General features: G+C 69.9%; 53 protein-coding genes and 2 tRNA genes (2 of these 55 running past the window's edge). 35 read left to right on the top strand and 20 right to left on the bottom strand.

The window, feature by feature from the left end:
- From hrcA to leuA, 13 genes are all read left to right on the top strand, one after another.
- Positions 1 to 719, top strand: partial view of a heat-inducible transcriptional repressor HrcA gene (hrcA, locus tag PX701_RS06970; RefSeq protein ID WP_231431160.1) — the 3' portion only. The gene continues 304 nt to the left of window position 1, outside the view; 719 of the gene's 1,023 nt are visible here — the last part of the coding sequence; its start codon lies beyond the left edge, outside the window; it ends in the stop codon at positions 717 to 719.
- A gap of 48 nt (positions 720 to 767) precedes the next feature.
- Positions 768 to 1,868: a molecular chaperone DnaJ gene (dnaJ, locus tag PX701_RS06965; RefSeq protein WP_231431159.1), complete on the top strand. Its 1,101-nt coding sequence runs from the start codon at positions 768 to 770 to the stop codon at positions 1,866 to 1,868.
- 13 nt (positions 1,869 to 1,881) lie between these two features.
- Positions 1,882 to 2,616, top strand: coding sequence for a 16S rRNA (uracil(1498)-N(3))-methyltransferase (locus tag PX701_RS06960; protein ID WP_275505864.1), 735 nt, complete (start codon positions 1,882 to 1,884; stop codon positions 2,614 to 2,616).
- Between the two features lie 24 nt (positions 2,617 to 2,640).
- Positions 2,641 to 3,003 carry an HIT domain-containing protein gene (locus PX701_RS06955; RefSeq protein WP_231431157.1) on the top strand — a complete coding sequence of 121 codons (363 nt, stop codon included), beginning with the start codon at positions 2,641 to 2,643 and terminating at the stop codon, positions 3,001 to 3,003.
- Complete coding sequence (locus tag PX701_RS06950) at positions 2,990 to 4,108, top strand: PhoH family protein (protein ID WP_374201121.1); 1,119 nt, start codon at positions 2,990 to 2,992, stop codon at positions 4,106 to 4,108. The genes PX701_RS06955 and PX701_RS06950 overlap by 14 nt, the downstream gene beginning before the upstream one ends.
- The gene (ybeY, locus tag PX701_RS06945; RefSeq protein ID WP_231431156.1) at positions 4,105 to 4,566 is read left to right on the top strand and encodes an rRNA maturation RNase YbeY; all 462 of its coding nucleotides are present in this window, start codon (positions 4,105 to 4,107) and stop codon (positions 4,564 to 4,566) included. Before PX701_RS06950 ends, ybeY begins: the two co-directional genes overlap by 4 nt.
- A 2-nt stretch (positions 4,567 to 4,568) precedes the next feature.
- The gene (locus tag PX701_RS06940; RefSeq protein ID WP_231431155.1) at positions 4,569 to 5,885 is read left to right on the top strand and encodes a hemolysin family protein; all 1,317 of its coding nucleotides are present in this window, start codon (positions 4,569 to 4,571) and stop codon (positions 5,883 to 5,885) included.
- Positions 5,878 to 6,771, top strand: a complete 894-nt coding sequence (gene era, locus PX701_RS06935; RefSeq protein ID WP_275505863.1) for a GTPase Era — start codon at positions 5,878 to 5,880, stop codon at positions 6,769 to 6,771. Before PX701_RS06940 ends, era begins: the two co-directional genes overlap by 8 nt.
- A gap of 128 nt (positions 6,772 to 6,899) precedes the next feature.
- On the top strand, positions 6,900 to 8,093 hold the full coding sequence (locus PX701_RS06930) for a sensor histidine kinase (RefSeq protein WP_275505862.1): 1,194 nt from the start codon (positions 6,900 to 6,902) through the stop codon (positions 8,091 to 8,093).
- Positions 8,090 to 8,764, top strand: coding sequence for a response regulator (locus PX701_RS06925; RefSeq protein WP_231431152.1), 675 nt, complete (start codon positions 8,090 to 8,092; stop codon positions 8,762 to 8,764). Before PX701_RS06930 ends, PX701_RS06925 begins: the two co-directional genes overlap by 4 nt.
- An 81-nt stretch (positions 8,765 to 8,845) precedes the next feature.
- Positions 8,846 to 9,607: an ABC transporter ATP-binding protein gene (locus tag PX701_RS06920; protein ID WP_231431151.1), complete on the top strand. Its 762-nt coding sequence runs from the start codon at positions 8,846 to 8,848 to the stop codon at positions 9,605 to 9,607.
- Positions 9,607 to 11,004, top strand: a complete 1,398-nt coding sequence (locus PX701_RS06915) for an FtsX-like permease family protein (protein WP_231431150.1) — start codon at positions 9,607 to 9,609, stop codon at positions 11,002 to 11,004. The genes PX701_RS06920 and PX701_RS06915 overlap by 1 nt, the downstream gene beginning before the upstream one ends.
- 258 nt (positions 11,005 to 11,262) lie before the next feature.
- Positions 11,263 to 13,041, top strand: coding sequence for a 2-isopropylmalate synthase (gene leuA / locus PX701_RS06910; RefSeq protein WP_275505861.1), 1,779 nt, complete (start codon positions 11,263 to 11,265; stop codon positions 13,039 to 13,041).
- A 109-nt stretch (positions 13,042 to 13,150) separates the two neighbouring features.
- On the opposite strand, the gene PX701_RS06905 is transcribed toward leuA, so the two are convergent.
- On the bottom strand, positions 13,151 to 13,837 hold the full coding sequence (locus PX701_RS06905; RefSeq protein ID WP_231431148.1) for a trimeric intracellular cation channel family protein: 687 nt from the start codon (positions 13,835 to 13,837) through the stop codon (positions 13,151 to 13,153).
- A gap of 52 nt (positions 13,838 to 13,889) precedes the next feature.
- Between PX701_RS06905 and recO the strand changes: the two genes are divergently transcribed.
- Positions 13,890 to 14,711: a DNA repair protein RecO gene (recO, locus tag PX701_RS06900; protein ID WP_231431147.1), complete on the top strand. Its 822-nt coding sequence runs from the start codon at positions 13,890 to 13,892 to the stop codon at positions 14,709 to 14,711.
- A complete protein-coding gene (locus tag PX701_RS06895; RefSeq protein ID WP_231431146.1) occupies positions 14,708 to 15,517 on the top strand; it encodes an isoprenyl transferase in 810 nt (269 codons plus the stop codon). The genes recO and PX701_RS06895 overlap by 4 nt, the downstream gene beginning before the upstream one ends.
- A 3-nt stretch (positions 15,518 to 15,520) precedes the next feature.
- On the opposite strand, the gene PX701_RS06890 is transcribed toward PX701_RS06895, so the two are convergent.
- From PX701_RS06890 to PX701_RS06865, 6 genes are all read right to left on the bottom strand, one after another.
- Positions 15,521 to 17,233: an ABC1 kinase family protein gene (locus tag PX701_RS06890; RefSeq protein WP_275505860.1), complete on the bottom strand. Its 1,713-nt coding sequence runs from the start codon at positions 17,231 to 17,233 to the stop codon at positions 15,521 to 15,523.
- Positions 17,234 to 17,284: 51 nt separating this feature from the next.
- Positions 17,285 to 17,851, bottom strand: coding sequence for a PadR family transcriptional regulator (locus tag PX701_RS06885; RefSeq protein WP_231431144.1), 567 nt, complete (start codon positions 17,849 to 17,851; stop codon positions 17,285 to 17,287).
- Positions 17,852 to 17,894: 43 nt separating this feature from the next.
- Complete coding sequence (locus PX701_RS06880; RefSeq protein WP_231431143.1) at positions 17,895 to 18,443, bottom strand: P-loop NTPase family protein; 549 nt, start codon at positions 18,441 to 18,443, stop codon at positions 17,895 to 17,897.
- Between the two features lie 33 nt (positions 18,444 to 18,476).
- Positions 18,477 to 18,659, bottom strand: a complete 183-nt coding sequence (locus PX701_RS06875; protein ID WP_275505859.1) for a hypothetical protein — start codon at positions 18,657 to 18,659, stop codon at positions 18,477 to 18,479.
- The gene (locus PX701_RS06870; RefSeq protein ID WP_275505858.1) at positions 18,656 to 19,321 is read right to left on the bottom strand and encodes a DsbA family oxidoreductase; all 666 of its coding nucleotides are present in this window, start codon (positions 19,319 to 19,321) and stop codon (positions 18,656 to 18,658) included. The genes PX701_RS06875 and PX701_RS06870 overlap by 4 nt, the downstream gene beginning before the upstream one ends.
- 116 nt (positions 19,322 to 19,437) lie before the next feature.
- Positions 19,438 to 19,914, bottom strand: coding sequence for an aminoacyl-tRNA deacylase (locus tag PX701_RS06865; protein WP_275505857.1), 477 nt, complete (start codon positions 19,912 to 19,914; stop codon positions 19,438 to 19,440).
- A 93-nt stretch (positions 19,915 to 20,007) separates the two neighbouring features.
- Between PX701_RS06865 and dusB the strand changes: the two genes are divergently transcribed.
- From dusB to dnaG, 3 genes are read left to right on the top strand one after another with little or no spacing between them, the layout of a single operon-like run.
- Positions 20,008 to 21,177, top strand: coding sequence for a tRNA dihydrouridine synthase DusB (gene dusB, locus PX701_RS06860; protein WP_231431139.1), 1,170 nt, complete (start codon positions 20,008 to 20,010; stop codon positions 21,175 to 21,177).
- Position 21,178: 1 nt separating this feature from the next.
- Positions 21,179 to 22,435, top strand: coding sequence for a deoxyguanosinetriphosphate triphosphohydrolase (locus tag PX701_RS06855; RefSeq protein WP_231431138.1), 1,257 nt, complete (start codon positions 21,179 to 21,181; stop codon positions 22,433 to 22,435).
- Between the two features lie 50 nt (positions 22,436 to 22,485).
- A complete protein-coding gene (gene dnaG, locus PX701_RS06850) occupies positions 22,486 to 24,342 on the top strand; it encodes a DNA primase (protein WP_231431137.1) in 1,857 nt (618 codons plus the stop codon).
- Between the two features lie 3 nt (positions 24,343 to 24,345).
- On the opposite strand, the gene PX701_RS06845 is transcribed toward dnaG, so the two are convergent.
- The 3 genes from PX701_RS06845 to PX701_RS06835 form a co-directional block, all read right to left on the bottom strand.
- Positions 24,346 to 24,912, bottom strand: a complete 567-nt coding sequence (locus tag PX701_RS06845; RefSeq protein WP_231431136.1) for a TlpA family protein disulfide reductase — start codon at positions 24,910 to 24,912, stop codon at positions 24,346 to 24,348.
- On the bottom strand, positions 24,909 to 25,379 hold the full coding sequence (locus tag PX701_RS06840; protein ID WP_275505856.1) for a hypothetical protein: 471 nt from the start codon (positions 25,377 to 25,379) through the stop codon (positions 24,909 to 24,911). Before PX701_RS06840 ends, PX701_RS06845 begins: the two co-directional genes overlap by 4 nt.
- 128 nt (positions 25,380 to 25,507) lie before the next feature.
- Positions 25,508 to 27,607 carry a metallopeptidase domain-containing protein gene (locus PX701_RS06835; RefSeq protein WP_275505855.1) on the bottom strand — a complete coding sequence of 700 codons (2,100 nt, stop codon included), beginning with the start codon at positions 27,605 to 27,607 and terminating at the stop codon, positions 25,508 to 25,510.
- 477 nt (positions 27,608 to 28,084) lie between these two features.
- Between PX701_RS06835 and PX701_RS06830 the strand changes: the two genes are divergently transcribed.
- From PX701_RS06830 to PX701_RS06790, 9 genes are all read left to right on the top strand, one after another.
- Positions 28,085 to 29,716 (top strand): ABC transporter substrate-binding protein, encoded by a 1,632-nt coding sequence (locus PX701_RS06830; RefSeq protein WP_231431133.1) that lies wholly within the window; start codon positions 28,085 to 28,087, stop codon positions 29,714 to 29,716.
- Between the two features lie 95 nt (positions 29,717 to 29,811).
- Entirely contained in the window at positions 29,812 to 30,906 is a 1,095-nt protein-coding gene (locus tag PX701_RS06825) for an ABC transporter permease (RefSeq protein WP_231431132.1), read from the top strand.
- Position 30,907: 1 nt separating this feature from the next.
- Positions 30,908 to 31,981, top strand: coding sequence for an ABC transporter permease (locus tag PX701_RS06820; protein WP_231431131.1), 1,074 nt, complete (start codon positions 30,908 to 30,910; stop codon positions 31,979 to 31,981).
- Positions 31,978 to 33,675 carry an ABC transporter ATP-binding protein gene (locus tag PX701_RS06815; protein ID WP_275505854.1) on the top strand — a complete coding sequence of 566 codons (1,698 nt, stop codon included), beginning with the start codon at positions 31,978 to 31,980 and terminating at the stop codon, positions 33,673 to 33,675. Before PX701_RS06820 ends, PX701_RS06815 begins: the two co-directional genes overlap by 4 nt.
- On the top strand, positions 33,675 to 34,529 hold the full coding sequence (locus PX701_RS06810) for an ATP-binding cassette domain-containing protein (protein ID WP_231431129.1): 855 nt from the start codon (positions 33,675 to 33,677) through the stop codon (positions 34,527 to 34,529). The genes PX701_RS06815 and PX701_RS06810 overlap by 1 nt, the downstream gene beginning before the upstream one ends.
- The gene (locus PX701_RS06805) at positions 34,526 to 35,479 is read left to right on the top strand and encodes an NAD(P)-dependent oxidoreductase (protein ID WP_231431128.1); all 954 of its coding nucleotides are present in this window, start codon (positions 34,526 to 34,528) and stop codon (positions 35,477 to 35,479) included. The genes PX701_RS06810 and PX701_RS06805 overlap by 4 nt, the downstream gene beginning before the upstream one ends.
- Before the next feature lie 88 nt (positions 35,480 to 35,567).
- Positions 35,568 to 35,640 (top strand) — tRNA-Asn (locus PX701_RS06800).
- Positions 35,641 to 35,694: 54 nt separating this feature from the next.
- Positions 35,695 to 36,438, top strand: a complete 744-nt coding sequence (locus tag PX701_RS06795) for an AzlC family ABC transporter permease (RefSeq protein ID WP_420831066.1) — start codon at positions 35,695 to 35,697, stop codon at positions 36,436 to 36,438.
- The gene (locus PX701_RS06790) at positions 36,435 to 36,740 is read left to right on the top strand and encodes an AzlD domain-containing protein (RefSeq protein ID WP_231431127.1); all 306 of its coding nucleotides are present in this window, start codon (positions 36,435 to 36,437) and stop codon (positions 36,738 to 36,740) included. Before PX701_RS06795 ends, PX701_RS06790 begins: the two co-directional genes overlap by 4 nt.
- 65 nt (positions 36,741 to 36,805) lie before the next feature.
- Here the strand turns inward: PX701_RS06790 and def are convergent, their stop codons facing one another.
- Positions 36,806 to 37,372, bottom strand: a complete 567-nt coding sequence (def, locus tag PX701_RS06785) for a peptide deformylase (RefSeq protein WP_275505853.1) — start codon at positions 37,370 to 37,372, stop codon at positions 36,806 to 36,808.
- 40 nt (positions 37,373 to 37,412) lie between these two features.
- Between def and PX701_RS06780 the strand changes: the two genes are divergently transcribed.
- From PX701_RS06780 to PX701_RS06760, 5 genes are all read left to right on the top strand, one after another.
- Positions 37,413 to 38,330, top strand: coding sequence for a DMT family transporter (locus tag PX701_RS06780; protein ID WP_231431125.1), 918 nt, complete (start codon positions 37,413 to 37,415; stop codon positions 38,328 to 38,330).
- A 156-nt stretch (positions 38,331 to 38,486) separates the two neighbouring features.
- The gene (locus PX701_RS06775) at positions 38,487 to 39,734 is read left to right on the top strand and encodes a glycosyltransferase (RefSeq protein WP_231431124.1); all 1,248 of its coding nucleotides are present in this window, start codon (positions 38,487 to 38,489) and stop codon (positions 39,732 to 39,734) included.
- 10 nt (positions 39,735 to 39,744) lie between these two features.
- A tRNA-Ile gene (locus PX701_RS06770) sits at positions 39,745 to 39,818 on the top strand.
- 265 nt (positions 39,819 to 40,083) lie between these two features.
- Positions 40,084 to 40,638, top strand: a complete 555-nt coding sequence (locus PX701_RS06765; protein WP_275505852.1) for a TetR/AcrR family transcriptional regulator — start codon at positions 40,084 to 40,086, stop codon at positions 40,636 to 40,638.
- Entirely contained in the window at positions 40,635 to 42,461 is a 1,827-nt protein-coding gene (locus PX701_RS06760) for an alpha/beta fold hydrolase (RefSeq protein ID WP_275505851.1), read from the top strand. Before PX701_RS06765 ends, PX701_RS06760 begins: the two co-directional genes overlap by 4 nt.
- A 119-nt stretch (positions 42,462 to 42,580) precedes the next feature.
- Here the strand turns inward: PX701_RS06760 and vanX are convergent, their stop codons facing one another.
- The 4 genes from vanX to PX701_RS06740 all read right to left on the bottom strand — a co-directional run bounded on the left by vanX (position 42,581) and on the right by PX701_RS06740 (position 46,365).
- Positions 42,581 to 43,240, bottom strand: coding sequence for a D-Ala-D-Ala dipeptidase VanX (gene vanX, locus PX701_RS06755; protein WP_231431121.1), 660 nt, complete (start codon positions 43,238 to 43,240; stop codon positions 42,581 to 42,583).
- Positions 43,237 to 44,307 (bottom strand): D-alanine--(R)-lactate ligase, encoded by a 1,071-nt coding sequence (gene vanA, locus PX701_RS06750; RefSeq protein WP_275505850.1) that lies wholly within the window; start codon positions 44,305 to 44,307, stop codon positions 43,237 to 43,239. Before vanA ends, vanX begins: the two co-directional genes overlap by 4 nt.
- The gene (locus PX701_RS06745; protein ID WP_420831068.1) at positions 44,300 to 45,268 is read right to left on the bottom strand and encodes an NAD(P)-dependent oxidoreductase; all 969 of its coding nucleotides are present in this window, start codon (positions 45,266 to 45,268) and stop codon (positions 44,300 to 44,302) included. Before PX701_RS06745 ends, vanA begins: the two co-directional genes overlap by 8 nt.
- 830 nt (positions 45,269 to 46,098) lie before the next feature.
- Positions 46,099 to 46,365, bottom strand: coding sequence for an SHOCT domain-containing protein (locus PX701_RS06740; protein WP_275505848.1), 267 nt, complete (start codon positions 46,363 to 46,365; stop codon positions 46,099 to 46,101).
- A 554-nt stretch (positions 46,366 to 46,919) separates the two neighbouring features.
- On the opposite strand from PX701_RS06740, the gene PX701_RS06735 reads away from it, so the two are divergent.
- Together PX701_RS06735 and PX701_RS06730 are read left to right on the top strand one after the other, a co-directional pair.
- A complete protein-coding gene (locus PX701_RS06735; RefSeq protein WP_275505847.1) occupies positions 46,920 to 48,275 on the top strand; it encodes a peptidase MATCAP family protein in 1,356 nt (451 codons plus the stop codon).
- A 35-nt stretch (positions 48,276 to 48,310) separates the two neighbouring features.
- A complete protein-coding gene (locus PX701_RS06730) occupies positions 48,311 to 49,270 on the top strand; it encodes an ATP-grasp domain-containing protein (RefSeq protein WP_231431115.1) in 960 nt (319 codons plus the stop codon).
- 137 nt (positions 49,271 to 49,407) lie between these two features.
- On the opposite strand, the gene dinB is transcribed toward PX701_RS06730, so the two are convergent.
- The 3 genes from dinB to PX701_RS06715 all read right to left on the bottom strand — a co-directional run bounded on the left by dinB (position 49,408) and on the right by PX701_RS06715 (position 52,785).
- Positions 49,408 to 50,604 (bottom strand): DNA polymerase IV, encoded by a 1,197-nt coding sequence (gene dinB, locus PX701_RS06725; RefSeq protein ID WP_275505846.1) that lies wholly within the window; start codon positions 50,602 to 50,604, stop codon positions 49,408 to 49,410.
- 91 nt (positions 50,605 to 50,695) lie between these two features.
- Complete coding sequence (locus PX701_RS06720) at positions 50,696 to 51,898, bottom strand: low temperature requirement protein A (RefSeq protein WP_275505845.1); 1,203 nt, start codon at positions 51,896 to 51,898, stop codon at positions 50,696 to 50,698.
- Positions 51,895 to 52,785, bottom strand: coding sequence for an AraC family transcriptional regulator (locus tag PX701_RS06715; protein WP_275505844.1), 891 nt, complete (start codon positions 52,783 to 52,785; stop codon positions 51,895 to 51,897). The genes PX701_RS06720 and PX701_RS06715 overlap by 4 nt, the downstream gene beginning before the upstream one ends.
- A gap of 352 nt (positions 52,786 to 53,137) precedes the next feature.
- On the opposite strand from PX701_RS06715, the gene PX701_RS06710 reads away from it, so the two are divergent.
- A complete protein-coding gene (locus tag PX701_RS06710) occupies positions 53,138 to 54,061 on the top strand; it encodes a S1C family serine protease (protein WP_275505843.1) in 924 nt (307 codons plus the stop codon).
- 11 nt (positions 54,062 to 54,072) lie between these two features.
- Here PX701_RS06710 and PX701_RS06705 read toward each other — a convergent pair whose 3' ends face one another.
- Together PX701_RS06705 and PX701_RS06700 are read right to left on the bottom strand one after the other, a co-directional pair.
- A complete protein-coding gene (locus PX701_RS06705; RefSeq protein WP_275505842.1) occupies positions 54,073 to 56,262 on the bottom strand; it encodes a multicopper oxidase family protein in 2,190 nt (729 codons plus the stop codon).
- Between the two features lie 378 nt (positions 56,263 to 56,640).
- A protein-coding gene (locus PX701_RS06700) for a hypothetical protein (protein ID WP_275505841.1) crosses the window boundary here: on the bottom strand, positions 56,641 to 56,848 show its end. 539 nt of this gene lie beyond the right edge of the window; 208 of the gene's 747 nt are visible here — the last part of the coding sequence; the start codon falls outside the window, past its right edge; it ends in the stop codon at positions 56,641 to 56,643.

The following is a 56,848-nucleotide window of genomic DNA, read 5'->3' as shown; positions in this document are numbered from 1 at the left end:
TCGACGAACTGCTCGCCCGCACCGTTCGCCTCATCTCCCAGCTCACGAAGCAGCTCGCGGTCGTGCAGTACCCGAGCTTCTCGAGTGCACGGGTGCGTCACGTCGAGCTCGTCGCGCTCGCACCCTCCCGCGTGCTCTGCATCCTCATCGCCGACTCCGGCCAGGTCGAGCAGCGGCTCGCCGAACTCGCCGAACCGGTCGACGACGAGACGCTCGCGTCGCTCCGGCACCGCCTCAACGAGCTCGTCGCGGGCACCACGATGACGGATGCCTCGGAGCTGCTGTCGGGCGAGCTCGACGTCGTCGACCGGCGCCACGCCGCGGTGCTGCACACGCTCGCCGCGACGCTCGCCGACCAGGCACGCCAGCAGCGCAGCGACCGGCTGGTCGTCGCGGGTGCCGCGAACCTCGTGCGCACCGAACAGGACTTCGCCGGGTCGATCCTCGGGGTGATCGAGGCGATCGAGGAACAGGTCGTGCTGCTCAGGCTCTTCGGCGAGATGGCGACCGACGAGCACGCCGTCGCCGTTCGCATCGGCCGAGAGAACGCCTCGTTCGGTCTCGGCGAGACGTCGATCGTGTCGAGTGCGTTCGAGATCCCCGGGCGCGACATCTCGCGCCTCGGCGTCGTCGGGCCGACCCGAATGGACTATTCGAACAGCATGGCGGCCGTCCGCGCCGTCGCCCGATACCTCTCCCGCACGCTCGGCGAGAACTGACCAGCCGCCGTCCGAACCGACCGGCGCAACCGAAAGGACAAGCCCTCCGTGGCCGACCACTACGAGGTCCTCGGCGTCTCCCGCGACGCCACCCCCGACGAGATCAAGAAGGCGTACCGCCGCCTCGCGCGAGAACTCCACCCCGACGTGAACCCGGGCGCCGAGGCATCCGAGCGCTTCAAAGAGGTGACCCACGCGTACGACGTGCTGAGCGACCCCAAGCAGCGCCAGCAGTACGACCTCGGCGGCGGCCAGGGCGGCTTCGGCGGCCAGAACTTCGGCGGCTTCGGCGACATCTTCGAGACGTTCTTCGGTGCCGGCCAGCAGAGCCGTGGCCCGCGGTCGCGTCGTGAGCGCGGCCAGGACGCCCTGATCCGCGTCGAGGTCGGCCTCGACGAGGTGATCTTCGGCACCCATCGCGACATCGAGGTCGACACGGCCGTGCGCTGCGAGACCTGCCAGGGGTCGTGCTGCCAGCCGGGCACCTCGCCCGTCACGTGCGACATCTGCCACGGCAGCGGCCAGATCCAGCGCCAGGTGCGCTCGCTCCTCGGCAACGTGATGACCTCGAGCCCGTGCGGCACCTGCCGCGGCTACGGCACGATCATCGCCACGCCCTGCATCACCTGCCAGGGCCAGGGGCGCGTGCGCGCACGTCGTACGGTGCCGGTCGACATCCCTGCGGGCGTCGACACGGGTGTTCGCCTGCAGATGCCGGGCTCCGGCGAGGCCGGCCCCGCCGGTGGACCGAACGGCGACCTCTACCTCGAGATCAAGGTCAAGAACCACGAGGTGTTCAGCCGCAACGGCGACGACCTGCTCGCGACCCTCGAGGTCGCGATGACCGACGCCATCCTCGGAACGGACGCGACGATCCCCGGTCTCGACGGCGACGTCGAGCTCGAGGTGAAGGCCGGCACGCAGAGCGGCGAGATCCTGACCGTGAAGGACCGCGGGGTCACCAAGCTCCGCGGCAACGGCCGCGGCGACCTCAAGATCGGCGTGCAGGTCGTCACGCCGACGAAGCTGTCGTCGAAGGAGCGCGATCTGATCTCGCAGTTCGCGGCGTCGAAGCGGTCGCCCGAGCCCGAGCTCAGCCACTTCCAGCAGGGGCTGTTCGCCCGGCTCCGCGACCGGTTCCTCGGCTGAGCGGAGTCCGCAGATGAGCAGCCTGTACCTCGACGAGTCCCTCGACCTCGGCGCGCTCGCCCCGGGCGCGGAGGTGCGGCTCACGGGCGACGAGGCGCGGCACGCCGTTACCGTCGCGCGCATCCGCACGGGCGAGCGCATCGCGATCGGCGACGGGCGCGGGGTGATCGTCCGTGGCTCGGTCGTCGCGACCGAGCCCCGCGAGCTCGTGCTCGTCGCCGACGAGGTCGCCGTCGAGGAGCGTCCCTCCCCGGCGATCACGCTCGTGCAGGCCCTCGCGAAGGGCGACCGCGATGAGATGGCCGTGCAGGCGTCGACCGAGCTCGGCGTCGACGCCGTCGTGCCGTGGGCCGCCGCCCGTTCGGTGTCGCGGTGGGAGGGCCCGAAGGCCGAGAAGGGCAGGCGCCGCTGGGCCACCATCGTGCGCGAGGCCGTCAAGCAGTCGATCCGCGCCTGGCAGCCCGAGGTCACCGAGGTCACGACGACGGCCGGGCTGGCCGCGCGGCTGGCCGGAACCCGGGTGCTCGTGCTCGAGCCGACCGCACGTATGGCGCTCACCGAGCTCGAGCCCGACGGCCGCGACCTCGCGCTCGTGGTCGGGCCCGAGGGCGGCATCGCGCCCGACGAGCTCGACCACCTCGTCGCCGCCGGCGCCGAGACGGTGCGCCTCGGCGCATCGGTGCTCCGCACCTCGACCGCCGGTCCCGCGGCGATCGCCGTACTGAGCGTCCGGCTCGGGCGGTGGTGAGCGATCCCTCGCTACGATGGTGGAATGACCGACTCGCGCGCTGAACCGACCGTCTTCGAACGCATCGTCGCGCGCGAGATCCCGGCGCGCATCGTCGCCGAGTCCGAGCGCGTCATCGCGTTCCACGACATCGCGCCGCAGGCGCCGGTGCACGTGATCGTCACGACGAAGGCGGGCGACTACCGCGACGTGGTCGAACTCGCCGCGGGCGACCCCGAGCTGCTGGCCGAGCTCGTCGGCCTGGCTCGCGACGTCGCGGGCGACCTCGCCGACGGCGAGTTCCGCCTGGTGTTCAACACCGGTGCCTCGGCCGGCCAGACCGTGTTCCACGTGCACGCGCACGTCCTCGCGGGCGGGCTCGAGGAGGGCACGCTTGCCGGAGCCTGAGTCGACGGAGTCCGCGGTGCCGACCGGGCCGGAGGGGGCGGCGACCGGCGTCGACGAAGAGCGCCTGCGCATCGACGGGGTGCAGATGGTGCGCCTGCTGGGGCCCCAGGACCGACTGCTGACCTCCGTCCAGCGCGAATACCCGGGCGTCGAGGTGCACGTCCGCGGCAACGAGATCGCGATCCGCGGCGCTGCCGATGAACGTCGCCGGGTACGCCGGCTGATCGAGGAGCTGCTCGAACTGGTGCGCCGCGACCAGGACCCGACCCCGACCGAAGTGAGGAGCTCAGCCCGCATGCTCGACGCCGACCCCGACGCGAAGCCCTCCGACCTGCTCGGCCAGGTGATCGTCTCCAGCCGGGGCAAGACCATCCGGCCGAAGACCGAGGGCCAGCGCGCCTACGTCGACGCGATCGACGAGAACACGATCGTCTTCGGCATCGGCCCCGCAGGCACCGGCAAGACGTACCTGGCCATGGCGAAGGCGGTGCAGGCGCTGCAGCGCAAAGAGGTCAATCGCATCATCCTCACGCGCCCCGCGGTCGAGGCGGGGGAGCGGCTCGGGTTCCTGCCCGGAACGCTCACCGACAAGATCGACCCCTACCTGCGGCCGCTCTACGACGCCCTCAACGAGATGATGGACCCCGAGCTCGTGCCGAAGCTGCTCGCCTCGGGCACGGTCGAGGTCGCCCCGCTGGCGTACATGCGCGGACGCACCCTGAACGACTCGTTCGTCGTGCTCGACGAGGCGCAGAACACGACGCCCGAGCAGATGAAGATGTTCCTCACCCGACTGGGGTTCGGATCGAAGATGGTCGTCACCGGCGACGTGACGCAGATCGACCTCCCCGGCGGCGCGAGCGGACTGCGCCTCGTCACGCGCATCCTCGATCGCATCGACGACATCCACTTCGCGCGCCTCACGAGCGACGACGTCGTGCGCCACACCCTCGTCGGACGCATCGTCGACGCGTACACCGAGTTCGACCAGCGGCAGCAGGCGCAGCGCTTCGAGCGCGCCGAGGCCCGCGAGTTCGCGAATCGCGCCGAACGGCGCGGTCACGCCGGTCCCCGCGACCACCTGCCGAGAAAGGGCACGTCTTGAGCATCGAGATCAACAACGAATCCGCGATCGAGGTCGATGAGGCCGCGATCCAGCGGCTCGCGGTCTACGCGCTCGACGCCATGCACGTCCATCAGGACGCCGAGCTCGCGATCGTGCTCGTCGACGAGGGCGCGATGGAGCAGCTCCACGTCCAGTGGATGGACGAGCCCGGCCCGACCGACGTGCTGAGCTTCCCGATGGACGAGCTCCGCCCGGGCACGGAGGAGGCGCCGACTCCGCCCGGGCTCCTCGGCGACGTCGTGCTGTGCCCGCAGGTGGCCGAGTCGCAGGCTCGCACCGCCGGTCACTCGCTGCTCGACGAGCTCCTGCTGCTGACGACGCACGGCATCCTGCATCTGCTCGGCTTCGACCACGCCGAGCCCGACGAGGAGAAGGAGATGTTCGGCATCCAGCGCGACATCCTCGTCGGCTTCTCGATGCAGGAGCGCCGCCGCTGACCATGCTGCCCTGGCTCTTCCTCGCCGCGGCGTTCGTGCTCGTCGCCTTCGGCGGGCTGATGGCCGCAGTCGACGCGGCCGTCGGCGTCTCGAGCCGGGCCGACCTCACCGACCTCGCGATCGGGTCGCGCGCCCGGCGCTCACTGCTGGCGATCGCCGACGACACGGGGGCGCACGTCAACGCCGTCAACTTCGTGCGCATCGTCGCGGAGACGACTGCGGCGGTGCTCGTGACGCTCGCGTTCACCTTCTTCATCGAGGACATCTGGCTCGTGCTGCTGTGCGCCGCCTTCATCATGACGGCCGCGTCGTTCGTGCTCGTCGGCGCGAGCCCGCGCAGCGTCGGACGCGCGCACGCACCCATGGTGCTGCGGCTCACGGCCCCGCTCGTGCACTTCCTGCGGGTGCTCATCGGACCGCTCGCGGGGGCGCTCGTGTCGCTCGGAAACCGGGTGACGCCCGGGCGCCTGCGGTTCGCGGGGGTGTCGAGCGAGGAGCAGCTGCTCAGCATGGTCGACGAGGCCGCCGAGCTCGACGTCCTCGAGGAGGGCGATCGCGAGCTCATCCACTCGATCTTCGAGTTCAACGACACCGTCGTGCGCGAGGTCATGGTGCCCCGCACCGACATGGTGACGATCGACGCGACGGCGCACCTGCCGCACGCGATGGCGCTCTTCCTCAAGGCGGGGTACTCGCGCATCCCGGTGATCGCGCGCGACGCCGACGACGTCACGGGCATCCTCTATTTGCGCGATCTCGCGAGACTCGGGTTCGAGCGTCCGCTCGACGCCGAGGAGGTCACCGTCGGCGAGCTCGGGCGGCCGGCGACCTTCGTGCCCGACTCGATGAAGGCCGACGCGCTGCTCAGGCAGATGCAGCTCGAGTCGACCCACCTCGCGATGGTCGTCGACGAGTACGGCGGCATCGCCGGTCTCGTGACCCTCGAAGACCTCATCGAGGAGCTCGTGGGCGACATCTCCGACGAGTACGACCGTGAGGCGGCGCAGGTCGAGCCCCTCGGGAACGGCCGGTACCGGGTGAACGCCCGGCTCCCGATCGACGAGCTCGGCGAGCTGTTCGGCCTCGACCTCGAGGACGAGGACGTCGACTCGGCGGGCGGGCTGCTCGCGAAAGAACTCGGCCGGCTGCCGCAGCCCGGCGAACGAGCCGGCGTCTCGGGCCTCATCCTCGAGGCCGAGCGCACCGAGGGGCGGCGCAAGCGCATCTCGACGATCCTCGTCGAGGCCGACCAGGCCCTCATCGACGCCCACGCCGCATTCGACGGGGGCGAGACCGTGGAGAGGAACCATCGTGACTGAGTACCGTGCCGGATTCGTGTCGTTCGTCGGCCGGCCGAACGTCGGCAAGTCGACGCTCACGAACGCGCTCGTCGGCGAGAAGGTCGCGATCACGAGCTCCAAGCCGCAGACGACCCGACGCGCGATCCGGGGCATCGTGCATCGGGAGCACGGCCAGCTCATCCTGGTGGACACGCCGGGTCTGCACCGGCCGCGCACCCTCCTCGGCGAGCGGCTCAACACCCTCGTGCAGTCGACGCTCGGCGATGTCGACGTGATCGCGTTCTGCGTTCCCGCGAACGAGGCGATCGGCCCGGGCGACCGATTCATCAACGAACAGCTCGACCAGTACCCGCGCGCGAAGAAGGTCGCAATCGTGACGAAGACCGACGCCACGTCGAAGGCCAAGGTCGCCGAGCAGCTGCTCGCCGTGTCCGAGCTGCGCGACTGGGCCGCGATCGTCCCGGTCTCTGCCCCGCGAGGAGAACAGCTCGACGTGCTCGTGGCCGAGTTGCTCGCCCTCATGCCCGAGTCCGACCAGCCGCTCTACCCGGCCGAGGCGCTCACCGATGAGGACATCACCGACCGCATCGCCGAGTTCGTGCGAGAGGCCGCGCTCGAGGGCGTGTCCGACGAGCTGCCGCATTCGATCGCGGTGACGGTCGACGACATGATCGAGCGGGACGACAAGGATCTCGTCGAGGTGTACGCGAACCTCATCGTCGAGCGCGACAGCCAGAAGGGCATCATCATCGGCAAGGGCGGCGCCCGGCTCAAGGAGGTCGGTGCGGCCGCGCGCGGGCAGATCGAGCAGCTGCTCGGGCGCAAGGTCTACCTCGCCCTCCACGTGAAGGTCGCGAAGGACTGGCAGCGCGATCCGAAGCAGCTCGGCCGCCTCGGCTTCTGAGTCGAGCATGCGACGGGGCGGGGATGCCTCGGAGGGCGTGCGATCGGGGCGCCGTCTCTCGTACCACTCGAGGATGATTCCGCGCCGCTGAGCCCCTCTCGGCGCAGTCGAGCGCGTACGGTGGATCGGTGCCCACCAGGATCAGCCGTGCGAAGCTCACGACCGACATCGTGCTCGCCGGCGTGTTCGCGCTCGTGTGCCTGCCGTTCGCGCTGCTCGGCGGCGTCTCGGACGTCCTGATCCTCGTGGTGTTCGCCGGGGCGCTCGCGGTGCGCCGCTACGACCCGGGCTGGTCGCTCGCGATCGCGTGGGTCGCGGCGCTCGCCCAGATGCTGCTGCTGCGCGACCTGCAGCTCTACGACGCGGCGGTCCTCGGCGTGCTGTACTCGACCGCGGCGCACGGCGGGCGCGTCGTGAAGTGGCTCGGGCTCGGCTCGGCCGGGGTCGGTGCGGTGCTCGCGACCGCCTATCTCGCGTGGGTGAAGCCGCTCATCGACGGGGCGACGTTCGCGGCGCCGCAGGACACGATCGGCACGGTGATCCTGACCGGCGTGCTCTTCGTCGCGTCGATCGCGGTCCTCGTGCTCGCGTGGACCGCCGGCCTCCTCGTGCGGGCCGTCCGCGACACGCGCGAGGTGCGGCGTCGAGAAGAGGTGGCGAACCGCGAGCGCGAGCTCGCCGAGTACCGCTGGGTGGTCGAGCAGGAGCGCAACCGCATCGCCCGCGACATGCACGACGTCGTCGCCCACTCGCTCGCGGTCGTGATCGCGCAGGCCGACGGTGCGCGGTTCGCCGCCCGCGCGAAGCCCGAGTCGGCGGTCGATGCGCTCGGCACGATCGCCGGGGTGGCGCGGGGCGCGCTCGGCGACGTGCGCCTCCTGCTCGCCGAACTCCGCCATCACGAGACCGAGTCGCCGCAACCCGTGCTCGACGATCTCGGCGTCCTGCTCGACCAGGTCCGCGCGGCCGGGCTCGACATCCGCCTCGACGAGCACGGGGTCCGCCCCGAGCTCGGCACGGGGCAGCAGATCGCCGTCTACCGCATCGTGCAGGAGGGCCTCACGAACGCGCTCCGGCACGGCGACGCAGCACAGCCGGTGCAGCTCGCGCTCCGGTGGGACGACGCGGGGGTGACCGTCGAACTCGTGAACGCCCGCCGGGCCGACGTGCCGCCGCCCGACTCGCACGCGTTCCGCCACGGCATCCCCGGGATGCGCGAACGCGCGCAGCTCGCCGGCGGTACCCTGCAGGCGGTGGCAGGCGACGACGGACTCTTCCGTCTCACCGCCCGCATCCCCGCCCGAACCGGAAGGACCGCATGAGCATCCGCGTCGCCCTCGTCGACGACCAGGCCCTCTTCCGTGCCGGCGTGCGCATGCTCGTCGAGTCCCAGCCCGACCTCGAGGTCGCGGGCGAGGCGGGCGACGGTGTCGCAGCGGTCGCCCTCGCGGCATCGGTACGGCCCGACGTCGTGCTCATGGACGTGCGGATGCCGCTCGCCGACGGCATCGCCGCCACCGAGCGCATCCTCGCCGACGCGGATCGCGAGGGGCGCACGGCCCCGCGCATCCTCGTGCTCACCACCTTCGACCTCGACGAGAACGCCGCACGGGCGATCCGCGCCGGCGCGAGCGGCTTCGTGCTGAAGGACGCCGACCCCGAGTTCTTGCTGGCGGCGATCCGCACCGTGCACCAGGGCAACCAGGTCATCGCCGCGTCGGCGACCCGGGCGCTGTTCGCGCATGTGGGGGCCGGCTCCGGGCTGCGTCCCGCACCGCCGGCGTGGGGCGACCTGACGCCCCGCGAGCGCGAGATCTTCGCACTCGCTGCGCGGGGACTCTCGAACAGCGAGATCGCGGCGGGCGAATTCCTGTCGGAGGCGACGGTGAAGACGCACGTCAGCCGCATCCTCGCGAAGCTCGGCCTGCGCGATCGGGTGCAGCTCGTGGTGTTCGCGTACGAGCACGACCTCACCGAACCCGCTGCGGGCTGACGCCAACGTCATCCTCGAGGATGACGCGGGCGCGACTGCAGCCGGACGAGACAGCCCCCGGGCATCCGTAGCGTCGAAGACATGCAGATCCAACCCTCCGACCTCGGTCTCATCGCCCGCGTCGCCGGCCTCGTCAAGCGCTACGGGCAGGGCGCCGGCACCGTCACCGCCCTCGACGACGTCTCGCTCGGTCTCCGTCGCGGCGAGTTCACCGCGATCATGGGGCCGAGCGGCTCCGGCAAGTCGACCCTCATGCACATCATGGCCGGCCTCGACTCGCCGAGCGCGGGGCGCGTCTGGCTCGGCGACACCGACATCACCGAGCTCGGCGACTCGGCCCTGACGGTGCTGCGCCGTCGCCGCATCGGGTTCGTGTTCCAGTCGTTCAACCTCGTGCCGACGCTCGACGTCCGCGGCAACGTGCTGCTGCCGTTCGAGCTCGACGGCCGGCGCCCGACGAAGGACGAGCAGGAGTGGACCGACGAGCTCTTCGCCACCCTCGGCCTCGGTGATCGGCTGACGCACCGCCCGCACGAGCTCTCCGGCGGCCAGCAGCAGCGCGTGGCGATCGCCAGGGCGCTCGCGACGCGCCCCGACCTCGTCTTCGCCGACGAACCCACGGGCAACCTCGACTCGCGCACCGGCCGCGAGGTGCTCGGGCTCCTCGCCGCGGCGAGTGCGACCTACGGCCAGTCCATCGCGATGGTGACGCACGACCCGGTCGCCGCGAGCCACGCCGACCGCATCCTCTTCCTTGCCGACGGCCGTATCGTACGCGATTCCGGCCGGTCGACGCCCGAGGAGATCTCGGCATTCATGCTCTCGATGGAACTGGCCTCCTGATGCGCACGCGATTCCGGGACCAGTGGCCGACGCTCGTGGTCGCGACGATCGCCGGCACGTTCGGCGTGCTGCTCCTGCAGGTGACCGGCCTCCTGGCCGCGGCGATCCGGGCGGACGACGTCACGGGCGAGAGCGACACCGTCGCACTCATGCTCAGCGTGCTCGCGACGGTGTTCATCGTCATCGCCGTGTACGTGAGCGCGATCGTCACCACGAACACGGTCGCGACGGTCGTCGCGGGACGCACTCGCGTGATCGCGCTCCTTCGTCTCATCGGCTCGAGCGCACGCGCCCAGCGCGCCCAGATCGCGAAGGAAGGGCTCGTCATCGGCTTCGCGGGTGCGGCGATCGGCATCCTGCTCGGCACGGCATCGGCCTACGGCCTCGCCCGTTCCGCGGTCGCGAGCGGGATGCTGCCCCAGACCGAGTACGACTACCTCAACGTCTCGGTCGTGCTGCCGGCGATCGCCGTCGCCCTCACGACCTGGGTGGCGTCGTGGGTCGGGTCGCGGCGGGTGCTCAAGGTGCGCCCGGCCGAGGCGATCGGCAACGCGAACCCGCAGAGCCAGGAGGCCGTCGGCCGTCGCCGCGGCCGCAACATCACGGCGGCGGTGCTCGTCGTCGTGGGGGTGGCCCTGCTCGCGGTGGGCGTCGTCGTGGGGCTCACCCGGCCGGAGGGTGTGCTCATCGGCATGGTCGGCGGCATCGTGTCGTTCACGGGCGTCGTGCTCGGCGCCGACGTCGTCATGCCGCCCGTGCTGCGGCTCGTCGGGCGTCTGTTCGGTCGCTCGCCCGCCGCACGCCTCGCCGCCGAGAACGCGGTGCGCAACCCCGAGCGCAGCTCGCGCATGACGATCGGCCTCGTCATCGGCGTCACGCTCATCACGACGTTCTCGGTCACGATGGAGTCGTACCGCGCGATGATCCTCGCCGCCCAGAAGGCGCAGCCCGAGGTGTTCGCCGGCATCGAGCCGATGCTGAACGCGACGATCGCGGTCTTCACGGTGCTCATCGGCTTCAGCGCGCTCATCGCGGCGATCGGCATGGTCAACACCCTGTCGCTCAGCGTGCTGCAGCGCTCCAGGGAGCTCGGCCTGCTGCGCGCGCTCGGCTTCGACCGGCGGCAGCTGCGACGCATGATCGTCGTCGAGAGTGCGGCCCTCACCGTCGCTGCGACGCTCACGGGCCTCGTGCTCGGCTTCGGGTACGGCTGGGCGGGCGCCCAGGCGCTGCTCGGCGGCGCGCAGGGTCAGCCGGTGTTCGTCTTCCCCGGCATCCCGTGGGTCATGATCGGCGCGCTCATCGTCGCAGCGGGCGTGCTCACGCTCGCCGCGTCCATCGCTCCGGCGCGTCGCGCGATGCGCGTGTCGCCGGTCGCAGCCCTCGCGGTCGAATAGGGGCGTCGCGAGGAGGTGGGAAGGGCGGGCGGATGCCTCGGGGGAGGCATCCGCCCGCTTCGCCGCGCCGCCCGGCGACGCTCGCCGGGGCTCGCGCGACGTCACACGCGTGCGCGCCCGGCGCGCGGGTGTTAGCCTTGTCGCGTGCTTCACGGCCTGCTTCTCCTTAGCTGCCGCAGCGAGTCCTAGTTCCCAGGCCTCCCTCGCTGCGGAGTTCGTCGTCGGCTGATTCGATCCGAAAAGCGAGAAGAGCACCCCATGCAGAACAACCAGAAGCCCTCGGCGATGCCCGTCCATCGGTACCGCCCCTTCCACGAGCAGATCTCCGTCGAGCTGCCCGACCGCACGTGGCCGTCGAAGCGCATCGAGGTCGCACCCCGTTGGTGCGCCGTCGACCTGCGCGACGGCAACCAGGCGCTCATCGACCCGATGAGCCCCGAGCGCAAGCGCATCATGTTCGAGCTGCTCGTGAGCATGGGCTACAAGGAGATCGAGGTCGGCTTCCCGAGCGCGAGCCAGACCGACTTCGACTTCGTGCGCCAGCTCATCGACGACGGCGCGATCCCCGACGACGTCACCATCCAGGTGCTGACGCAGGCGCGCGACCACCTGATCGAGCGCACCTACGAGGCGATCGCGGGTGCGAAGCAGGCGATCGTGCACCTCTACAACTCGACGAGCATCCTGCAGCGCGAGGTCGTCTTCCGCACCGACCAGCAGGGCATCATCGACATCGCCCTGCACGGCGCGCGCAAGTGCCGTGAGATGGAGCGCACGATTCCCGGCACGACCGTCTACTACGAGTACTCGCCCGAGAGCTACACGGGTACCGAGCTGGAGTTCGCGGTCGACGTGTGCAACCAGGTGCTCGAGGTCTTCGAGCCCACCCCCGACCGCAAGGTCATCATCAACCTGCCCGCCACGGTCGAGATGGCCACGCCGAACGTGTACGCCGACTCGATCGAGTGGATGAGCCGGCACCTCGCCCACCGCGAGAACGTGATCCTGTCGCTGCACCCGCACAACGACCGCGGCACCGCGATCGCCGCGGCCGAGCTCGGCTACATGGCGGGCGCCGACCGCATCGAGGGGTGCCTGTTCGGCAACGGCGAGCGCACCGGCAACGTCGACCTCGTCGCACTCGGCATCAACCTGTTCACGCAGGGCATCGACCCGCAGATCGACTTCAGCGACCTCGACCACATCAAGCGCACCGCCGAGTACTGCAACCAGCTGCGCGTGCACGAGCGCAGCCCGTGGGCGGGCGATCTCGTCTACACCGCGTTCTCGGGATCGCACCAGGACGCGATCAAGAAGGGCTTCGAGTCGATGGAGGCGAAGGCGGCTGAGACGGGCGTCGCCGTCGACGACCTCGAATGGGCCGTGCCGTACCTGCCGGTCGACCCGAAAGACCTGGGGCGCAGCTATGAGGCCGTCATCCGGGTCAACTCGCAGTCGGGCAAGGGCGGCGTCGCCTACCTGCTGAAGACCGACCACGCGCTCGACCTGCCGCGCCGACTGCAGATCGAGTTCTCGGGCGTCGTCCAGGCGAAGACCGATGCCGAGGGCGGCGAGGTGTCGAGCGACGACATCTGGCGCATCTTCAACGACGAGTACCTGCCGGCGCCGGCCGACCGTCCCGACGAGAAGTGGGGCCGGTTCGAGCTGCTGGGCCTCCGCACCGAGAGCGCCCTCGACGGCGTCGTGAACGTGCGGGTCGGCCTTCGCGACGGCGACGAGCGAGTCGACGCCGACGCGAGCGGCAACGGCCCGATCTCGGCGTTCCTCAACGTGCTGGGCGCCGAAGGCGTCGATGTGAAGCTGCGCGACTACGTCGAGCACACGCTCTCGGCCGGCGGCGACGCGCAGGCGGCCGCCTACGTCGAGCTCGAGGTCGCCGGGCGCGTGCTGTGGGGCGTCGGCATCGACGCCGACATCTCGACCGCATCGCTCAAGGCGGTCGTCTCGGCCGTGAACCGCGCGCTGCGCACGACCGTGGTCGAGCCCGAGCCCGAGCCCGAGCTCGCCGCCGTCTGAGGTCCGTGCCAGTCGTTCCGGGGGTCGTTCTCCGCCGCCCGGATGCCTCGAGGCATCCGGTTCCGGCCGAGAACGACCCCCGGGGCGTGCCCGGGTGCGGTGCTCGCGGTCAGCGGTGGATGACGGGCATCACGCCCGTCTCGGTCGCGACCTTGCGGCGGTAGAGCATCCGCTGCTCGGGCAGCGAGAGGTCGAAGACCACTGCGAGCCAACGGATCACGCTCGTGACGACCACGCAGACGATGCCGCCGATGAAGAGCGGTACTCCGAACACGTCGAGCACCGCGAGCACGAGGCATCCCGCAGCCGCGGCGACCGCGTACAGCGAGCCGACGTGCATGATCGCCACCGGCAGGCTCATGAGCATGTCGCGCAGGATGCCGCCGCCGACCGCGGCGGCGACGCCCACGAACACGGCGGGAAGCAGCGGCAGGCCGAGCCCGAGCGCCTTCGACGTGCCGAACGCGCCGAACATGCCGATCACGATCGCGTCGAGCCCGACGATGACGCCGTTGAGTCGTTGCAACGGGGCCGCGAGCAGCATGCCGACGAGGGACGCCGCCACCGCGGTCACCAGGTACCAGTTGTTCTGGAGGGCGCCGATCGGCACGTTCAGCAGCAGGTCCCTGATGGCTCCGCCGCCGAAGCCCATGACGATGCCGACGATCGCGACGCCGAGCAGGTCGAGGCGTCGTTCGCCGCGGAAGCCGGAGGCGAACAGGGCCCCCTGCACGCCGCCGAGCCCGACCGCGGTGAGGTCGAGCCACAGGGGAATGGTGAACTGGGCGGTTTCCACGATCACAGTGAATCACGGATGCCGCGCCCCGCAGTGATGGGAGAATCGACGTGTGCCCGTGTACCGAGATGAAGCCGTCGTGCTGCGCACCCACAAGCTGGGCGAGGCCGACCGCATCGTCACCCTGCTGACCCGGCAGCACGGCAAGGTGCGCGCCGTTGCGAAGGGGGTGCGCCGCACCGGCTCGAAGTTCGGCGCGAGGCTCGAGCCGTTCATGGTGGCCGACCTGCAGCTCTACGAGGGTCGCAGCCTCGACGTCGTGACGCAGGCCGAGTCGCTCGGCTCGTACGGGGCCGACATCTCGCAGGACTATGCGGCGTACACCGCGGCGAACGCAATGGTCGAAACGGCCGACAAGCTCACCGAAGCCGAGGGCTCGCTGCAGCAGTACTTGCTGCTGGTCGGCGCACTCCGCTCGCTCGCGCGGCGCGAGCACGGCCCCGCGCTCACCCTCGACTCGTACCTGCTGCGCGCGCTCGCCCTCGCCGGCTGGGCGCCGAGCTTCGGCGACTGCTCGCGCTGCGGGCGGCCCGGCGAGCACACCGCCGTCGTGGTGCAGCTCGGCGGCGTCGTCTGCGACGACGAGTGCGCCCCGCCCGGCACGCCGCGCATCGCGCGCTCGACGGTCGAACTGCTCGGGGCGCTGCTGTCGGGCGACTGGACGGTGGCCGAGGCCGCACCCGAGCGCGACCGCAACCAGGCGTCGGGCATCGTCGCCGCGTACACGCAGTGGCATCTCGAGCGGGGTCTCCGCTCGTTGCCGCACGTCAGCCGCGAGGCATCCGCGCCGGCACCTCGCGTCGCCCCGCACGACGCGACCGAACCGCACGACCGCCCCACCCGACCCGCCGAACCAGGAATGGCCACCACGTGAGTCCCAAGCCGTACACCCACCGCGACGCCGTGCCCTACCGGCCGATCGACTGGACGGGCATCCACCCGCCGGCGTTCCCGAAGGGGGCGGTGCCCGGCCACGTCGCAATCGTCATGGACGGCAACGGGCGCTGGGCGAACCAGCGCGGCCTCACCCGCATCGAGGGTCACAAGGCCGGCGAGGCCGCGCTCCTCGACGTCGTTGCGGGGGCGATCCAGGCGGGTGTGAAGCACCTGTCGGTGTACGCGTTCTCGACCGAGAACTGGAAGCGGTCGCCCGACGAGGTGCGCTTCCTCATGGGCTACAACCGAGACGTGCTGCACCGCCGTCGCGACCAGCTCAACGAGTGGGGGGTGCGCATCCGCTGGGCCGGGCGCAAGCCGCGGCTGTGGAAGTCGGTCATCGAGGAGCTGCAGTTCGCCGAGCGGCTCACGGCCGGCAACGACGTGCTGACGCTGACCATGTGCGTGAACTACGGCGGTCGCAACGAGATCACCGACGCGGTGCGGCGGATCGCCGATGACGTCGCTGCCGGTCGGCTGCGGCCGTCGGCGGTGAGCGAGAAGCAGATCGCGAAGCGGCTCTACCAGCCCGACATGCCCGACGTCGACCTGTTCGTGCGATCGTCGGGGGAGCAGCGCACCTCGAACTTCCTGCTCTGGCAGTCGGCGTACGCCGAGATGGTGTTCCTCGACACGCTGTGGCCCGACTTCTCGCGCACCCAGCTGTGGGATGCGATCGAGATCTACGCGCGGCGGAACCGCCGGTTCGGCGGGGCGGTCGACGCGCCGACGGTCAGCGGCTGACCGCTATCGCCGCCGGATCCGCCCGGCGACACCCGCGAACAGGGCGTGCAGCAGCGGCAGCACCGACAGCGCGACGAGCGTCGTGCCGAGGGCGGGGTTCGACGCCGTGAGCAGCGCCCCGCCGATGAGCAGCGCGGCGAACAGCACGGCCGACACGACTCGGCGGGCGACGCCCTCGACCCGGTCGAGCCGTCGCTCGAGGCGCGAGGTGTCGAACGACATGCGGCCCTGGTCGGCCTTCGTGATGAGGGCGTCGACGCGCTGCGGCATCCCCCAGAGCAGGCGGGCGCTCGACAGTGCCTGCCCGGTGAGGTCCTCGACGAGGTTGCCGCCCTCCTCCTGCAGCAACTGCGACGCGTACGGCTCGACCGCGTCCCAGACGTTGAACTCGGGGTCGAGCCCGCTGCACATGCCCGAGGTGAGTGCCATCGCGCGGATCAGCAGCAGCAGGTGCTCGGGCAACTGCAGCGGGAGCGAGCGCACGACGTCGCCGAACTCGACGCCGAAGTCGCGGAACTCGCGCGGATCGACCTGCTTGAGCTGTGCGAAGCCCATACCGCCGAAGCGCTCGAAGAGCTGCGTGAGCGCCCGCTCCAGCTCGGCCGTGTCGGCCGAGGGCATGAGCACTCCGATCTCGTGCGCGGCCTCGATCATCGCGCGACCGTCGCGTCCGGCGACCGCGATCACGAGCATCCGCAGCCCGGCTCGCAGCTCGGCGGGCACCTCGGCCATCATGCCGAAGTCGACGAAGGTGAGACGCCACGGGATGCCTCGCTCCCCGGGTTCGCGCGCGCCGTCGTCGCCGTCGGCGAGCGGAGTGACGAAGATGTTGCCGGGGTGCGGGTCGGCGTGCACGAAGGCGTGGGTGAACACCTGGTCGAACATCACCTCCGCGACCACGCGGGCCACCTCGGTCGGCGGGATGCCGGCCGCGCGCAGCGCCTCGACGTCGTTGATCTTGATCGCGGTGACATCTTCGAGGGTCAGCACGCGCCGGGTGGTTCGCTCCCACACCACGGCGGGCGCGTCGACCCGCGGGTCGCCCGCGAACGACTCGGCGAAGCGCTCGGCGTTCTGCGCCTCGTGCAGGTAGTCGATCTCCTCGAGGCTCGTCTGCGCGAACTCCTCGACGAGCGCAGGCGCATCGACGTGCTCGGAGACGACGCGCACGCGCCGGAGCCAGCCCGCGATGCGACGCAGCGCGGCGAGGTCGACGCCGACGATCTGCTCGATGCCGGGACGCTGCACCTTCACGACGACCTCGTCGAGCCCGGTCTCTTCGGCGTCGACGGGGGAGAGCTGCGCCCGGTGCGCCTGTCCGAGGGAGGCCGCCGCGACGGGCGTCTCGTCGAACCATGCGTAGACGCGGTCGAGCGGCGACCCGAGTTCGGCCTCGGCGAGCTCGCGGATCGCCGGGAACGGCACGGGCGGCACCTCGTCCTGCAGGCCCTCGAGCTCGGAGGTGATCTCGGGCGGCAGCACGTCGAGCCGCGAGGAGAGGAACTGCCCGACCTTGATCATGAGTCCGCCGAGTTCGACGGCGAGCGTGCGGAACCGTTCGGCGAGCCGGCGCATCCGCCGCTCGCGCGTGCGATCGGCGACGCTCGAGAGTCCGATCTTGGGCAGCACGAGCTCGTACCACCAGAGCTGCACGAGTCGGCGCGCGGCGAACCCGAGGATGCGGCGGGAGCGGGCGCGGTGGGCACCGTCGGTCATGCCGTCATCCTCTCGCGTTGCGGAGGACACGGCATCCCGGCCGGCACCCGTTCAGCCCTCGGCCAGGATCGCGTAGAGGCGGCGCCGCGTCTCGTCGAGCGCCGTCACCGCCTGTTGGATCTGCTCGGGCGACCCGCTCCGGCCGACCTGCGCGGCGGCGGCGGCGAGTTCGACACCCGCCTTCGAGAGGGCCCGGTGGGCGCCCCCGTGGGCGGTGGGCGACTCCCACGGTGCCGGGCGGTCGGCGGCGGCCGCCGCCTCGGCACGGCCGGCTTCCGTGAGCGAGTAGGTCTTGCGCCCCTGCAGCTCGGAGGCGGTGATCAGGCCCTCGTCGGCGAGGAGCTGCAACGTCGGGTACACGGATCCGGCGCTCGGCTTCCACGAGCCGCCGCTGCGCTCCTCGATCTCCTGCATGATCTGGTAGCCGTGCATCGGCTGCTCGGAGAGGAGCGCCAGCACGGCCGCGCGAACGTCGCCGCGCGACATCCGCTTCATTCCGGGGCGCTGTTCGAACGAGGAGCGCAGCTGCTCCATCGCCTCCCAGAGCGCCGCGCCCGGGTTTCCGGCTCCGCCGAACCCCTGGCCGCCGAATCCGCCGGTCGAACGATTCCCATTCATGATGACCTCCCGCGACATGCGAACGATACTCAACGATATATCGCTACTGCGCGGAACGGAAGGTCTTCTCCAGCCATGCCTCGGCATCGCGCGGGCGCCGGAGGCGCACTACTTCGAGGTGCGGTCGCCGCGCTGCGGCCTCGTCGACGAGGGCGCCCCGAGTGGCGTGCGTCGACCACGCCCAGCGCACGATGTGCTCGGGGTCGGTGAAGAACGTGCGCAAGGGTCCCTCGGTGTTGCCGTTCCAGAGCTCCTCGCGGCGCAGCCGGCGACGCACCGTGCGCACGATGACCCGTCGCATCACGAGCGGACGCGCATAGTCGAGGAAGACGAGCACCTGCGCCCGGTCGGCGAGCAGCTCGCGCACGGGCTCGTACTGCCACTCGGTCACCCACGCTGCTTGAGCCGTGAACCTGTCGACGTCATCGGCGAAGCTCGGCCGCGCGGTCCAGTCTGGTCCGTGGAACAGCGCATCGATCTCCTGGTAGGGCAGACCGGATGCCTCGGCGATGCGTCGCGCGAGCGTCGACTTGCCCGCGCCGCTCGCCCCGGCCACGAGGATGCGTCGCGGTACGGCGGGGGAGTCCGGCATCCGACCACTGTAACGAGCGCCGAGCGACTCGGACTACTCGGCGGAGAGCCCCGGAACGTAGCAGACGTCGCCCTCGCAGACCATGGCCCCGGCGGCGTCGGTCACCATGGTGAAGGGCGAGGATGCCTCGGCCGAAGGCGACTCCGACGGGAAGACCTGCGCCGGCGCTGCGAGCGGCGCCGCGCCCGCGGCATCCGCCTCGATCTCGACGCTCACGCGGCGGCGCCGTCGCGCTCGCCCGCGACCTGGGTGAGCACCTGGCCGAAGACCTCGGCGGGCTGTGCGCCCGAGACGCCGTACTTGCCCTCGAAGACGAAGAACGGCACGCCGTTGATGCCGTAGGCGCCCGCCTGGGCGATGTCGGCCTGCACGTCGGCGGCGTAGCGGCCCGACTCGAGGGCCTCGCGCGCGGCGTCGGCGTCGAGACCCGCTTCTGCGGCCAGCTCGACGAGCTCGTCGACGCGGCCGACGTGGCGGCCGTCGGTGAAGTAGGCCTTGAAGAGGATCTCGGAGAGCTCGAGCTGGCGACCCTGCGACTTCGCGAAGTGCAACAGCTCGTGGGCCTTCAGCGTCTTGGTGTGCTTGAGCGCGTCGAAATCGTAGTCGAGGCCGGCGTTCGCGGCGACGCCGGTGACGTGCTGCAGCATCTGCTGCACGCGCTCGGTCGGCAGGCCCTTGTGCTTCGCGAGGAAGTCGACCTCGCTGCCTTCGAAGTCGACGGGCGTGTCGGGGGCGAGCTCGAACGAGTGGTACTCGATCTCGACGTCGGGAGCGTCGTCGCCGAGCGAGGCGAGGCCGGCTTCGAGGTGGCGCTTGCCGATGTAGCACCAGGGGCAGGCGATGTCGGACCAGATGTCGATCTTGATGGGAGTACTCACGATGGATGCGAACGCATCGGATGGAGGGGGTATTCCCGCGGGCGGGGCTCGGCATACGTCGCCCCTCGACCACCGCGGTGCGCGCCGTTCGGCCACCGCCGATGGGCCGACGGCGGCTACTCGGGGTCGCTGAGGTCGGCGACCGTCGCATCGAACGCGGCGATGAGGGCGTCGGCGTCGACGAAGAGGCTCCGCCCGTGCTCGCCGGCGCCCATCGACACGCGGCGGCCCGCGACCGACTCGTCGACGTAGACGGGCCACGGGGTGGTCGAGCCGAGGGGGGTGATGGTGCCGCGCTCGTAGCCCGTCGCGGCGAGCGCGAGCGACGCGTCGGGCAGCTGCAGCTTGTTGACGCCGACGAGGGCGCGCAGCTTCGGCCAGCTGATCTTGCGGCCGCCGGGCACGAGCGCGAACAGAAAGCTGCCGTCGCTGCGCTTGACGACGAGCGACTTCACGATGTCGCCGGGGGAGATGCCCATGAGCTCCGCCGCCTCCTCGAGGCTGCGCGCGGCGGGCCGCTCGATGATCTCGACCTCGAGGCCGCGCGCCTCGGCGTCGGCACGCACCCGTTCGGCGCCCGTGAGTTCCGCCATCTCGTCCTCCCCAGTGGCTCGTCTGCTCGAAATCCTAGGCTCGCGCGGGCGCGGCGGGCGAGGCGGCGCAGAACTCTGGGAGAATCGTCGGTGATGTCTTCCACCACCCTCACCCGCGGTCCGCTCACGATCGGCGACCTCGAGCTCGACGTGCCCGTCGTGCTCGCGCCGATGGCCGGCATCACGAACACCGCGTTCCGGCGGCTCTGCCGCGAGTTCGGCGCCGGCCTCTACGTCTCCGAGATGATCACGTCGCGCGCGCTCGTCGAGCGCACGCCCGAGTCGATGCGGCTCATCACGCACCACGAGTCCGAGACGCCGCGGTCGATCCAGCTGTACGGCGTCGATCCCAAGACGGTCGCCGAGGCGGTCACCATGCTCGTCGCCGAAGACCGGGCCGACCACATCGACCTCAACTTCGGGTGCCCCGTGCCGAAGGTGACCCGCAAGGGCGGCGGTGCCGCCCTGCCGTGGAAGAGCGGGCTCTTCCGCGACATCGTCGAAGGCGCGGTGAAGGCGGCGGGCGACACCCCGCTCACAGTGAAGATGCGCAAGGGCATCGACTCCGACCACCTGACCTACCTCGAGGCCGGCCGCATCGCCGAGGGCGCCGGCGTCGCGGCCGTCGCCCTGCACGCGCGCACCGCGGCCGAGTTCTACTCGGGCCAGGCCGACTGGTCGGCGATCACGAAGCTCAAAGAGACGGTCACGAGCGTGCCCGTGCTCGGCAACGGCGACATCTGGTCGGCGGGCGACGCCCTGCGCATGGTCGACGAGACCGGGTGCGACGGCGTCGTGGTGGGGCGCGGATGCCTCGGTCGCCCGTGGCTCTTCGGCGATCTCGCGGCGGGCTTCCGCGGCGAGCTCGCCGACGGCGACGACGCGCTCTTCCGGCCGTCGCTCGGGCAGGTCGCGCAGACGTTCCGGCGGCACGCCGAGCTGCTGACCGACTTCTTCGACAGCGAAGAACGCGGCTGCCGCGACATCCGCAAGCACGTCGCCTGGTACTTCAAGGGGTACCCGGTCGGCGGCGACCTGCGCGCCCGCCTCGCGACCGTCGAGTCGCTCGCGATGCTCGACGACCTGCTCGGCACGCTCGACTGGACGATGCCGTACCCGGGCGAGGGCGCCGAGGGCCCGCGCGGTCGGGCCGGCACGCCGAAGAACCCGTCGCTGCCCGACGGCTGGCTCGCCTCGCAGGAGCTCGAGGGCCACGATCGGGTGACCCTAGTCGACGCCGAGCTCGACACGAGCGGCGGCTGAGATGGCGGCGCGACTCTTCGGCGGCTACGAGGCCGCCGACAGCGAGCGGATGCTGCCCGAGGAGCACTACTCCCGGCGCAGCGACTTCGCGCGCGACCGGGCGCGCCTGCTGCATTCGAGCGCCCTGCGCCGCCTCGCCGCGAAGACCCAGGTGCTGAGTCCGACGGCCGGCATCGACTTCGCACGCAACCGGCTGACCCACTCGCTCGAGGTGGCCCAGATCGGCCGCGAACTCGCCGACAACCTCGGCCTCGACCCCGACGTCGTCGACACGGCGTGCCTCGCGCACGACCTCGGCCACCCTCCGTTCGGGCACAACGGCGAGAAGGCGCTCAACACCTGGGCCGCCGACATCGGCGGGTTCGAGGGCAACGCGCAGACGCTGCGGCTGCTCACCCGGCTCGAGCCGAAGGTGTTCGGCGCCGACGGCCGAAGCTACGGCCTCAACCTCACCCGGGCGAGTCTCGACGCGAGCTGCAAGTACCCGTGGCCGGAGGCGTCGGGCGTCGCCGACCCGTCGGGGCGGCAGAAGTTCGGGTTCTACCACGACGACGTCGCCGTGTTCGAGTGGCTGCGCGCCGGGGCGCCCGAGCGGCGCCTCTGCATCGAGGCGCAGGTGATGGACCTCTCCGACGACATCGCCTACTCCGTGCACGACTTCGAGGACGCCATCGTCAACGGGTACATCGACGTCGAAGCGCTCGGCGCCCGGGTCGACCACGACGAGCTCGTCTCGTCGATGTACGAGTGGATCGGCGGGGCGATCCCGCACGACGAGCTCATCGCCGCGTTCGACCGGCTCGACTCGCTCGACGTCTGGCTCGACGAGTGGTCGGGCAGCAGGCGCGACCAGTCACGGCTCAAGAACCTCACGAGCCAGCTCATCGGCCGCTTCGCGCACGCCGCGACGGCGGCGACGCGCTCCGCGTTCCCGCTCGCGAGCCTCATCCGCTTCGACGCCGACGTCGTCGTGCCGCGCGAGATCCAGGCCGAGATCGCCGTGCTGAAGGGCATCGTCGCGGCGTTCGTGATGTCGCGCAACACCCGGCAGCCGATCTACGTGCAGCAGCGCGAGGTGCTCGCGTCGCTCGCCGACGTGCTCTACGCGACGGGTGACCGGCATCTCGACGCCGGCTTCGCCGAAGACTGGGCCGCCGCCGACGACGACCAGGCGCGCAGGCGCGTCGTCGTCGACCAGGTCGCGAGCCTGACCGACCAGTCGGCGCTGAGCTGGCACGAACGGCTCGTGCGGCACTGATTGCGCACGACGACGGAACCACGACGACCGAGGACGAATAGGATGTGAGCATGGCGGGCCGGATTCGACAGAGCGATGTCGAAGAGGTGAAGGCCCGCACGAACATCGCCGACATCATCGGCGAGCACGTGAGCCTCAAGTCGGCCGGCGTCGGTTCGCTGAAGGGCCTCTGCCCGTTCCACGACGAGCGCAGCCCGAGCTTCAACGTGCGGCCCGGCGTCGGTTACTACCACTGCTTCGGCTGCGGCGAGTCGGGCGACGTCTACAGCTTCCTCCAGAAGATCGATCACGTGTCGTTCACCGAGGCGGTCGAACGCCTCGCCGGTCGCATCGGCTTCGAACTGCACTACGAAGACGGCGGGCCCGCCGCCGACCACGGCAACCGGGCGCGACTGCTCGCCGCGAACCAGGCGGCCGCCGAGTTCTTCGTCGAGCAGCTGGTGCAGCCGGCGGCCGACATCGGGCGGCGGTTCCTCGGCGAGCGCGGCTTCGACGCCGAGGCGGCCCGACGGTTCGGCGTCGGATTCGCGCCGAAGAGCTGGGACTCGCTCACGAACCACCTGCGCGGTCGCGGGTACTCGACCGAGGAGCTCGCGGCGGCCGGACTCGTGTCGCAGGGCGACCGCGGCGTCTACGACCGGTTCCGCGGCCGGCTCGTCTGGCCCATCCGCGACGTCACCGGGCAGACCGTCGGCTTCGGTGCGCGGCGCCTGCTCGACGACGACAAGGGCCCCAAGTACCTCAACACCCCCGAGACCGCGGTCTACCACAAGGCGCAGGTGCTGTACGGACTCGACCTCGCCAAGCGCGAGATCTCCCGGTCGCAACGGGTGGTCGTCGTCGAGGGGTACACCGACGTGATGGCCTGCCACCTGGCCGGGGTGACGACCGCGATCGCGACGTGCGGCACGTCGTTCGGCGTCGATCACATCAAGGTGCTGCGGCGCGTGCTCGACGACTCTGGCGTCGGCGAGGTCGTCTTCACGTTCGACGGCGACGAGGCGGGGCAGAAGGCGGCCATGCGCGCGTTCGCCGAAGAGCAGCGGTTCGCCGCCCAGACCTTCGTCGCGGTCGCCCCCGACGGGCTCGACCCGTGCGACCTGCGCCTCGCCCGCGGCGACGCCGCCGTGCGCGCCCTGGTCGAGTCGCGCACCCCGATGTTCGACTTCGTGATCCGGCACACGCTCGCCCGCTTCGATCTCGAGACCGTCGAGGGCCGGGTCGGCGCGCTCCGCGCAGCGGCCCCGGTCGTCGCCGACATCCGCGATGCGTCGATCCGCCCCGGCTACACCCGAGAGCTCGCCCGCATGCTCGGCATGGAGCTCGGCGAGGTGACGCGCGCCGTGCGCGCGGCTGCGGGCCGCGATCGCGGCGCGACCGCGCGGGCCGAGGCATCCACACCCCGGGTGGCCGCGACCGACGGCGACGACCGGCCGTTCTCGATCACCGCGCTGCCGCGCGACCCGTCGACGAGGCTCGAGCGCGACGCCCTGCAGGTGATGCTGCAGTTCCCCGAACGCGTGGGCGACGACCTGCTGCGCCATGCCGTCGACTCGCGTTTCGGCGACGCGACGCTCGCCGTCGTGCGCGACGGCATCGCCTCGGTGCTCGGCTCCACCGACCCCGTCGTGCGCGTCGACCGGGTCATCGCCGAGGTGCCGCAGCCGTTCGCCGGCGTCGTGCAGCAGCTCGCGGTACTGCCCGTGCCGCAGCGCAGCGACGCCGAGCTCGAGGCGTATGTGCAAGGCGTCGTCAGCGCGCTCGTCGACCGCGAGCTGCTGCGGCAGAAATCGGAGCTGCTCGGCCGCCTGCAGCGGCTCGACCGGGCCGATCAGGCGACGTACTCGGCACTGCAGCGCGCGCTCGTCGAGCTCGAGCAGGAGCGGCGGGCCCTTCGCGCCGAGTAGCGCTCAGCCCGCGGTGAGCACGATCGCGTCGAGCTGCTCGCGGATCGTGTCGGCGTCGGCGCCCGTGGGCCAGAGCTTGGCGAGGTGGCCCTCCGCGTCGATCAACGCGGTCATGGGCGGTTCGGTGACGGCGAAGGAGCGCCAGATCTGGAGATCGGGGTCGACGATCACGGGCTGGTCGACTTGCTGCTCATCGAGGTAGCTCGTGAGCTCCGCGACGTCGCGGTCGCCCGAGACCTGCACGATCGCGATGGCGTCGCCGTACTCGTCGGCGATCGTGGAGATCACCGACTGCTGCTCGGCGCAACTCGTGCACCAACTCGCCATGAACTGCACGATGAGCGGTCGACCGGCCGCGAGCGCCTCGAGGTCGACGCGGGTGTCGTCGACGAGTCGGCCGTCGAGCGCGGGCGCGTCGGGGGCGCCGTCGACCGCAGCGAACGACGCGTCGGCGGGGAGCTGCCCGGGGAGCCGGTCGGCGCCGCCCCTTGGCCCTGACGCGCAGGCGGTCATCATGAGCACGAGCGCGGCGACGACGGTGAACACTGCGGCTGATCGGGGCGGCGTCATTCTGCTCCTTCGGAGGACGGGTCGACCGACGCGAGGGCCGGCACGAAGATCATGGTCGCAGGTCCGTCCACGACGTGCTCGGCGACGACGTCGCCGTCGATGCTCACGCTGTACGTGCCGCTCTCGAGGGTCGCGGCATCGAGCACGAAGCGGCAGAAGGTGGGGATTCGCGGGGCGGTGCCGTAGTCGATGTCGTCGACCTTCACCGCCTCGCCGTCGCCGAGCACCGCGTGGTAGGACTCCCGGCCGTCGACGTCGATGAGTGCGAGCTCGGCGCCCTTGTGGAACCCGAGGTAGGGCCTCGCGCCCGAGCAGACGGCGCCGAGTTCCCGAAGGCTGCCGTCGCGAACGACGAGCTGGACCTCGCCTCCGGCCGCGTGACCGGGGGAGGCGCACCCGGCGAGCGCGGCGGCGGACAGGGCGAGCGCGGCGCACAGCGTCGCGCGGGGGATCGGTCGGAATGCCATGTCGCCTCCTGCGGCCCGCGGTCGGGCGGGCGTGGTCGTGGTCGGTCGAGGACGATCGCCGACGGTGCGCCCGCGGAACCGGAACCGAGGGGTTCCGGTTCCGCGGGTCGCCGATCGATGCGCCCGACTCAGCGGGCGTTGCCCGGTGCGTCGAGTTCGCAGGTGATCGTCTCGGTCGCCGAGGGGTCGTTCTCGGACGTCGCGGTGACCGTGACGGTGGCGTCACGGGCGGCGTCCGCACCCCGGGAGGCGTAGACCGGAACGGTGATCGTCTCGCCGGCGGCGGCGGAGACGATGCTGCTCGGAGTGTTCACCGACCAGCCGCGGCCGTCGATCGACGTCGTGAGACGGTAGATGTCGCTGTTCGCCTTCGCGTCGGCGACGGCGTCACCCGTGTTGGTCAGCGGCACCTGGCACTGCGCGATCGAGACGCCCTTGGCCTGCGCCTGACCGTGCATGGACGCGAGGTCGCCCTTCACGATCGCCTTTCCGAGATCGACGCCGCGGGCCTGGGGGCCCGCGCTCACCGTCGAGCGCACCGCCACGTCGTACGACAGGATGCCGTCGTCGTCGCGCTCCATGTTCAGGATGTAGAAGTGCAGCCCGTTGGCCTCGTCGACGTACTCGTACTCCGAGCCCGAGTCGTTGCCGGCATGGAACAGCGCATCGTTCAGCTGACGCTGGTCGCCACGCGTGATCATGATCGGCGTGCCGTCCGGGCGGACGTAGTCGACCGTGTCGATGTTCTGCGGGTTCGCGTCGACCGTCCAGATGAACGGGTTGCGGTCCTGGTTCTTCGTCTTCGCGATCATCACGCCGTGGTCGGGCTGGAACGAGTCCGTGCCCATCCGGTCGATGACCTCGACGGTGTAGTTGTCGAACGAGCCGCCGTCGCAGTCGAACTGCGCCCGTCGGGTGCACGTGCCGGTCGAGTTGTCGGCCGCCGCAGCGTCGGGCTTGTCGAACACGAGGTTGATGCCGGTGAGCTCGCCCGGCCGCATGACCGCGCGCGAGGTGACCTCGGTGACCACCGAACCGAGCGCGTCGAGCTCGGACTCCTGCAGGTTCAGGTAGTTCGACGGGTCGATGATCCCGAGCTTGATGCGGTTGCGCAGCGCGACGCCCGCGGGCTGCGAGCCGCCGGCGACCGACGGAACGCTCCAGCGCTCGTGCGTGCCGCCGGGACCGTTGAACGAGCCGCGCGCGAGCACGTCGAACGGGCCGCTCGTGTCACGGAGCGGACCGCCGTCGTCGGCCTCGGTGCCGTACGGGTTGCCGTAGTTGTCGGAGATCCCGAGGATGTGCGAGAACTCGTGCGCGAAGGTGCCCATGCCCGAGGACTCGGCCTGCGTCGAGTTGCCGGCGCGGCCGTTGGACGGGAAGTTCGCGTTCGGCCAGTGGTTGATCGCGGCCTGCCACGACGTCCACGGGATGTAGCGGGTCTTCGCCCAGTTGGCCATCGGCTGCCCGTTCTGGTCGAGCGCCTGGCCGTTCTCGTCGCGCGGCGGGCCGAAGTCGTCGGTGACGTCCTCGGGCGACTCGAACAGCATCTGCCCGAACTCCTCCCACGTCGACGACTCGTCGTGCCCGGCCGTGATGTAGAACACCTGGTCGAACTCCTTGAGCGGGTCCGGCACGCCGAGGTCGGCACCCCAGAGCGCGAGCGCGTCGGTGCGCAGCACCTTGTCGCACGACTCGCCCTGCGGGCAGTACGCCGCATTCGGCTTGTTGAACGAGTCGTTCAGGCCGTACTCCTCGATGTTGCCGGGGAGCTGGTACGGACCGAACGCCTCCATCTGCACGCTGAGCCGACCACCCGACTGCTCCATCCAGTAGTCGTTGATGGTGCGGCCGTGGTTGAGCTCATTGGGCGTGTTCAACAGGTCGAGGTAGAACTGCGGCACGTCCTCGCGGTCGAGACCGTTCGCGAGCCCCGACGGGTCGCCGAAGGGGTGCGAACCCTCGGGCTGGGTGACGAGGAACGGCTGGTTCTCGAAGTCGAGCAGCACGATCGCGCCGTTGAACTGCCGCTCCGACCCCTCGGTGTCGCTCGCCCAGTCGGTGCCGGGGACGCCGACGTAGTCGTCCCAGGTCATGTCGTCCATGTTCTCCCAGTGCTGCGGGTCGACGGGGTCGAGCACCGCTGGGTCGAACGAGTCGGGCGGCGCCGCCATCGCGGCCCCGCTCGAGACGGTTGCGAGCGTGATGACGCCCAAGGCCGCGGCCACGGCGAGTCCGCCCCGTCGGATCCCAATTCTGCGTCGGTGTTGGTGTCGTGACACGTGAACCTCCCAGATCGTGTCTCTCGCGGGACGATGCAGCCCGCATGCATCACGTGTGGAGGCGGCACATAGCCGCCGGCTAGGTGATTCCCCGGATCCTTTCACCGACGAGATCCCGCGCGACAGGGATTCGACCGTTTCAACGCATGGGAGATTCCGATGGTTATGCATCGGTATTCCCGAACAGTGCAGTCGTGCCGAGTGCCGCGGATGCATCGGCCGATGCGCGTGGAACAGCGGAATCCGGCGTCCTGAGTGGCATCACGCCGATCCGTTGCGCGGAAGATTGCAGATCAATAAACATTGCGGGCGAGGGAGGCCCGCCAATGCGCCGCGACCGGTCCGTGTGCTAACTCTGGGATACGAGAACGCGCCGTGGACGCCGCGGTGCGCTTCAGTCCTGACAGGAAGAGGTAGACGGATATGACATCCGCATCCAAGAACGGACGCCGCGCGCTCATCGCGGCTGCCGGGCTCTCGGTCGCCACGCTCGCGTTGGCCGGCTGCTCGGCCGGCGGCGGCGACAACGGCGACGGCGCCTCGGGCAGCACGATCACCGTCGGCACCACCGACAAGGTCACCGCGCTCGACCCGGCCGGCTCGTACGACAACGGTTCGCTCGCGGTGCAGACGCAGGTGTTCCCGTACCTGCTGAACACCGACTACGAGAGCACCGACGTCGTGCCCGACCTCGCCGAGAGCGCCGAGTTCACGGCGCCCACGGAGTACACGGTCACCCTTCCGGCGGGGCTCAAGTGGGCCAACGGCAACGATCTCACGTCGTCCGACGTGAAGTTCTCGTTCGACCGCCAGCTCAAGATCGCCGACCCCAACGGCGCATCGAGCCTGCTCTACAACCTCGACTCGGTCGAGACGCCCGACGACACCACCGTCGTGTTCCACCTCAAGGCGGAGAACGACCAGGTCTTCCCGCAGATCCTGACGAGCTTCCCCGGCGCCATCGTCGACGAGGAGTCGTTCTCGGCCGACGCGCTGACGAGCGACGACGACATCGTCGCGGCGAACGCGTTCGGCGGCCCGTACGCGATCAAGAGCTACGACTTCAACAACCTGATCTCGTTCGAGAAGAACCCGAACTACAAGGGCCTGCTCGACCCGGCGGCGACCGACACGATCAACCTGAAGTACTACGCCGACTCGTCGAACATGAAGCTCGACGTGCAGGAGGGCGGCATCGACGTCGCCTACCGCAGCCTCTCGGCGACCGACATCGACGACCTCAAGGGCAACGACAAGGTCAAGGTCGTCGACGGCCCCGGCGGTGAGATCCGCTACATCGTCTTCAACTTCGACACCCAGCCGTATGGTGCGAAGACCGCCGAGGCCGACCCGGCCAAGGCGCTCGCGGTGCGTCAGGCGCTCGCCGACCTCATCGACCGCGACGCGCTGAGCGAGCAGGTCTACAAGGGCACCTACACCCCGCTGTACTCGTACGTCCCCGAGGGCCTGGCCGGCGCGATCGAGCCGCTGAAGGACCTCTACGGAGACGGCCAGGGCGGCCCCGACGCCGAGAAGGCGAAGGCGACGCTCGAGGCGGCGGGAGTCGAGACCCCGGTCGAGCTGCACCTGCAGTACAACACCGACCACTACGGTCCCGGCTCCGGCGACGAGTACGCGCTCATCAAGGACCAGCTCGAGGCGGACGGCCTGTTCAAGGTCGACCTCCAGTCCACCGAGTACGTGCAGTACTCGAAGGACCGCGTCGCCGATGTGTACCCGGCCTACCAGCTCGGCTGGTTCCCCGACTACTCGGACGCCGACAACTACCTCACGCCGTTCTTCCTCATCGAGAACTTCCTGAGCAACCACTACGCCAACCAGGAGGTCAACGACCTCATCCTCGAGCAGGCCGTGACGCCCGACCCGGCAGCACGCACCGCGCTCATCGAGGAGATCCAGAACAAGGTCGCGGCCGACCTGTCGACCGTGCCGTTCCTCCAGGGTGCGCAGGTCGTCGTGACGGGCACCGACATCGACGGGGCCATCCTCGACGGCTCGTTCAAGTTCCGGTTCGCGCCCCTCACCAAGGGCTGAACCGCCGGATAGAGTCGCTTCAGCGATGAAACGGGTGGCCCGCTCATGCGTGAGCGGGCCACCCGACTTCGAGACCCACCCCCGATAGGCGAACATTGACCTCAACGACGACGGCCCCCGCCACCGGCGCCGAGTCCGCACCGAAGCGATCCAAGAGATCCTCGGGCGGTCCCAGCCTCGGCCGCTACATCATCATCCGGGCACTGCTCATCATTCCGACGGTGTTCATCCTCGTGACGCTGGTCTTCCTGCTGATGCGCACGACCGGCGACCCCATCACCGCGAAGTTCGGCGGGCAGCTGCCACCCGACCAGCTCGCCGAGCGCATCCACGCCGCGGGCTTCGACCGGCCGCTCTTCGTGCAGTACTTCGAGTACCTCGGCCAGTTGCTCACGGGCGACTTCGGCACCACGCTCACGAACAACCGCCCCGTCACCGAGGTGCTCTTCACCTACGGCGCCGCCACGATGGAACTCGCGTTCTACTCGCTCATCGTCGCCTTCCTGATCGGCATCCCCGGCGGCCTCATCGCCGCCTACTTCCGCGACAAGGGGCAGGATGCCTCGCTCCGCGTCTTCGCGATCCTCTGCTATGCGACGCCCGTGTTCTTCTCGGGCCTCCTGCTGAAGCTCGTGTTCTCGGTGTGGCTCGGCGTGCTCCCGGTGAACGGGCGCGCCTCGACGGGTGCGACGATCGCGATCGAGACGCTGCCGAATCCGACCGGGTTCTACACGATCGACGCCCTCATGACCGGCGACCCGGCCGTGCTCGGCGACGTGCTCGCGCACGCCGTCCTGCCCTCGATCGCGCTCGGACTCCTGACGGCCGGCATCTTCCTGCGGCTCGTGCGCACGAACGTCATCGGCACCCTGTCGACCGATTACGTCGACGCGGCGCGTTCTCGCGGTGTGAGCGAGTACCGGCTCGTGCGCAAGCACGCGTACCGCCCGGCGCTCATCCCGATCATCACGGTCATCGGCCTGCAGATCGCGCTCCTCCTCGGCGGCGCGGTGCTCACCGAGACGACCTTCGAGTGGAAGGGCCTGGGCTTCATGCTCGCCGAGTTCCTGAAAGCGCGCGACTTCGTCGCGGTGCAGGGCATCGTCGTGCTGCTCGCCGTGATCGTCGCGCTGACGAACTTCATCGTCGACATCATCGCAGCCTTCATCGACCCGAGGGTGAGGTACTGAGATGACCACGGCTTCCATTCCCGCGGTGCCGAAGCGGCGCCTGCGCGACCGCCTGCCGGTCGTCCACCAGCTGCGGCAGAGCGTCGGCCTGCAGCGCGGCATGCTCGTCGCCGGCCTCGTGATCACGGCCCTGTTCGTGCTCACGGCCCTGCTCGCACCGGTCATCTCGCCGTACGGCTTCGCGCAACTGCGCGGGCCCGACGGCCGGTTCGGCGCGCAGCAGCCGCCATCCGCCGAGCACCTGCTGGGCACCACCTCGGGCGGCTTCGACGTCCTGTCGCGCGTGCTCTGGGGCGCCCAGACGGCGTTGTTCGTCATCATCGTCGCCGTCGTGTGCTCGCTGTTCATCGGCGTGCTGCTCGGCCTCGTCTCGGGCTACTTCGGCGGCTGGTTCGACCGAGTGCTCGTCGTCGTGTGCGACGCGATCTACGCCTTCCCGTCGCTGCTGCTCGCGATCTCGCTCTCGATCGTGATCTCGGGCGGTCAGTCGAGCCTCTGGGGTGGCATCCTCGCCGCTGCGCTCTCGATCACCGTCGTCTTCATCCCGCAGTACTTCCGGGTGATCAGGGCCGAGACGGTCCGCATCAAGGCCGAGTCGTACGTCGAGTCGGCGAAGGTGCTCGGTGCGCCGCACGCGCGCATCATGTTCCGGCACGTGCTGCGCAACGCGACCCGAACGCTGCCGCTCATCTTCACGCTGAACGCCTCGGAGGCGATCCTGACGCTCGCCGGCCTCGGATTCCTCGGCTTCGGCATCGAGCCGACCGCAGCGGCCGAGTGGGGCTACGACCTCAACAAGGCCGTGGCCGACGTGACGAGCGGCATCTGGTGGACCGCCCTGTTCCCCGGCCTCGCGATCGTGCTCGCCGTGCTCGGCATCACGCTCGTGGGCGAGAGCCTCAACGATCTCGCCGACCCGCGCCTGCGCGGCCGTCGGCGAGTCGCCCAGTCCGCCGGCGAAGTCGCCGAGACCTCGGTCGTGCCGGGCGGCACGCTCGTCGCCGGCCCCGGCGGCCTGCGCGGACTCGAAGACGAAGCCACCTTCGACGAGCACGGAATCGAGGTCGAGCGATGAGCACGACGAACACGGTCGTCAGCATCGAGCGCCTCGGCGTCTCGTTCTCGACCGACGCGGGCGCCGTGAAGGCGGTCGACGATGTCACGCTGAGCGTCGAGCACGGCGAGGTGCTCGCAATCGTCGGGGAGTCCGGCAGCGGCAAGACCGTGACCGCGAAGACGATCCTCGGGCTGCTGCCCGAGACGGCGACCGCGAGCGGCGCGGTGATCCTGTCGAACAAGGCCGGCACGGGCAAGCACGACATCGTGTCGGTGTCGAAGCGCAAGCTCCGCGACATCCGCGGCGCCGATGTCGCCATGGTCTTCCAGGAGCCGTCGACTGCGCTGAACCCCGTGTACACGGTCGGCTGGCAGATCATCGAGGGGCTGCGCGCCCACTCCGAGATCTCGAAGAAGGACGCGCGTGCGAAGGCGATCGACGTGCTGCGCCGGGTCGGCATCCCCGACCCCGAGACGCGCATCGACCACTACCCGCACCAGTTCTCCGGCGGTCAGAAGCAGCGCATCGTCATCGCGATGGCGCTCGTGCTCGACCCCGGGCTCATCGTGGCCGACGAGCCGACGACGGCCCTCGACGTCACCGTGCAGGCCGAGATCCTCGACCTGCTCCGTCGCTGCCGTGACGAGTTCGACATGGGCATCGTGCTGATCACCCACAACATGGGCGTCGTGGCCGACCTCGCCGACCGCGTCGCCGTGATGTACCAGGGCAAGGTCGTCGAGCAGGCGACCGCCGAGCAGCTGTTCGCGGATCCGCAGGACGACTACACGAAGGCCCTGCTCGCGGCGGTGCCGTACGTCGGCACCGGCACCGCGAAGACCGCGGCCCGCGCTGCGGCCCGCCCCGAGGGCTGGGCCGAGGGGACGCCCGTCGTCGAGGCGAAGGGGCTCGAGATCGCGTATCCGGGCCGATTCGGCCGCCAGGGGTTCCGCGCGGTCAACGGCGTCGACTTCGTGATCCGCCCGGGCGAGGTGCTCGGCCTCGTCGGCGAGTCGGGCTCCGGCAAGACGACGATCGGTCGCGCGATCGCCGGCCTGACGAAGGTCACCGGCGGATCGCTCAGCGTGCTCGGCCACGAGATGAACGGCATCCGCGAACGCGAGTTCCGGCAGGTCCGCAGCCGCATCGGCTTCGTCTTCCAGGACCCGGCGTCGAGCTTCAATCCGCTGCTCACGATCGCGGAGTGCGTGGCCGAACCGCTCGTCGTGCACGGTCGCGCGCAGAACGCGGCCGACGCGCGTCACCGGGTCGACGAACTGCTCGAGGCGGTGCAGCTGCCGCGCGCCTACGGCGACCGCTACCCGCACGAGCTCTCGGGCGGACAACGCCAGCGCGCGAGCCTCGCTCGCGCGCTCGCACTCGAACCCGAGCTGCTCATCGCCGACGAGCCGACGAGCGCGCTCGACGTCTCGGTGCAGGCGCGCGTGCTCGAGCTCTTCGACGAGCTGCAGCGCGAGTTCGGCTTCGCGTCGCTCTTCATCAGCCACGACCTCGCGGTCGTCGACCTGCTGGCCGATCGCATCGCGGTGCTCTATCGTGGGGAACTCGTCGAAGAGGGGACGGGCGCCGAGGTGCTCGGCGCTCCGAGCGATCCCTACACGCAGCGGTTGCTCGCCTCCCTGCCCGTGCCCGATCCGGGTGCCCAGGCCGAACGTCGAGAGGAACTGCGCCGGCTCCGGGAGGCAGACTGATGCACCGCAACGCGCACGGCTATCCGGTCGTGCTGAGCGATCTGTCGATCGAGTACCCGGCGCACGGCGCGAGTCCCGCGCACGTCGCGTTGCACGGCGTCTCGCTGACGGTCGCGCCGGGGGAGGTGCTCGGCCTCCTCGGCAGCGCGGGCAGCGGCAAGTCGACCCTCGCGAAGGTGCTCTCCGGCGTCGCCCTCGAGCCGCGCTCGGCCGAGGTGCGGCCGGTGATCACGGGCGGCGAGGCGACCGTGCTCGGGCACGGCCTGCGCCGCCTGCCCAAGCGCAAGGTCTCGGAGTTCCGGTTCCACGTCGGCTATCTCGCTCAGGACGCCTCCTCGACGCTGCCCTCGGATCGCAGCGTCGCGGAGATCATCGGCGGCCCCATCCTCGAACGAGATCACCGGTACAACCGGAGGGCCCTCGCGACACGCGTCGCGACGATGCTCGACGGGGTGCGCCTGCCGCTCGGCATGCTCGAGAAGTACCCGTTCGAGCTGTCGAGCGGACAGCGCCAGCGGGTGGCACTCGCCCGCGCGCTCGTGCTCGGTCCGTCGCTGCTCATCGCCGACGAGCCGACGGCGGGCATCGACCTCAGCGTGCGCGACGTCGTGGCCCAGCTCATCGGCGATCTCAGCGACCACCACACCTTCTCGGCGGTGATCATCAGCCACGACCTGCCGGTGCTGCGCAGCACCGCGGATCGCATCGCCGTGCTCGATCGTGGCGAGCTCGTCGCGATCGGCACGATCGACGAGGTGTTCGACGATCCGCGGCATCCGTACGTGATGGCGCTGGCCGGCGCGCTCGACGACGGTCACGCGATCACCGACGACCTGGCCGAGCCGCTGGCATGACGGATGCCTCGGGCGCGCGCCGCTCGGGCACGTCGATCGCCGTCGTGCCCGAGGCGGCCCCCGAACTCGTCGCGGCCGTCGAACGCGCGGGCGGGGTCGTCGGGCCGCTCGACGAGCGCACCCGCGGCATCGTGTGGAGCGCCTCGTCGGGCGGCGACGACCTGGCCGAGGTGCTGCGCCGTGCGCCGGGCGTCGAGTGGGTGCAGCTGCCGTGGGCCGGGGTCGACGGATTCGCCGACGTGCTCGCGGGCGTCCGAGGCGACGGCCGCACCTGGACGAGCGGCAAGGGCGTCTACTCGCGACCGGTCGCCGAACACGCGCTGACCCTGACGCTCGCGGCGCTTCGACGCCTTCCTCGGCGAGCCAGGGCCGTCGAGTGGCGTCGCGACGAATCGAGCCGGAGCCTGTTCGGCGCGGACGTCGTCGTCATCGGCGCCGGCGGCATCACCGCGGCGCTGCTGCGGCTGCTCGTGCCCTTCGGGGCACGGGTGTCGGTCGTGCGCCGTCGTGCCGGCGACCTCGAGGGTGCGGCGCGAACCGTGACGACCGATCGGCTCGTCGAGGTCGCGGCCGGCGCCGGTGTCCTCATCGTGGCGGCGGCCCTCACCGACGAGACCCGCGGGCTGGTCGACGCCGACGTGCTCGCGGCGCTGGCGCCCGGTGCGGTCGTCGTCAACGTCGGCCGCGGGCCGATCATCGACACCGACGCGCTCGTGACCGCGCTCGCCTCGGGCCACCTCGGCGGGGCGGGCCTCGACGTGACCGATCCCGAGCCGTTGCCGGTCGGGCACCCGCTGTGGTCCGCGCCCGACTGCCTCATCACGCCGCACGTGGCCGACGCGCTCGCGACGACCCCCGCCCTGCTCGCCGAGCGCGTCGAGCACAACGTGCGCGCGTTCCTCGGGGAGGGCGAATTCGACGGGGTCATCGACCTCGATGCCGGGTACTGACCCGCCCGTCCCTTTCATCCGGTCCGAGGCATCCTCGAATTGGGAGACTGGCCGACCGTTTGCTAGAGTAACGGTGCTGAACAAGCGATCCTCCATAGCTCAATTGGCAGAGCAATCGGCTGTTAACCGATAGGTTCTTGGTTCGAGTCCAAGTGGGGGAGCAAGCGAAAGGCCGCCCGGTGTCCGGGCGGCCTTTCTTCTCTTCGGGAGGCGGCGTGGACGAGCGGGCGGAGGCTTCGGCTGCCGCGGCCGTCGACGCCGCTCGACGCGGGGCGATCCGAGACGGCTTCGCCGTCGGCATCGCGACGGCGGCGTACGGCATCTCGTTCGGAGCCCTCGCGGTCGCCGCGGGGCTCGACGTCTGGCAGACGTGCTTCCTCAGCCTGGTCATGTTCACGGGCGGCTCGCAGTTCGCGCTCGTGGGCGTGCTCGCCTCCGGCGGCGTCGCGGCCGGAGGGTCGGCGATCGCGACGGCGGCGATGCTCGGCATCCGCAACGTCGTCTACGGCATGCGCATGAAGCCGGTCGTCGACGCACCGCACGACGGGCACCGTTCGAGCCTCTGGCGCACGATCGCCGCGGTGTGGATCACGATCGACGAGTCGACGGCGGTCGCGCTGGCGCAGACCGACGATCGCGCCGCGCGCGTCGGATTCTGGGTCACGGGGATCGTCATCTTCATCGGATGGAACCTGACGACCTTCCTCGGCGCGCTCATCGGCGACGCGCTCGGCGACACGAGCGCCTACGGCCTCGATGCGGCGGCCGCAGCCGCGTTCCTCGGCCTGCTCTGGCCGCGCCTGAAGCGGGTGCAGGCCGGCGCCGTCGCCGTCGGCGCCGCGGTGGTCGCGACGATCGCGACCCCCGTGCTCATGCCGGGGCTCCCGGTGCTCGTCGCGGCCCTCGTCGCCGTCGTCGTCGGCTGGTTCGACCTCTTCTCGAGGAAGCGGGCGGCATGACCACGTGGCACATCATCCTCATCGCCTCGGCAGCGACCCTGGCCCTGAAGCTGTCGGGGCACCTCGTGCCCGCAGGCTTCCTCGAGCGCGAGCGTCCGGCGCGCATCGCCGACCTCCTCACGGTGGCGCTCCTCGCCGCGCTCATCGCGGTGCAGACGCTCGGCGCGGGCCAGCAGATCGTCGTCGACGCGCGCGTGCCCGCGCTCATCGTCGCGGCCGCGCTCTACGCGCTCAGGGTGCCGTTCGTGATCGTCGTGTTCGTCGCAGCGGCCGTCGCGGCGGGCATCCGCGCGTTCACCTGACCGGATGCCTCGGGCGACGCCCGCGTGCGCGACCAGCATGCCGCACGAGGCATCCCTCGCGTCGTTCAGCCCTCGAGATCGTCGACCCCGGGCATCCAGGACACGCCCGGCCGGCCCCATCCGAGCTTCTTCGTGATCTTCGCCACGATCTTGCGGTCGGGGTACGACAGCCGGTCGGTGTAGAGGGTTCCGTCGAGGTGGTCGTACTCGTGCTGGAAGATGCGGGCGAGCCATCCGTGCGCGTCGATCTCGAACTCGTCGCCGTCGAGATCGGTGGCGCGCAGCAGTGCGCGATCGGCACGTCGCAGCCCGAACCGCTCGCCGGGGAACGAGAGGCACCCCTCCGACTCCTCGTCGAGGTCGGAGTCGCCGGGAGGGGGCGGCGAGATGAGCAGTTCGGGATTGATGGCGACGCCCCGCCAGCGGTTGCCCTCCTCGTCGACCCAGCCGTACGTGAAGAGGCGGAGGCCGACGCCGACCTGCGGTGCGGCGAGGCCGACGCCGGGCGCCGCGTCCATCGTCTCGAACATGTCGGCCACCAGGCGGCGTACCTCGTCGTCGATCGTCTCGACAGGTTTTGCGGGGGAGTGCAGCACCGGATCACCGGAGATTCGAATGGGGAGCACGGCCATTCGGCAAGGATATCGGGCGGTGAGCAGGTAGGGTCGTTGCGTGAACCCCGACCTGAGCGACCTCGCGGAGCAGATCCCGCTCGACCCTCAGACGTTCATCGGCATCCCGCTCGCGCTGATCGGCGCCGTCTTCCTCTCGCTGGGTGCGCAGTTCCAGCACCGGGGCGTCGTGAAGGTCGAGTCGCACACGAGCGACACGCTCGGCAAGGGGCTCGACCTGCGGCAGCTCGGCCTGCTGCTCGCCCGTCCGTCGTGGGTGCTCGGCACGCTCATGCTCGGGCTCGCGATCGTCTTCCAGCTCGCGAGCCTCAAGTTCGCGCCCATCATCGTCGTGCAGCCGCTCGGCGCGATCGGGCTCGTGATCACGTCGATCGTGAACTCGCGTGTGAATCACGTGAAGCTCAATCACAAGTCGGTGATCGCCATCATCATGTGCGTCGGCGGCGTGTTCCTGTTCGTCGGCGTCGCCGCGTTCACCGCGGTCGACAAGCCCGTGACCGACGCGCAGCTGATCATCATCCTGCTGATCCTGCTCGTGGTGCTCCTGGTCGCACTCGTCACGTTCATCTGGTTCCGAAAGCGGATCCGGGCGATCTACTACGTGATCATGGCCGGCGTGCTCTACGGCTTCGTCGCCACGCTCGCGAAGGTCGTGCTCGGCGCGATCGAGCAGGGCGGGTTCGGCTGGCTGACGGTGCTCTGCATCATCGGACTGCTGTCGGCGACGGCGCTCGGCGCGTACTTCGTGCAGAACGCCTACGCGTCGGGCCCGCCCGACCTCGTCATCGCCGGTCTCACCGTCGTCGACCCGCTCGTCGCGGTCGTCATCGGCATCGCGGTGCTCGGCGAGGCCTCGCAGGCACCGCCGTGGGCGATGGTCGTATACGTCCTCGCCGGTGCGATCGCCGTGTGGGGCGTGTTCCGCCTCGCGAAGAACCACCCCCAGACGCGTCTCTGAGGCGCGCGCAACCCGAACTTCCGACCCGCCGCCGGGCATCCGTCAGGGTGCGCTGCGTAGACTATGGTCGGATTCAGTCCGCCGCGCTCATCGCCTGCGCCGCGGTACTCGACGGGACCGACCGTCCCGCCCAAGAACTGTGAGGAACCACGACCCGTGTCTGACACCCCCGGTGCGAGTACGCCCGCTGGCGCCACGCCCGACCGCCCCCTCAAGATCCTGATCGGCGCCGACACGTTCGCTCCCGACGTCAACGGTGCGGCGCGATTCGCCGAGCGCCTGGCTGCGGGGCTCGTCGAGCGCGGGCACGAGGTGCACGTCATGGCGCCGGCCGCGAGCCGCAAGCACGGCACCTGGAAGGAGGTGCACGAGGGGCAGGAGCTCACGGCGCACCGCCTGCTCAGCTGGCGCTGGTACCCGCATGACTGGCTGCGGTTCGCGCTGCCGTGGCGCATCAAGCAGAACAGCGCCCGGGTCATCGACGAGGTGAAGCCCGACGTCGTGCACTTCCAGTCGCACATCGTGGTCGGCAGGGGGCTCTCGATCGAGGCCGAGAAGCGCGGCATCCGCATCATCGGCACCAATCACTTCATGCCCGAGAACATGCTCGAGTTCACAATGCTGCCGAAGGCATGGCAGGAGTGGGCGACGGGCCTCGCCTGGCGGGCGGCACGACGTTCGTTCGGGCGGGCCGAGGCGGTCACGACGCCGACCCGCAAGGCCGCGCGCTTCCTCGAGGAGCACACCGGCCTCGAGGGCGTGCACGCGATCTCGTGCGGCATCGACGCGCACAAGTACTCGCCGAACTGGGAGCCGCGCACCGAGAACCGCATCCTCTTCGTCGGCCGCGTGACGGGCGAGAAGCAGATCGACGTGCTGCTGCGCGCGGCCAAGCTGCTGCCTGCAGAGCTCGACGTGAAGGTCGAGATCGTCGGCGGCGGCGACCAGCTGAAGAACCTGCAGCACCTCGCCGTGGAACTCGGCATCGCCGACCGCGTCACGTTCACGGGTCGGGTCACCGATGAGGAGCTGCGCGACGCGTATCACCGCGCCACGGTGCTCGCGATGCCCTCGATCGCCGAGCTGCAGTCGATCGTGACGATGGAGGCGATGGCTTCGGCGCTGCCCGTCGTCGCCGCGAACGCCATGGCCCTGCCGCACCTCGTGCACGACGGCGAGAACGGCTACCTGTTCGAGCCGTCGAGCCCCGAAGACCTCGCGGCGAAGCTGCGGAAAGTGCTGGAGGCGCCCGAGGCCGAGTTCCGCGCCCTGAAAGAGGGGTCGATCCGGCTCATCGCCGCGCATGACATCCAGCGCACCATCTCGACGTTCGAGAGTCTGTATCGTGGGAGGCCGGTGACCGATCCGGTCACCGACATCGCGCCGGCCGCATCCTCGGAGTGATCCGGCGCGCGGGGCGGTAGCTCAGCTGGTCAGAGCAGTGGACTCATAATCCATCGGTCACGGGTTCAAGTCCCGTCCGCCCTACCTTAATCGACATGATCAGGGTTTCTTGCCTCGAACAGAGGGGAGGGACTGGCATTCGCGCTTGTCCGCCGAGTGTTCGGTCGAGCGCGCCATGGTGGTGCGTCTGGTGCGGTGGTCGGCCGGACTCGACCGGTCTGGCAGCACTCTCGACCTGTCCGGCACTCCTGAGTGATCTCTCGGCGATTGCAGAAAATATGTAGACCGGTCTATTATCTACGTCATGGCATCCAAAGGAGACCTGACGAAGGCACGGCTCGCAGCATCCATGCTCGAGCTCATCCAGACCAACGGCTATAGCGGCACCGGCCTGAACGCGGTGACTGAACATGCTGCAGCCCCCAAGGGCTCGATCTACTTCCACTTCCCCGACGGGAAGGAGGGCTTGGGGGTCGCAGCGGTCGAACTCGCCGAGAAGCAGTTCGAGACGCTGATCGTGGAGGCGGCAGGGTCCGAGGGCGGTGCGGGCAAGGCCGTTCGCGCCGCGATCGAGACGCTGACGACCATCGTCAGCGACAGCGGCTTCCGACTGGGATGCCCGGTCTCCGTCGTCACCCTGGAGATGGGCGCGGAGAGCGAGCGACTGCGGCATGCCTGCGCCACGGCCTTCGAATCGTGGATCGCCCCGACGTCTGCGCTGCTCGAGGCCAACGGCATCGACGCCGTGGACGCCCGGTCCCTGGCGACGGTCGTCGTCTCGACGATCGAGGGGGCGGTCATCGTCTCTCGGGCCATGCAGAGCACACAGCCCCTGATCTCAGCCGCCGACGTCGTGGCAGAGCTCATCGACCAGCGCTGCCAGGCCGTTGGCGGGGCGCGATGACACCGCATGAGAACTCCCGTCACGCCTTGGTCTTCGGAGCCTCGGGACTGGTCGGCCGGCACCTCGTCCTGACCCTTGCCGAGGCGGGTGCGAACGTCACGGCGGCAGTTCGGACTGCAGAATCCGGTGCGCGTGTCGAGCGATGGCTCAGGAAGCACGGCGTGACACGGAACATCAGCACGACGATCGTCGACTTCGATGCTCCTGAGATCGTCGCGGGAGGCCCATCGACGCTCCCGTTCGTCACCGAGATCCACAACTGCGCCGGGACCTACCGATTCGGGATGACCGCCCACGAAGCACGCAGCGCGAACGTCGGCATCGTCGAGAAGTTGCTCGACTTCGCAGAGGGCCTCCCTCACCTGCAGCGCGTCGTCCACATCTCGGGCTACCGCGTCGGCGGACAGGACCCCACGACCGTCCCCTGGTCGGACGACCACCGCGCCGCGGCCTACAAGGAACTCGGCGCCTACGAAGCGTCGAAGGTGGAATCGGACGCGATCTTCCAGGCCCGAGCCCTGGAGCGTGGACTTCCCTGGACCATCGTCAATCCGTCCAGCGTGATCGGCGACAGCCTGACCGGAGAGTCCGATCAGCACATCGGACTGGCCAGCACGATCGAACAGATCTGGGACGGCAGCGCGGCAGCGCTGCCCGGCGGCGAAGCGACCTTCCTCCCGGTCGTCACGGTCGACTATCTGGCGGCCTTCATGGCGGCGGCAGCCATCGATCCGTCCGCTGCGGGCAAGGCCTACTGGGTGCTCGACGACGACACCCCGCCGCTGGCGGAGCTGCTCACGCACGTCGGCCGGCATCTCGGTGCGAGAGTCCCGCCGGTGCGGATCCCGGTCGGTGTCATCCGACGGCTCCCGCAGCGGATCACCAAGGCAGATCCCGAAACACTCACCTTCATGTCCGCCGACCGCTATCCGACACAGCCCGCCATCGAGCTCGCCGACCGACACGGGATCCCGATGCCCGATGTGCGGGTGTCCCTCGAACGGTGGGCCGACTACCTGGCCGCGCATCGATTCGGCGCCGTGACGACCGACGGGCGTCGATTCGTCGACGCCGGCGGCGTGAGGACATTCGAGCTGGGCGTGCCCGGGTCCAGCCGGGTACTCCTTCCCGGCTTGCCCGTCAACGCAGACACGTGGGCCGAAGTGGCGTCGGGCGTCGGCGCGCGGGTCGTTGACCTTCCCGGACTCGGCCTCAGCGGTGGAACAGGCATCCGAGACTGGGAACAGTGGCTTCCCGCTGTGCTGGGTGGGAGGCCTGCTGACGTCGTCGGCCATTCCATCGGCGCTGCTGCCGCAGTGGTCGCGGCCGACCGGTACCCGGCGCAGGTCGAGTCCCTCACGCTGATCGCACCATTCTTCCTGCAAACCCCGATGCGCGCGTCGGCGAGACTGCGCCCGCTCGTGCGCACCTACTTGCGACACGCCGACCCGGCACGGCTGTCGCACCGGCTGACCGGATCGGACGCGAGCGCGGTCGCGCTCGAATCCAGCGTCAGCGACCTCCGACGACGCAGCGCCAAAAGGGCAGCCGAGCAACTCAGTCGTGCGGGATCGACGCAGTGGCGGGCCGAACTCGTGGAAGCGCTCGGTCGGTTCAGCGGCCCGGTCCGCATCATCACGGGAAGCGATGACCCCCTCACCCCCGCCGCGGTCGAACAGCTCGCAACGCGTACGAACGTCGAGCTGATCTCGGTAGCGGGCGCCGGGCACCATCCGCAACTGACCCACCGCGATGCTCTCGTCGAGCTGCTCAGGTCGACGCCCGCATCGACAATGCAGGCCAAGAGGCGACTGCCGGCCTGATGCAGTGGCGACGTCAGCTCCACGGACACCCCGAGCTCTCCGACCGGGACGCACGGACCGCGGCCCGACTCTTCGTTGCGGGTCCACGTCCCGCCCGCCCCTGCCGTCAAGCAACGTGATCAGCGATTCTTGCCTCGGATCGAGAGCGTGGAGACGATATCGTTCACGCCCTGCCTGATCGGAAAGTCGAAGTACGTGTCGGGAAACGGTTCGTCTCGAAGCGTGTAGTGCCACCACTCGGTCGCGTAGGAGCTGAAGCCGCTGCTCTCCATGATCGAGCGCAGCTGACGTCGGTTTCCGGCCTCGGTCGCGCGAATGCCGACGGCGTCATGGTGAGAGAGCGAGTCCATCAGGTCGTGGTCGCCGCCCATGGCGACGAGTTCGCCGGTCGAGAGGTGGAAGAGCGTCAGGTCGACCGTGCTGCCCCGGCTGTGGCCGGACTGGGTGGCCACGTAGCCGAGCTCGAACATCTCGGCTCGCTCGATGTTCGGGTAGTGTCTGCGTTTCGTGCGGCCGTCTTCGGGTTGCTGCGCCCAGCGCAGAAAGTCGTCGACGGCACGCTGGGGCCGGTAGCCGTCCCAGAGCAGCAGGCCGAGGCCGCGGGCAGCTGCGGCTTCCCGAGCCAGCGCCAGGCCTGTGCACAGCGCCGTCGTGCCGACGATGCGATTGGCGGAGTAGCCGTCGACGGGCTTGCCGATGAAGTTGTCCCAGGTGGCGTACTTCGCGTCCCAGCGGATGCCGGGAACGAACTCGTCCACGAAGACGAAGTCGTCGATCATCCTGCCGCTTCCTCCAGTGCCCCGGGGTCCGCTGCCGCCCGACGCACGGCGAACGACACCAGCAGATCGATGACCGCACCGAGCGAGAGCCCGGCGGCCGCCATCATGCGCGGGTACCGGCTGTACGAGGTGAGCCCGGGCAGGGTGTTGACCTCGTTGAGCACGACCTCGCCGTCGTCGGTCAGGAACATGTCGACCCGCGCGAGGCCGCGGCATCCCAGTGCCCGGTAGATGGCCTTCGCCGTCTCCTGCATGAGCACTCGCGTCTCGTCGGGAATGTCGGCGGGAACCACGACGGCCGAGTTCTCGGAGCCCGCCTCGGGCGCGCGCTCCTGGTGGATGCGGAAGAATCCGTGCGACAGGCGGACCTGATCGACCTCACCGACGATCAGGCCGAGGTCGTGCTCGAGCACCGCGCAACCGATCTCGCTGCCGGCGACCGCCTGCTCGATCAGCACTTTCGAGTCGTACTGCCGGGCGTCGTGCACTGCGGCGGCGAGTGCAGCATCGTCGTCGACCCGGCTGACGCCGAACGACGACCCCGATCGGGCCGGCTTCACGAACACGGGGTAGCTCAGGCCGTCGAGGTCGATCTGCCCGTCGGCCGTGAGCGTTCGGAAGGCCGGCGTCGCGATGCCGGCACTGCGTACGACGAGGTAGGCGAGCGATTTGTCCATGCAGAGCGCGGAGCTCGGGATGTCGCAGCCCACGTACGGGATGCCCGAGAGTTCGAGCAGGCCTTGGATTGCGCCGTCCTCGCCGAGCGTGCCGTGCAGCAATGGCAGCACCGCATCGAGGTGGATGGTGGTGATTCGGTCGTCCTGCTGCACCAGGAGTCCGTGCACGCCGCGGTCGGGCGACAACGACGCCGTGCGGCAGTCGCCGCTCTCCCAGTCGGCGGCGGGGCCCTCGCACAGCTTCCACTCGCCACTCGTGGTGATGCCGACGAAGAACGGCTCGTACTGCTCGAGATCGAGGTGACGGGCGACCTCCTGCGCCGACTTGACCGAGACGGGGTGCTCTTCCGAGGCGCCCCCGAAGAGGATCGCGATGTTCAACTTATCCATGCTGTGTTCCTCCGAATGCGATGCAGTTGAGAATGGTGTGTTCGACCGTGTCGGCGAGGGCGCGTTCGGTGAAGTACGCCGTGTGCGGCGTGATCAGCACATTCGGATGCCGCTGGAGACGCACGAACAGCTGGCTTTCGATCGGCCGACGCCGACGATCGGCGTAGAAGATCCCGTCCTCCTCCTCGACCACGTCGAGCGCTGCGCCGCCGACGGCACCGCACTCGAGCGCGTCGAGCAGCGCTGCGGTGTCGATGAGCGCACCTCGACCGGTGTTGACGATGACCGCACCGGGTTTCAGCTGGGCGATCCGCCGGCGATCCAGCAGATGTCGCGTCTCCGGTGCGAGCGGCGTGTGCAGGGTGATGAGGTCGCTCCGTTCGAGCAGCTCGTCGAGCGGCACATGGTCGGCGGGCGTCTTGGGGTTGCGGTCGTACGCGAGCACGCGGCAACCGAAGCCGTGCAACCGCTGCATGACGGCGGCGCCGATGCGACCGGTACCGATCACTCCGATGGTCAGATCGCCGAGTTCCTTGCCGCGTGCGACGTTGAGCCTGAAGTCATTCGCCTCGGCGCGGATGACGATCGAGCGAGCGTTCCGCAGCGCCATCAGCATCAGCATCAGGGTGTAGTCGGCCACGCCGTCGGGAGCGTAGTCGACGCCTTCGACCGTGATGCCGAGGCTCCGCGCGACGTCCAGATCGATGTGGTTCCGTCCAGCGCTGCGTGTCGAGATGTACTCGACGCCGGCATCGCTCAGCAGGCGAAGCGTGGCGTTCGTGACCGGAGTCTTGTGGCTGACGCTGATGCAGCGGTTGCCGAATGCCAACCCGACATTGTCTTCGACGATCGCGGCGTCGATGATCGTCGGAATGACGCCGAAGCGAGGCGCCGCCTCACGGAAGGCTGCCGCCTCGTCGGAGGAGCAACCGTAGATCGAGATGCCCGTTCGCGCGACCACGCGATCGGCACCGTCGAGCGCATCACTGCGGGCGGCGCCGCGGATGACGCGACCGGCACCGTCGTCGGCCGACGAGTACGAGTGCGCCCGGGATGAGATGCCGGGTGGTGCTGTTCGAGTGCGCTCGTGGTAGGCCATTCCACCAGTCAAGGCAGGCGGCTGTTGTCAGGGCGTATCCCGATTTCGATATGCCCGCGATATGCAGTGCCGGAGCCGTGCCCGGAGCACGCACGCGGTCGGACAGGTTCATGATGCGGTGGTCGCGCTACCCCGGGCCGGTTGGTCGACCTCCTCGCAGGTCAGGCGTGTCGACGCCGTGGCTCGATCACTGCTCCGGCGCCAGGGTCACATTGCCGGCGCCGGCCTCCATGTTTCGCTGCAGTTCCCAGATCTGGTAGCCCACCATGTACGTGTGCACCCTCGGGTTGGGGGTGACCTTCACGAAGCAGACGCGGGTTCCGCCGCTTTCTTGCGCCCGTGCAACTGGATGGTCGCGGGTGGAAGAAACGTGAGCGTGGATCGTTGAATCGGGATCACCATCGATACCCGGGGGTCCGAGGCGATGTCGCGCGCTTTGAGCAGGTGGCGTCTGGTCATGGCGTACAGGGCGAAGGGTTCGCCGGGGCGTGTTGTTCCGTGACTCACGCCAGCAGAGTGATGGCTCCGTCCCGTCCGACCGTGGAGAGCACGGCGAGTGTTGCCGACGGATCTGCTCGAGCACGATGCGCGGCGTCACCCGGGTGTCGCTGAGGTCGTGTTGGCTCGTCATGGTCGTTGCCAGGGTTGGAAGCAGTCGCGCGGCCGGTAGTGCGTCGAGTGGATGGCAGCGGTCAACTCCTGCGGCGACTGACGTCAAGGGTCTCGAGCAGTTCCCGGAACTGATCCGGTGTGATTTCGCCCTTGGCAAGCCGATCCTCCAGTATCGGGCGCGCCGAATCGAACTCGGCGTGACCCCATCCGGCGGAAGGATGGCTGCTTGTTCTCGTTTCTCGCACGGAGAAGACGATGGCCACGACGATGCCCGCCACAATCAGCAGCGGTATCAGAACTGCCGGGATCCACATCCACCATGCCCCGTACCCGTAGCCCCACATCATCAGGCGAACCTCCTTCAGATCACGATGGCTCCTTCAGTAAACCGCCGCGAGGTGGTCGCGATAGGGTACTTCGACCCCTGGAAGGATCTCGCGGAGCGTCTCGTAGGGCGAGGCGTCGTCGAGTGGTGCGTCAGCCGATCGAGCGCGCACACCTGCGACCAGCCGGGTGGCTGGGAGGCGCAGGATTCATCATCGGCGCCGATCCGATCTCGTGTTGTCGCAACCCTGCCTGACCCGGAGAGCGGGCATTCGCAACCTTCGAAAGCAGGTCCCCGAACGACCCGCCACCCCGCCGCATAATGCACCTCGGGCCAGTAGGCAAGGCCTCGACGCCGCGACGGCGGCACGCCTACGGTCAGATCATCGAGCGAAGGGAGTCGCCATGTCAGACGCCGAGATGACCCCGTCGCGAACGGCTGACGACCCGATGGGGAGGATCGACGACCGCCGCACGTCGAGAGGTGACGTCGCTCCTCCTACCGAGACCCGGATCGAAGACGAGACCGTCGGGATCGATACTGGGTCAGCTGGGGCCGAGAGCCCGGGGGACGACGATGAATGAGCGCTCGGATCGGCCCGACGACAGCGCCGACATCGTGAACCCGGAGAATCTGCCAGCGCAGGACGAGCCGGTCGAGCAGGCTGGTGCCGCCCGCAGCGATATCGCAGCGGCTTCGGCCCCTCGCCCTGATGATTCAGACCCGCCTGCTGACGACCATGCTCGTGAGACGTCATCGGCGACCGAGCAACTGGCGCCCGCGTTCGACATCGACGCCCGGCTCACCGAGATCGAGCGCCAGGTGAACCTGCTCGTCAACATCACGCCGCTCAACGCGGCGGAGGCATGGGCGGACTTCGAACGCAGCGACTTCGGCACGGCCCCCACGCTGCGGCTGCGGCCGTTGGACTTCGACCCGGACCTGGCCCAGCGCGACCTGTACGATCTGGAGATCGAGAACGTCGACGACCCGGCACTGCACACGCTCTTCCGGGCGAAGCGGGACGAGATCGCCCGGCAGATCACCGCGTTGGAGGACCGCGACACCTCACGGTTCCTCTACGGGTCGCTCCAGCTCTACGGAACGGTGGCTCCTCCGCTGGCCGCGGCCGCGGCGGAGCTGCTCGAGACCATCCCCCCGCAGGCGCCCAGCACCCAGACCGTCACAGCCGGGGCGTTCGCCGACGCCGCCCGTGCGGAATTCGAGCGCTACCGCGCCGTGTACCCGGAGTTCCCGGTCCGCGTCGAGGTGCGGGACGACATCTCCGAACTGATGGTGTCGTTCGGCCGCCTGCTCATCCCGGAGACGGCCGCCTTCCGGGCCGACCGGGTCGAGCCGTTGCTGCACCACGAGGTCGGCACTCACGTGGTCACGTACCAGAACGGTGCCCGGCAGCCACTGACGCTGTTGACCATCGGCCTCCCGGGCTACGACGAGACCCAGGAGGGCCTCGCCGTGCTCGCCGAGTACCTGACCGGCGGGTTGGACCCGCGGCGGCTGCGCGTGCTCGCGGCTCGGGTGGTCGCGGTCGGCAAGATGCTCGACGGCGCCGACTTCCTGGACATCTTCGAGTCGCTGCGGGCCGACCACCGCATACCGACCAGGACCGCATGGTCCATCGCCATCCGGGTCGTCGTCGGGGGCGGCTCGGTGAAGGACGCGATCTATTTGCGCGGGATCACGCGCATCCTCGACGCCATCGCCGAAGGCCGCAGCCTGGACGTCCTGCTCATCGGCAAGCTCGCGTTGGACCACATCCCCCTGGTGCAGGACCTCCTCGACCGAGAGGTGCTCCACGAACCGTGGGTTCGGCCACGCTGGCTGGACGTGCCCGGTGCACACGAGCGTCTGGAGCGGTTGCGCGCGGGTGCGACGGTCACCGACCTCTACGAAGGAGACGTGGCGGCATGAGGCTCGCATTCGTCGTCAACGACGTCGACACCGAGGTGGACGAGTACACGACCACCCGACTCGCCAGGGCCGCGGCCAGGGGCGGGCACGAGACCTGGTACGTCGGCGTCGGGGACCTCGAGCTCGGCAGCAGCGACGGACTGTTCGCGGCCAGGGCCCGTGCCGCGAGGTGGAAGAGCGACGACACCCTCGCGAGCTTCATGGAGGGGATCAAGTCGCGCGACGCCGAGCGGATCGTCATGGACGAGCTGGATGCGCTCGTCCTCCGCAACGAGTCGATCGACGACCTGCAGGAGCGCGCGTGGGCCAGCCCGATGGGCGTGGTCTTCGGACAGATGCTCGCGGCCCGAGGTGTGACGGTCGTCAACGACCCGAACACCCTCCATCGAGCGACCAGCAAGCTCTACCTGGAGGAATTTCCCGAGAGCGTCCGGCCACGGTCGCTGGTGACACGAGATCCGAAGGCGATCGAGCGGTTCGTCGATGAAGTCGGCCACTGCGTCGTCAAACCGTTGTACGGGGCCAAGGGCCGCAACGTGTTCATGATCGAGGGCCCGGGGGAGACCAACCTCGCGCAGATGACGGAGGCCGTCCTGCAGGACGGCTACGCCATCATCCAGGAGTTCATCGACGGCGCCAAGGACGGCGATGCCAGAATCTTCCTTCTGGAGGGCCGCATCCTCGAGCGCGACGGCATGCCGGCCGCCTTCCGACGTGTGCCCACGGGCAACGACCCGCGCGCCAACATCAGCACCGGTGGTCGGTCGGTGCCCCTCGAGGTGGGCGAGGCCGAGCTCGGCATCGCCGAGGCGATGGGCGACAAGCTCGTCGCCGATGGGCTGTTCCTCGTGGGCATCGACGTGATCGGCAGCCAGGTGGTGGAGATCAACGCGGAGAGTCCCGGCGGGTTCCAGAGCATCGAGCGGCTCTACGACATCGATATCGCCGAAACCGTCATCGAAGCCCTGGAGCGCCAGGTGAGCCTGGGGTCCTGAGCCGTACCGCCGAGCGTTCGGCCGCAGAGGCGCCGCAGTTGGGGCCAATTCGAAGGTCTGCAGCATCTCCCCGAGGTACTCGCGAGCGGCTTCCAGGATCGCGTCCGGCGACTCGACCTGCGGGCGTTCGGGAGCGGTCACTCGTGTTCGGGCAGCAGCGGCGGAGACCATCCCGGATCGCGACCGAGCTGCGCCGCTCGAGCGACTGATTCAGCACCGAAGCGATCGCGAACGGCGTCGAGCACCGTGTCGAGGCGCCCGCCGTCGTCCCAGTCGATCGGCAGTTCGGGTTGACGGCTGTCGCCGCGCACCAGCTGCGTCAGCGAGACGCCGATCAGGGTGACGCCGCGCTCGGCGATCTCAGGGAGCGCGCCCGCCAGCAGCTCTTTCGCGACGGCGAGGAGCACCGCGGTGCGGTCGGTCGTGGATCGGATGGTCCGCGATCGGGTGGCCTTCGCGAAGTCTCCGAAGCGGAGGCGCAGTACGACAGTGCGGCACACCCGGTCGCCGTCGCGGAGGCGGCGGGCGAGCCGGTCGACGATCTGGGTGAGGATGAGATCCAGTTCGTCGGCCGTCCGCGGGCGACTGCCGAGCGCGCGCTGCGAGCCGATCGAGCCACGGCGGCGCGTGGTGTCGACCGGGCGCGGGTCCCGGAGGCGGGCGAGCGCGTGCAGATGCGCGCCGGTCGCCTTGCCCAGGAGCCGCTCCGCGGTCGCGGCTTCGAGCTCGGCCAGCTGCCCGACGGTCGTGATGCCGAGCCGGTGCAGCTTCTCGGCGGTCACGGCACCGACGCCCCACAACCGTTCGACGGGCAGCGGGAGCAGGAACGCCTGCTCCTGCGCGGGCTCGACCACGAGCAGGCCGTCGGGCTTGCTGACCGCACTCGCAACCTTGGCGAGGAACTTGGTCCGCGCGATCCCGACCGAGATCGCCAACCCGACCTCCGCACGAACTCGCGCACGCAATCGCACCGCGATCTGCTCAGGCGTGCCGGCGATGCGCCGGAGGCCCCCGACCTCGAGGAACGCCTCGTCGATCGAAAGCCCCTCCACGAACGGGGTGGTGTCGCGGAAGATCGCGAACACTGCTCGGCTCGCCGCCGAGTACGCGTCCATCCGCGGCGGGACGACGACGGCGTCAGGGCACAGCTCGCGCGCCTGCCGCCCACCCATCGCGGTGCGCACCCCACGAGCCTTCGCCTCATAACTCGCTGCGAGCACGACACCGCCGCCGACGATGACGGGCAGGCCGCGCAACCCCGGAGCGTCGCGCTGCTCGACGGAGGCGTAGAAGGCATCGAGATCCGCGTGCAACACGGTCGCCTCGCCCCGCATGCCGCCCTCTCACCGCTCGTCGTTCCGCCGATCGTCGCACGCACCGACGACATCGGAGCCATCGGCGAGGCCCCGGTGTGCACGCTCCCGTTCAGGCCGATGTCGATCGATCGCCCGAGCCGCAGTGCCGCCTGGATCCGCGAGACATCGATTCCAAGCCGAGCGCGCCGACGACGACCAGCGAGACGACCGCCAGCGCTCCGAGCGCCGGCAGGGCACCGAGCAGTGGCACGATCAGCACCGACGCGACCGCGCCTGTGAGGCGCACCGCGTTCGTCTCGCCCGTCGTCCGCCACCGGAACCACACCGTCGCCGCCAGATAGCCGGCGGTGCCGCCGCCCAGTGCTGCCGCGTTGAACCACCCGAGCGGTGCTGCCGAGCCGACGTGCGCGAGTGCTTCCTCGATACCGAGTGCCGCGAAGACGATGCCGGCGACGATGAGCAGGTGCAAATAGGTGTAGGCATCCCGTGCAGTCCTGGCCCGGTCGCCCTCGTCGCGACGGGCGAGTGCTCCCTCGGCATCGTGGGCGAGTCGGGAGAAGTACGCCCACCAGAATCCGGCCGCCACGACGAGCGCGCACACGATGCCGAGCAGGATGGGAAGGTCGATCGGCTCCTGGGCGACGCCGGCTCCGATCGCGATGATCGACTCGCCGATCGCCAGGATCACGATCAGCCCGTGTCGTTCGGTGAAGTGCACCGTCGAACCGACCCGCCAGTCCACGCCGCTGCTCATTCGGTGGGTGACGACGGGTTCGATCACGACGGCGGCGAGCCACAGGCCGAGCTGCCACCCGCCGCCGATCATCGCGCCGGCGATGAGCAGGACGCCTGACGGTACAACGGCGAGCAGCGAGGTGAGGAACGCCCGGCGTCGCAGCGGCCGCGCCGAGACCACCGCGAACGCGAAGATGTGCGTGATGCGCGCGAGGAGGTATGCGCCGACGAAGACGAGCGGCGCGAACAGACCGCCGCGCAGATCGTGGTAGGCCTCCAGAACCGTGACGCCCACGATCACCATCGAGCCCATTGCGACGAGCATCACGGCGCGCACCCAGCCCTGGTCGGCATGAGCGAGGTTGGCGAGCCACCCGTATGAGTTCCACGACCACCACAGCAGCGCAAGGATCGTCATCGCCTGCACGACCCCGATGAGGTCGTGCTCCTGCGCCATGAGGCGACTGAGCTGGGTGAACGCGAAGACGAAGGCGAGGTCGAAGAAGAGCTCGAGGGTCGTGACCCGGTCGCCCTCCATGCTTCGCACGGCGGTCAAGGTCGAGGTGCCCCGGATCATCGTGCGCCTCCCGCTTCGTTCAGTCGCGCGGCATCCTGCGACGGAGCGGCACCGAAGCGGCGACGGTAGTCGCGGCTGAACTGCGACGGACTCGTGTAGCCGACCGCGCGAGCCGCGCCGGCGACGTCGCCGGGCGTGGCGACCAGCCGGATCCGCGCCTCCTGCAATCGCACCTGCTTCTGATATTCGATCGGGCTGAGGGCGGTGACGGCGCGGAACGCGCGATGGAAGGCCGACTGGCTCATTCGGGCGAGATTGGCGAGCTCCACGACCCGGAACGGTTCCGTGTAGTGCTCGCGGATCCATCGCACCGCGTGGCCGACGCGACTCACACCGCTGTCCGCGAGGCCCAGGTCGCGGGCCGAGACGCCGTGTGGGCTGCTCAGGACGAGCCAGTGCAACTCCCGTTCGATGAGCGGTGCGAGCACGGATCGGTCCGCCGGTCGTTCGACGAGGCGGACCATCCGCCCGACCGCGTCGATCAGGTCCGGTGAAGCGTCTCCGACGGAGATCCCGGTGCTGCCGCGATCGCGTTCGACGGGAGGGCGCGGCATCGTGTTTGCCTGGAGCAGCAACTCGGCGATCAGCGCAGGGCGGAGCGTCAGCGCGAAACCAAGTGCTGGAGACTCGGGCGTCGTGTCGACGAAGTGCCCGCTCACGGGCAGGTCCACCGATGCCACGAGGCACTGGCCGGCCGCGTAGTCGTGCACCTGGTCGCCGACGGCGAGTCGCTTGGCGCCTTGCGCGAGCAGCACGAGCACGGTGCCGGTCGTGCTGAGTTCCGGCGGTCCGCTGTGCTCGATCTTGGAGATGACCGCCCCGTCGACGATCGGTGTCGCCTCGCCGGCGTGTTTGGAGATGAGGTCGCGTACGTCGTCGAGTCGCATGCCGGAATTGAAGCAGGATGCCGGCCCGGTGCGCACCCGATTCTGCTGATTCGAGCAGGATCGGGCAAGGACTCGAGCGAATGGATCAGCTTCGTCGGTGTTCTGCGGACGTCCGTATCGCGGAGCGGAGAGCAGGGCGCGGAGTTCGTCGCGTGCGGGGCGACGGCCGCTGGCGCGGATCCGCCCCGGTGATGGAACCGAGTGGATCGACGTCTGACCGAGCGAACGGCTCGCGAGGAACGAGGTCGGGCCGAGCGCTTTCGGGTCGTTCGATCGCGTCTCGAGTTCGGCGTCCGCTCCGCCGTCGGCGAACAGCGGCGGAACCGCGCCGACGCGGGGCGAGACTTGCCGCATGGACGACAGCGAGGCGCTCGACGCCTATTCCGCCGCGGTCGTGCGCGTGGCCGAGCAGGTGCTGCCCGCGGTCTCCGCGGTGAGCGTGCGCACGTCGGCGGGTTCGGGAGCCGGCAGCGCTACGGTGATCAGCGCCGACGGGCACCTGCTCACCAGTGCGCATGTCGTGGCCGAGGCATCCACCGTCGAACTCGCGTTCGCCGACGGGCGAACCTCTGACGCGCGCGTCGTGGGTGCCGACGTGCTCTCCGATCTGGCCGTGCTGCGCGCGCTCGGGCCGACGCCGGCTCCGGTGTCGCTCGGCGACGCGTCGCAACTGCGGGTCGGGCAGCTGGTGGTTGCGCTGGGCAACCCGAGGGGGCTTGCGGGCAGCGTCACGGCGGGCATCGTCTCAGCCCTCGGGCGCTCGCTTCCGACTCGCTCCGGGCGGGTGATCGACGAGGTCATCCAGACGGATGCCGCCCTGAATCCCGGGAGCAGCGGGGGTGCGCTCGCCGACAGTTCAGGTCGGCTCGTCGGCGTCAACACGGCGGTCGCGGGTATCGGCCTCGGACTCGCGGTGCCGATGAACGCCAGCACGCTCGCGATCATCGAGACCCTCACGACGACCGGTCGCGTGCGCCGCGCGTGGCTCGGGATCGCCGGCACGAGGGTCAGGTTGAGCCCCGACGCGAGCGACCGCATCGGATCGCCGACCGGCATGCAGGTCATGTCGACCATCGCGGGCAGTCCGGCCGCCCTCGCCGGCGCGAAGGCTGGCGACATCGTGATCTCGATCGACCGCACGCCCGTCTTCGATCCGACCGGCGTGCAGCGGCTCATGGTCGAAGCGGCGATCGGCCGGCGCATGGAGATGACCGTGCTGCGGAACGGCGCGCTCGTCGACCTGGTCGTCTCGCCGGAGGAACTGCGGGTGAGTTGAGGGACGGCTCGTCAGGCGACCGGACGTGAACCGTCAGGCGCCGCGCGATGTCGGACTCCGCCGCCCTGCATGACCTGCACGCCCGGCTGCCCGTGCTGTTCGGGGCCGACGCGATACGGGCGCATCATCTCGTTGTCCTCGTGTTCGACGATGTGGCAGTGCCAGACGAACTGTCCAGGACGTGCGAACCGGAGCCGCACGCGGGTGACCTCGCCGGGATAGGAGATCACCGAGTCCTTCACGCCGGTCTCCCACGGCTCCGGGGGACGCATCGAGCCGGCCGGCGTCACGGGCACGGCGACCTCACCCTCCTCGTCCAGGACGAGCCTCTCGCGGCCGACCACTTCGAAGGCGATCTCGTGCACGTGCATCGGATGCGCATCGCCGGTCGTGTTCGCGAACTCCCACACCTCGGTGGCGCCGACCTGCGGATTCTCGGTGACGTCGTCGTCCCAATCGAGCGGGACCGGCACGCCGGCGTCGACGACGCCGAGGACCGCCTCCGTCGGGCCGTCGACCGGACGACCGCCAGCATCGAATCCGATCGCGGACTTCTCGATGAGCGCGAGCGACCGGGTAGACGTCTCGACCGGCAGAGGCGTTCGCGCGGGGAGTACCAGGTATCGGGGCGGGGTCGTCGGATCGGGCGCGACCGCCGGGACGACCCGGAACTGCATGACCTGCCCCGTCGAGGCGGCGTCGGAGGGCTCGAAGTCCAAGCCAGGGGTTCCGCCTCCGAACGGCTCGTCCGGACCGACGTTGCCGAGGACGTACGACCCGAGCGGAACGCCGGTGAAGTCGACGATGAGGTCCGCGCGCTCGGAAGGCCCCATGAGCAGCCGGCCCGCGTGATCGGCCGATAGGTTCACCGGCCCATCGAGGTATCCACCCTCATTGCCGATCTGCCACACCTCGAGACCGGGGATCGCAGAGAAGTCCAGGATCAGGAACCGCGATTGGCATCCGTTGAGGAACCGCAACCGGTAGCGACATTGCTCGACGACCTGGAACGGCCACGCGTTGCCGTTGGCGATGATCATGTTCCCGAAGAACTCCGGGTTCCAGATCGGGGAGAACTCGCCCGCGGGCAGGTAGTCGCCGACGATGCCGTCGAAGAGGGCCCGCGTGTCCGGGTAGAACAAGGATCCGTCCTCGTTGAACGAACGGTCCTGCACGGCGATCGGGATCTCGTGGTACGTCTTGTTCGCCGGGAATTTGTCGCCGTCCTTCGGTGCCGGCCCAGGTAGCACGGCGGTGGTCCCGAAGCGGCCGTCGAGGATCGCGTCTGCGCCCTCGGGCCCGCCGCGTACGAGGAAGAACCCCGCCGGACCTGCATAGACGTTGAGCCGGGTCATTCCGAGTGTGTGGTCGTGAAACCAGAGGGTCGATTCGCGCTGGTCGTTCGGGTAGTCGACGACGGCATAGCCGGTGCCCCAGGCCACCGCGTGTTCGCTGCCCGCCTTGCCGGCGAAGAACTCGTACCACGTGCCCTCCGTCGCGAAGCCTGCGGGGATGTCGTCTGCGGCGGGCAGATACCACGCCTCGGGGTATCCGTCGCTCTCGTCACCGACGCCGACTGCGCCGTGCAGGTGCGTGACGATCGGCACCGGTCCGTCGTAGGCGTTCGGCGTCGTCTCGAACCTCGGCCGCGAGTCCCGTCCGGTCGCACCGCCCGGCGGGTTCGCCCAGTGCAACGTGGGATCGACCGGCAGCAGGTGCGGCAGGAACCGCCTGTCGTCATCGACGAGCTCGTTGATCCACTTGACCCGAACCGGCCGATTCCACTTCGCCTCGATCGTGAGCGAGGGAGCGTGGTGCACCAGCAGCCCCTTCTTGCTCGTCGAGGCGACAGCGCCGTACCCCCATACGGTGGTGGCCGGCATGCCGGCGGGGAGGACCTGCTGAGTGAACTGCCGCACCGAGATCTCGTAGGAGTCCGCGTTCTTGCCGCCACGCATGGCGACGGTGCCGGCCCGAGGCATGACCGGCGGGATGAGCAACGGTGTTCGGAACTTCGGCACGTCGGCGGGTGCGAGGGCGCCGCCGGGGACGTGTGCCACCGCGACTCGGATGCCACCCGGCATCACGGCGTACAGCATGAAGCCCGCTCCGACGGCGCCGGCGGCCGTGATGAACGCGCGGCGGCTCAGCCGCAGGCTCGTGCTCGTGCTCGTGCTCGTGCTCGTGCGACGGTCATCCATCGATCCCACCTCGCGCCTGCTCGTGACGCCCTGCGCTCCGAATGCCCGCCCCCCACTGGCCGTCTCGTATGCGAGACATGCTCAGTTTGGCGCAAGCACCGTCTCGCTGCAAGCACGCGACGGAGGGATTCGCGGTGGCCGACGCCGAGTCCGCAGCATCCACCCGTCGATGGAGTCGAGCGATGAGACGCTGCCACCCATCCGTCCTCGGCGAGCGCCGCCGCTTCGCTGACGCGCCGGTGGCGCTCGAAGACCGTGCGCACGCGAAACGCATCGGCCTCGACGACGACGAATGCCATTCGATCTGCGCGCGTCGGGGGAGCGGCGCACCCCGACGTTCGCAGATCTCCGGGGCGAGGTCGTCGCGAGGCCGCCGGATCAGGGCTTGATGTACGTCTGTCGCTGCAGAGCGGGTTCCGGCGGCACAGCAGGGAGCCAGTCGGGTTCTTCGTCGGTGACCTCGTCCGCGTCGGCGACATCGTCGCCGGCCGCCGGTGCAGCCGGTTCGCCTGCGGGTTGCGGCAGGGCGCCGAGCCGGTCGACCTGCTCGGCCAGCGCCTCGAGCACCGAACGCAGTTGAACTTGC

It is taken from the genome of Agromyces chromiiresistens (assembly GCF_029167465.1).
In the GTDB taxonomy this organism is placed as follows: domain Bacteria; phylum Actinomycetota; class Actinomycetes; order Actinomycetales; family Microbacteriaceae; genus Agromyces; species Agromyces chromiiresistens.
This window is presented reverse-complemented; position numbering and strand designations above follow the sequence as displayed.

Excerpts from the sequence above, each read along its gene's own strand:
- PX701_RS06960 (WP_275505864.1), top strand. The coding sequence starts at position 1,882 with ATGAGCAGCCTGTACCTCGACGAGTCCCTCGACCTCGGCGCGCTCGCC.
- PX701_RS06955 (WP_231431157.1), top strand. The coding sequence starts at position 2,641 with ATGACCGACTCGCGCGCTGAACCGACCGTCTTCGAACGCATCGTCGCG.
- PX701_RS06940 (WP_231431155.1), top strand. The coding sequence starts at position 4,569 with ATGCTGCCCTGGCTCTTCCTCGCCGCGGCGTTCGTGCTCGTCGCCTTC.
- PX701_RS06925 (WP_231431152.1), top strand. The coding sequence starts at position 8,090 with ATGAGCATCCGCGTCGCCCTCGTCGACGACCAGGCCCTCTTCCGTGCC.
- PX701_RS06920 (WP_231431151.1), top strand. The coding sequence starts at position 8,846 with ATGCAGATCCAACCCTCCGACCTCGGTCTCATCGCCCGCGTCGCCGGC.
- PX701_RS06915 (WP_231431150.1), top strand. The coding sequence starts at position 9,607 with ATGCGCACGCGATTCCGGGACCAGTGGCCGACGCTCGTGGTCGCGACG.
- leuA (WP_275505861.1), top strand. The coding sequence starts at position 11,263 with ATGCAGAACAACCAGAAGCCCTCGGCGATGCCCGTCCATCGGTACCGC.
- PX701_RS06890 (WP_275505860.1), bottom strand. The coding sequence starts at position 17,233 with ATGACCGACGGTGCCCACCGCGCCCGCTCCCGCCGCATCCTCGGGTTC.
- PX701_RS06885 (WP_231431144.1), bottom strand. The coding sequence starts at position 17,851 with ATGAATGGGAATCGTTCGACCGGCGGATTCGGCGGCCAGGGGTTCGGC.
- PX701_RS06880 (WP_231431143.1), bottom strand. The coding sequence starts at position 18,443 with ATGCCGGACTCCCCCGCCGTACCGCGACGCATCCTCGTGGCCGGGGCG.
- PX701_RS06865 (WP_275505857.1), bottom strand. The coding sequence starts at position 19,914 with ATGGCGGAACTCACGGGCGCCGAACGGGTGCGTGCCGACGCCGAGGCG.
- dusB (WP_231431139.1), top strand. The coding sequence starts at position 20,008 with ATGTCTTCCACCACCCTCACCCGCGGTCCGCTCACGATCGGCGACCTC.
- PX701_RS06855 (WP_231431138.1), top strand. The coding sequence starts at position 21,179 with ATGGCGGCGCGACTCTTCGGCGGCTACGAGGCCGCCGACAGCGAGCGG.
- dnaG (WP_231431137.1), top strand. The coding sequence starts at position 22,486 with ATGGCGGGCCGGATTCGACAGAGCGATGTCGAAGAGGTGAAGGCCCGC.
- PX701_RS06845 (WP_231431136.1), bottom strand. The coding sequence starts at position 24,912 with ATGACGCCGCCCCGATCAGCCGCAGTGTTCACCGTCGTCGCCGCGCTC.
- PX701_RS06840 (WP_275505856.1), bottom strand. The coding sequence starts at position 25,379 with ATGGCATTCCGACCGATCCCCCGCGCGACGCTGTGCGCCGCGCTCGCC.
- PX701_RS06830 (WP_231431133.1), top strand. The coding sequence starts at position 28,085 with ATGACATCCGCATCCAAGAACGGACGCCGCGCGCTCATCGCGGCTGCC.
- PX701_RS06820 (WP_231431131.1), top strand. The coding sequence starts at position 30,908 with ATGACCACGGCTTCCATTCCCGCGGTGCCGAAGCGGCGCCTGCGCGAC.
- PX701_RS06815 (WP_275505854.1), top strand. The coding sequence starts at position 31,978 with ATGAGCACGACGAACACGGTCGTCAGCATCGAGCGCCTCGGCGTCTCG.
- PX701_RS06810 (WP_231431129.1), top strand. The coding sequence starts at position 33,675 with ATGCACCGCAACGCGCACGGCTATCCGGTCGTGCTGAGCGATCTGTCG.
- PX701_RS06805 (WP_231431128.1), top strand. The coding sequence starts at position 34,526 with ATGACGGATGCCTCGGGCGCGCGCCGCTCGGGCACGTCGATCGCCGTC.
- PX701_RS06790 (WP_231431127.1), top strand. The coding sequence starts at position 36,435 with ATGACCACGTGGCACATCATCCTCATCGCCTCGGCAGCGACCCTGGCC.
- def (WP_275505853.1), bottom strand. The coding sequence starts at position 37,372 with ATGGCCGTGCTCCCCATTCGAATCTCCGGTGATCCGGTGCTGCACTCC.
- PX701_RS06765 (WP_275505852.1), top strand. The coding sequence starts at position 40,084 with ATGCTCGAGCTCATCCAGACCAACGGCTATAGCGGCACCGGCCTGAAC.
- PX701_RS06760 (WP_275505851.1), top strand. The coding sequence starts at position 40,635 with ATGACACCGCATGAGAACTCCCGTCACGCCTTGGTCTTCGGAGCCTCG.
- vanX (WP_231431121.1), bottom strand. The coding sequence starts at position 43,240 with ATGATCGACGACTTCGTCTTCGTGGACGAGTTCGTTCCCGGCATCCGC.
- vanA (WP_275505850.1), bottom strand. The coding sequence starts at position 44,307 with ATGGATAAGTTGAACATCGCGATCCTCTTCGGGGGCGCCTCGGAAGAG.
- PX701_RS06740 (WP_275505848.1), bottom strand. The coding sequence starts at position 46,365 with ATGATGTGGGGCTACGGGTACGGGGCATGGTGGATGTGGATCCCGGCA.
- PX701_RS06735 (WP_275505847.1), top strand. The coding sequence starts at position 46,920 with ATGAATGAGCGCTCGGATCGGCCCGACGACAGCGCCGACATCGTGAAC.
- dinB (WP_275505846.1), bottom strand. The coding sequence starts at position 50,604 with ATGCGGGGCGAGGCGACCGTGTTGCACGCGGATCTCGATGCCTTCTAC.
- PX701_RS06720 (WP_275505845.1), bottom strand. The coding sequence starts at position 51,898 with ATGATCCGGGGCACCTCGACCTTGACCGCCGTGCGAAGCATGGAGGGC.
- PX701_RS06715 (WP_275505844.1), bottom strand. The coding sequence starts at position 52,785 with ATGCGACTCGACGACGTACGCGACCTCATCTCCAAACACGCCGGCGAG.
- PX701_RS06710 (WP_275505843.1), top strand. The coding sequence starts at position 53,138 with ATGGACGACAGCGAGGCGCTCGACGCCTATTCCGCCGCGGTCGTGCGC.
- PX701_RS06705 (WP_275505842.1), bottom strand. The coding sequence starts at position 56,262 with ATGGATGACCGTCGCACGAGCACGAGCACGAGCACGAGCACGAGCCTG.